This window comes from Acinetobacter sp. CY73, from assembly GCF_059515865.1.
In genome coordinates this window covers 57,672-115,342 of the sequence record NZ_JCAKMZ010000005.1, presented here as the reverse complement: position 1 = coordinate 115,342, position 57,671 = coordinate 57,672, and the positions used below count along the sequence as shown (strand labels likewise).

At 38.6% G+C, this 57,671-nt stretch carries 52 protein-coding genes, 2 tRNA genes, 2 other RNA genes and 1 pseudogene (2 of these 57 cut by a window edge); 34 read left to right on the top strand and 23 right to left on the bottom strand.

Features of this window, described 5'->3' with window-relative positions; translation table 11 throughout:
* Positions 1 to 214 carry the 5' portion of an SsrA-binding protein SmpB gene (gene smpB / locus AC5YD2_RS04490; protein WP_496125169.1) on the bottom strand. Its footprint begins 263 nt before the window's first position, so only the first 214 of its 477 coding nucleotides appear in the window; its start codon is at positions 212 to 214; the stop codon falls past the left edge of the window.
* A gap of 138 nt (positions 215 to 352) precedes the next feature.
* Here smpB and coaD point away from each other — a divergent pair, with 138 nt between their 5' ends.
* From coaD to AC5YD2_RS04470, 4 genes are all read left to right on the top strand, one after another.
* On the top strand, positions 353 to 844 hold the full coding sequence (gene coaD / locus AC5YD2_RS04485; RefSeq protein ID WP_496125168.1) for a pantetheine-phosphate adenylyltransferase: 492 nt from the start codon (positions 353 to 355) through the stop codon (positions 842 to 844).
* Between the two features lies 1 nt (position 845).
* The gene (locus tag AC5YD2_RS04480; protein ID WP_496125167.1) at positions 846 to 1,109 is read left to right on the top strand and encodes a YfhL family 4Fe-4S dicluster ferredoxin; all 264 of its coding nucleotides are present in this window, start codon (positions 846 to 848) and stop codon (positions 1,107 to 1,109) included.
* A gap of 28 nt (positions 1,110 to 1,137) precedes the next feature.
* An RNA gene (gene rnpB, locus AC5YD2_RS04475) (RNase P RNA component class A) lies at positions 1,138 to 1,519 on the top strand.
* A 72-nt stretch (positions 1,520 to 1,591) separates the two neighbouring features.
* Positions 1,592 to 1,668 (top strand) — tRNA-Met (locus AC5YD2_RS04470).
* Positions 1,669 to 1,735: 67 nt separating this feature from the next.
* Here the strand turns inward: AC5YD2_RS04470 and AC5YD2_RS04465 are convergent.
* Positions 1,736 to 2,671 carry an RDD family protein gene (locus AC5YD2_RS04465; RefSeq protein WP_496125166.1) on the bottom strand — a complete coding sequence of 312 codons (936 nt, stop codon included), beginning with the start codon at positions 2,669 to 2,671 and terminating at the stop codon, positions 1,736 to 1,738.
* Positions 2,672 to 3,325: 654 nt separating this feature from the next.
* Here AC5YD2_RS04465 and AC5YD2_RS04460 point away from each other — a divergent pair.
* Positions 3,326 to 3,402, top strand: a tRNA-Met gene (locus AC5YD2_RS04460).
* Positions 3,403 to 3,499: 97 nt separating this feature from the next.
* Here the strand turns inward: AC5YD2_RS04460 and AC5YD2_RS04455 are convergent.
* The 3 genes from AC5YD2_RS04455 to AC5YD2_RS04445 all read right to left on the bottom strand — a co-directional run bounded on the left by AC5YD2_RS04455 (position 3,500) and on the right by AC5YD2_RS04445 (position 7,011).
* Complete coding sequence (locus AC5YD2_RS04455; RefSeq protein WP_496125165.1) at positions 3,500 to 4,540, bottom strand: hypothetical protein; 1,041 nt, start codon at positions 4,538 to 4,540, stop codon at positions 3,500 to 3,502.
* Complete coding sequence (locus AC5YD2_RS04450; RefSeq protein ID WP_496125164.1) at positions 4,533 to 6,158, bottom strand: NAD+ synthase; 1,626 nt, start codon at positions 6,156 to 6,158, stop codon at positions 4,533 to 4,535. The genes AC5YD2_RS04455 and AC5YD2_RS04450 overlap by 8 nt, the downstream gene beginning before the upstream one ends.
* 367 nt (positions 6,159 to 6,525) lie before the next feature.
* Positions 6,526 to 7,011 carry a hypothetical protein gene (locus AC5YD2_RS04445; RefSeq protein WP_496125163.1) on the bottom strand — a complete coding sequence of 162 codons (486 nt, stop codon included), beginning with the start codon at positions 7,009 to 7,011 and terminating at the stop codon, positions 6,526 to 6,528.
* Between the two features lie 401 nt (positions 7,012 to 7,412).
* Here AC5YD2_RS04445 and AC5YD2_RS04440 point away from each other — a divergent pair, with 401 nt between their 5' ends.
* From AC5YD2_RS04440 to AC5YD2_RS04430, 3 genes are read left to right on the top strand one after another with little or no spacing between them, the layout of a single operon-like run.
* The gene (locus AC5YD2_RS04440; RefSeq protein ID WP_496125162.1) at positions 7,413 to 8,366 is read left to right on the top strand and encodes a metal-dependent hydrolase; all 954 of its coding nucleotides are present in this window, start codon (positions 7,413 to 7,415) and stop codon (positions 8,364 to 8,366) included.
* 30 nt (positions 8,367 to 8,396) lie between these two features.
* A complete protein-coding gene (locus AC5YD2_RS04435) occupies positions 8,397 to 9,242 on the top strand; it encodes an SDR family NAD(P)-dependent oxidoreductase (protein ID WP_496125161.1) in 846 nt (281 codons plus the stop codon).
* A 58-nt stretch (positions 9,243 to 9,300) separates the two neighbouring features.
* Positions 9,301 to 11,115: a flavin-containing monooxygenase gene (locus AC5YD2_RS04430; RefSeq protein WP_496125160.1), complete on the top strand. Its 1,815-nt coding sequence runs from the start codon at positions 9,301 to 9,303 to the stop codon at positions 11,113 to 11,115.
* 209 nt (positions 11,116 to 11,324) lie between these two features.
* On the opposite strand, the gene gltA is transcribed toward AC5YD2_RS04430, so the two are convergent.
* Positions 11,325 to 12,599: a citrate synthase gene (gene gltA, locus AC5YD2_RS04425; RefSeq protein WP_496125159.1), complete on the bottom strand. Its 1,275-nt coding sequence runs from the start codon at positions 12,597 to 12,599 to the stop codon at positions 11,325 to 11,327.
* A 1,036-nt stretch (positions 12,600 to 13,635) separates the two neighbouring features.
* On the opposite strand from gltA, the gene sdhC reads away from it, so the two are divergent.
* The 9 genes from sdhC to sucD all read left to right on the top strand — a co-directional run bounded on the left by sdhC (position 13,636) and on the right by sucD (position 25,584).
* Positions 13,636 to 14,034 (top strand): succinate dehydrogenase, cytochrome b556 subunit, encoded by a 399-nt coding sequence (gene sdhC, locus AC5YD2_RS04420; protein ID WP_496125158.1) that lies wholly within the window; start codon positions 13,636 to 13,638, stop codon positions 14,032 to 14,034.
* Positions 14,034 to 14,399: a succinate dehydrogenase, hydrophobic membrane anchor protein gene (sdhD, locus tag AC5YD2_RS04415; protein WP_496125157.1), complete on the top strand. Its 366-nt coding sequence runs from the start codon at positions 14,034 to 14,036 to the stop codon at positions 14,397 to 14,399. Before sdhC ends, sdhD begins: the two co-directional genes overlap by 1 nt.
* A gap of 12 nt (positions 14,400 to 14,411) precedes the next feature.
* On the top strand, positions 14,412 to 16,310 hold the full coding sequence (sdhA, locus tag AC5YD2_RS04410) for a succinate dehydrogenase flavoprotein subunit (protein WP_496125156.1): 1,899 nt from the start codon (positions 14,412 to 14,414) through the stop codon (positions 16,308 to 16,310).
* 14 nt (positions 16,311 to 16,324) lie between these two features.
* On the top strand, positions 16,325 to 17,035 hold the full coding sequence (locus tag AC5YD2_RS04405) for a succinate dehydrogenase iron-sulfur subunit (protein WP_496125155.1): 711 nt from the start codon (positions 16,325 to 16,327) through the stop codon (positions 17,033 to 17,035).
* A 755-nt stretch (positions 17,036 to 17,790) separates the two neighbouring features.
* Positions 17,791 to 20,631: a 2-oxoglutarate dehydrogenase E1 component gene (locus tag AC5YD2_RS04400; protein ID WP_496125154.1), complete on the top strand. Its 2,841-nt coding sequence runs from the start codon at positions 17,791 to 17,793 to the stop codon at positions 20,629 to 20,631.
* Positions 20,631 to 21,845 (top strand): 2-oxoglutarate dehydrogenase complex dihydrolipoyllysine-residue succinyltransferase, encoded by a 1,215-nt coding sequence (odhB, locus tag AC5YD2_RS04395; protein ID WP_496125153.1) that lies wholly within the window; start codon positions 20,631 to 20,633, stop codon positions 21,843 to 21,845. Before AC5YD2_RS04400 ends, odhB begins: the two co-directional genes overlap by 1 nt.
* 67 nt (positions 21,846 to 21,912) lie before the next feature.
* On the top strand, positions 21,913 to 23,346 hold the full coding sequence (gene lpdA / locus AC5YD2_RS04390) for a dihydrolipoyl dehydrogenase (RefSeq protein ID WP_496125152.1): 1,434 nt from the start codon (positions 21,913 to 21,915) through the stop codon (positions 23,344 to 23,346).
* A gap of 168 nt (positions 23,347 to 23,514) precedes the next feature.
* Entirely contained in the window at positions 23,515 to 24,681 is a 1,167-nt protein-coding gene (gene sucC / locus AC5YD2_RS04385) for an ADP-forming succinate--CoA ligase subunit beta (RefSeq protein ID WP_496125151.1), read from the top strand.
* A 12-nt stretch (positions 24,682 to 24,693) separates the two neighbouring features.
* A complete protein-coding gene (gene sucD / locus AC5YD2_RS04380) occupies positions 24,694 to 25,584 on the top strand; it encodes a succinate--CoA ligase subunit alpha (protein WP_496125150.1) in 891 nt (296 codons plus the stop codon).
* A 47-nt stretch (positions 25,585 to 25,631) separates the two neighbouring features.
* Here sucD and AC5YD2_RS04375 read toward each other — a convergent pair whose 3' ends face one another.
* Positions 25,632 to 25,769: a hypothetical protein gene (locus AC5YD2_RS04375; protein WP_496125149.1), complete on the bottom strand. Its 138-nt coding sequence runs from the start codon at positions 25,767 to 25,769 to the stop codon at positions 25,632 to 25,634.
* Positions 25,770 to 25,782: 13 nt separating this feature from the next.
* Positions 25,783 to 26,493 (bottom strand): IS30 family transposase, encoded by a 711-nt coding sequence (locus AC5YD2_RS04370; RefSeq protein WP_496125148.1) that lies wholly within the window; start codon positions 26,491 to 26,493, stop codon positions 25,783 to 25,785.
* Between the two features lie 213 nt (positions 26,494 to 26,706).
* Between AC5YD2_RS04370 and AC5YD2_RS04365 the strand changes: the two genes are divergently transcribed.
* Complete coding sequence (locus AC5YD2_RS04365; protein WP_496125147.1) at positions 26,707 to 26,946, top strand: hypothetical protein; 240 nt, start codon at positions 26,707 to 26,709, stop codon at positions 26,944 to 26,946.
* A gap of 59 nt (positions 26,947 to 27,005) precedes the next feature.
* Here the strand turns inward: AC5YD2_RS04365 and rsmD are convergent, their stop codons facing one another.
* Positions 27,006 to 27,560 (bottom strand): 16S rRNA (guanine(966)-N(2))-methyltransferase RsmD, encoded by a 555-nt coding sequence (gene rsmD / locus AC5YD2_RS04360; protein WP_496125146.1) that lies wholly within the window; start codon positions 27,558 to 27,560, stop codon positions 27,006 to 27,008.
* Position 27,561: 1 nt separating this feature from the next.
* Complete coding sequence (mrdA, locus tag AC5YD2_RS04355) at positions 27,562 to 29,649, bottom strand: penicillin-binding protein 2 (protein ID WP_496125145.1); 2,088 nt, start codon at positions 29,647 to 29,649, stop codon at positions 27,562 to 27,564.
* A gap of 236 nt (positions 29,650 to 29,885) precedes the next feature.
* Between mrdA and AC5YD2_RS04350 the strand changes: the two genes are divergently transcribed.
* The 3 genes from AC5YD2_RS04350 (at position 29,886) to adk (ending at position 32,519) form a co-directional block, all read left to right on the top strand.
* Positions 29,886 to 30,401 carry a hypothetical protein gene (locus AC5YD2_RS04350; protein WP_496125144.1) on the top strand — a complete coding sequence of 172 codons (516 nt, stop codon included), beginning with the start codon at positions 29,886 to 29,888 and terminating at the stop codon, positions 30,399 to 30,401.
* 62 nt (positions 30,402 to 30,463) lie between these two features.
* Positions 30,464 to 31,780, top strand: coding sequence for a hypothetical protein (locus tag AC5YD2_RS04345; RefSeq protein WP_496125143.1), 1,317 nt, complete (start codon positions 30,464 to 30,466; stop codon positions 31,778 to 31,780).
* A 79-nt stretch (positions 31,781 to 31,859) separates the two neighbouring features.
* Complete coding sequence (gene adk, locus AC5YD2_RS04340; protein ID WP_496125142.1) at positions 31,860 to 32,519, top strand: adenylate kinase; 660 nt, start codon at positions 31,860 to 31,862, stop codon at positions 32,517 to 32,519.
* 378 nt (positions 32,520 to 32,897) lie between these two features.
* Here adk and nth read toward each other — a convergent pair whose 3' ends face one another.
* Both nth and AC5YD2_RS04330 read right to left on the bottom strand, forming a co-directional pair.
* Positions 32,898 to 33,587 carry an endonuclease III gene (nth, locus tag AC5YD2_RS04335; RefSeq protein WP_496125141.1) on the bottom strand — a complete coding sequence of 230 codons (690 nt, stop codon included), beginning with the start codon at positions 33,585 to 33,587 and terminating at the stop codon, positions 32,898 to 32,900.
* A 1-nt stretch (position 33,588) separates the two neighbouring features.
* Complete coding sequence (locus tag AC5YD2_RS04330) at positions 33,589 to 34,383, bottom strand: RnfABCDGE type electron transport complex subunit B (protein WP_496125140.1); 795 nt, start codon at positions 34,381 to 34,383, stop codon at positions 33,589 to 33,591.
* Between the two features lie 341 nt (positions 34,384 to 34,724).
* Between AC5YD2_RS04330 and gdhA the strand changes: the two genes are divergently transcribed.
* Positions 34,725 to 36,068 carry an NADP-specific glutamate dehydrogenase gene (gene gdhA, locus AC5YD2_RS04325; protein WP_496125139.1) on the top strand — a complete coding sequence of 448 codons (1,344 nt, stop codon included), beginning with the start codon at positions 34,725 to 34,727 and terminating at the stop codon, positions 36,066 to 36,068.
* 65 nt (positions 36,069 to 36,133) lie between these two features.
* On the opposite strand, the gene AC5YD2_RS04320 is transcribed toward gdhA, so the two are convergent.
* From AC5YD2_RS04320 to rlmH, 3 genes are all read right to left on the bottom strand, one after another.
* Positions 36,134 to 36,910 (bottom strand): DUF4377 domain-containing protein, encoded by a 777-nt coding sequence (locus AC5YD2_RS04320; RefSeq protein WP_496125138.1) that lies wholly within the window; start codon positions 36,908 to 36,910, stop codon positions 36,134 to 36,136.
* A gap of 219 nt (positions 36,911 to 37,129) precedes the next feature.
* Complete coding sequence (locus AC5YD2_RS04315; protein WP_496125137.1) at positions 37,130 to 37,906, bottom strand: dioxygenase family protein; 777 nt, start codon at positions 37,904 to 37,906, stop codon at positions 37,130 to 37,132.
* Positions 37,907 to 38,085: 179 nt separating this feature from the next.
* Complete coding sequence (gene rlmH, locus AC5YD2_RS04310; protein ID WP_496125136.1) at positions 38,086 to 38,568, bottom strand: 23S rRNA (pseudouridine(1915)-N(3))-methyltransferase RlmH; 483 nt, start codon at positions 38,566 to 38,568, stop codon at positions 38,086 to 38,088.
* Between the two features lie 230 nt (positions 38,569 to 38,798).
* On the opposite strand from rlmH, the gene AC5YD2_RS04305 reads away from it, so the two are divergent.
* Complete coding sequence (locus tag AC5YD2_RS04305) at positions 38,799 to 39,743, top strand: M20/M25/M40 family metallo-hydrolase (protein ID WP_496125135.1); 945 nt, start codon at positions 38,799 to 38,801, stop codon at positions 39,741 to 39,743.
* Positions 39,744 to 40,071: 328 nt separating this feature from the next.
* Here AC5YD2_RS04305 and lon read toward each other — a convergent pair whose 3' ends face one another.
* The 3 genes from lon to AC5YD2_RS04290 form a co-directional block, all read right to left on the bottom strand.
* Positions 40,072 to 42,498, bottom strand: coding sequence for an endopeptidase La (gene lon, locus AC5YD2_RS04300; protein WP_496125134.1), 2,427 nt, complete (start codon positions 42,496 to 42,498; stop codon positions 40,072 to 40,074).
* 144 nt (positions 42,499 to 42,642) lie between these two features.
* Positions 42,643 to 43,233 (bottom strand): 5-formyltetrahydrofolate cyclo-ligase, encoded by a 591-nt coding sequence (locus AC5YD2_RS04295; protein WP_496125133.1) that lies wholly within the window; start codon positions 43,231 to 43,233, stop codon positions 42,643 to 42,645.
* A 39-nt stretch (positions 43,234 to 43,272) separates the two neighbouring features.
* Positions 43,273 to 43,656: a MerR family transcriptional regulator gene (locus AC5YD2_RS04290; protein WP_496125132.1), complete on the bottom strand. Its 384-nt coding sequence runs from the start codon at positions 43,654 to 43,656 to the stop codon at positions 43,273 to 43,275.
* A gap of 84 nt (positions 43,657 to 43,740) precedes the next feature.
* Between AC5YD2_RS04290 and AC5YD2_RS04285 the strand changes: the two genes are divergently transcribed.
* From AC5YD2_RS04285 to AC5YD2_RS04275, 3 genes are all read left to right on the top strand, one after another.
* Positions 43,741 to 46,746: a heavy metal translocating P-type ATPase gene (locus AC5YD2_RS04285; protein WP_496125131.1), complete on the top strand. Its 3,006-nt coding sequence runs from the start codon at positions 43,741 to 43,743 to the stop codon at positions 46,744 to 46,746.
* Positions 46,747 to 47,019: 273 nt separating this feature from the next.
* Entirely contained in the window at positions 47,020 to 48,246 is a 1,227-nt protein-coding gene (locus AC5YD2_RS04280; RefSeq protein ID WP_496125130.1) for a putative solute-binding protein, read from the top strand.
* Between the two features lie 158 nt (positions 48,247 to 48,404).
* Positions 48,405 to 48,527, top strand: coding sequence for a hypothetical protein (locus AC5YD2_RS04275; RefSeq protein WP_496125129.1), 123 nt, complete (start codon positions 48,405 to 48,407; stop codon positions 48,525 to 48,527).
* A 232-nt stretch (positions 48,528 to 48,759) separates the two neighbouring features.
* Here AC5YD2_RS04275 and ssrS read toward each other — a convergent pair.
* The 3 genes from ssrS to AC5YD2_RS04260 all read right to left on the bottom strand — a co-directional run bounded on the left by ssrS (position 48,760) and on the right by AC5YD2_RS04260 (position 49,881).
* Positions 48,760 to 48,941, bottom strand: a non-coding RNA gene (gene ssrS, locus AC5YD2_RS04270) — 6S RNA.
* Positions 48,942 to 49,042: 101 nt separating this feature from the next.
* On the bottom strand, positions 49,043 to 49,327 hold the full coding sequence (locus AC5YD2_RS04265; protein ID WP_496125128.1) for a cell division protein ZapA: 285 nt from the start codon (positions 49,325 to 49,327) through the stop codon (positions 49,043 to 49,045).
* A 2-nt stretch (positions 49,328 to 49,329) separates the two neighbouring features.
* Positions 49,330 to 49,881, bottom strand: coding sequence for a hypothetical protein (locus AC5YD2_RS04260; protein WP_496125127.1), 552 nt, complete (start codon positions 49,879 to 49,881; stop codon positions 49,330 to 49,332).
* A 65-nt stretch (positions 49,882 to 49,946) separates the two neighbouring features.
* Here AC5YD2_RS04260 and AC5YD2_RS04255 point away from each other — a divergent pair, with 65 nt between their 5' ends.
* Together AC5YD2_RS04255 and pepP are read left to right on the top strand one after the other, a co-directional pair.
* Positions 49,947 to 50,567, top strand: coding sequence for a UPF0149 family protein (locus tag AC5YD2_RS04255; protein ID WP_496125126.1), 621 nt, complete (start codon positions 49,947 to 49,949; stop codon positions 50,565 to 50,567).
* Positions 50,568 to 50,698: 131 nt separating this feature from the next.
* Positions 50,699 to 52,015, top strand: a complete 1,317-nt coding sequence (gene pepP, locus AC5YD2_RS04250) for a Xaa-Pro aminopeptidase (RefSeq protein WP_496125125.1) — start codon at positions 50,699 to 50,701, stop codon at positions 52,013 to 52,015.
* Here pepP and AC5YD2_RS04245 read toward each other — a convergent pair.
* Complete coding sequence (locus AC5YD2_RS04245; RefSeq protein WP_496125124.1) at positions 52,012 to 52,194, bottom strand: hypothetical protein; 183 nt, start codon at positions 52,192 to 52,194, stop codon at positions 52,012 to 52,014. The two genes, pepP and AC5YD2_RS04245, sit on opposite strands and share 4 nt — an antisense overlap.
* Positions 52,195 to 52,280: 86 nt before the next feature.
* On the opposite strand from AC5YD2_RS04245, the gene AC5YD2_RS04240 reads away from it, so the two are divergent.
* The 6 genes and pseudogenes from AC5YD2_RS04240 to AC5YD2_RS04215 all read left to right on the top strand — a co-directional run bounded on the left by AC5YD2_RS04240 (position 52,281) and on the right by AC5YD2_RS04215 (position 56,981).
* Positions 52,281 to 52,616 carry a helix-turn-helix domain-containing protein gene (locus AC5YD2_RS04240; RefSeq protein WP_496125123.1) on the top strand — a complete coding sequence of 112 codons (336 nt, stop codon included), beginning with the start codon at positions 52,281 to 52,283 and terminating at the stop codon, positions 52,614 to 52,616.
* Positions 52,617 to 52,662: 46 nt separating this feature from the next.
* Positions 52,663 to 53,744 (top strand): IS3 family transposase gene (locus AC5YD2_RS04235; RefSeq protein WP_496125122.1). Its coding sequence is split into 2 segments (ribosomal slippage): positions 52,663 to 52,915 and positions 52,915 to 53,744, totalling 1,083 coding nucleotides; the frame shifts between segments, so codons are not numbered across the junction.
* 405 nt (positions 53,745 to 54,149) lie between these two features.
* Positions 54,150 to 55,046, top strand: a complete 897-nt coding sequence (locus AC5YD2_RS04230) for a hypothetical protein (RefSeq protein ID WP_496125121.1) — start codon at positions 54,150 to 54,152, stop codon at positions 55,044 to 55,046.
* A gap of 397 nt (positions 55,047 to 55,443) precedes the next feature.
* Complete coding sequence (locus AC5YD2_RS04225; RefSeq protein ID WP_496125120.1) at positions 55,444 to 56,124, top strand: hypothetical protein; 681 nt, start codon at positions 55,444 to 55,446, stop codon at positions 56,122 to 56,124.
* Positions 56,125 to 56,180: 56 nt separating this feature from the next.
* A pseudogene (locus tag AC5YD2_RS04220) lies at positions 56,181 to 56,486 on the top strand (M24 family metallopeptidase); the annotation flags it as partial.
* 282 nt (positions 56,487 to 56,768) lie between these two features.
* Positions 56,769 to 56,981 (top strand): hypothetical protein, encoded by a 213-nt coding sequence (locus tag AC5YD2_RS04215; RefSeq protein WP_496125119.1) that lies wholly within the window; start codon positions 56,769 to 56,771, stop codon positions 56,979 to 56,981.
* Between the two features lie 262 nt (positions 56,982 to 57,243).
* Here AC5YD2_RS04215 and AC5YD2_RS04210 read toward each other — a convergent pair whose 3' ends face one another.
* Positions 57,244 to 57,671: the 3' portion of a heavy metal sensor histidine kinase gene (locus tag AC5YD2_RS04210; protein ID WP_496125118.1), read on the bottom strand. It continues 967 nt past the right edge of the window; only the last 428 of its 1,395 coding nucleotides appear in the window; its start codon lies beyond the right edge, outside the window; its stop codon occupies positions 57,244 to 57,246.

Here is a 57,671-nt window from a genome sequence, read left to right as displayed (position 1 = left end):
GAATTTGAGCACCAAAAAGAAAGGCTTCATCACCTTTAAAAATAATATAACTTTCAGTAATCGACATGCGACCAGCACGAAGTGATTTGACTTCCCAACCTTGTAACGATAAACCTGCTTCAAATTTTTCTTCAATAAAATAATCGTGGCGCGCACGTTTGTTCAGCGCAATCGTTCCACCATTATTCTTTTTTACGACAATTGATTTCGACATAATACTAATATTCCGAGATTACATGTATTTTGCCTTAAACTTGGCTTGAGGTGAAGTGATTTCAGGAATAACAGTAGTTCGCTATGAAACAAGTTTTTGTTAAACTATGTTCACATAATAAATCTTGAGTATAAATGGATGTCTAAAACTCGCGTCATCTATCCTGGAACATTTGATCCAATTACAAATGGTCACGTTGATTTAGTGACTCGCGCAGCGAAAATGTTTGATGAAGTCGTTGTAGCTATTGCGATTGGTCATCATAAGAATCCTGTATTTAGCTTGGATGAGCGTGTGGCGCTAGCCAAAGCTTCGCTCAATCATTTGTCGAATGTTGAATTTGTTGGCTTTGATGGTCTATTGGTTAATTTTTTCAATGAGCAAAAGGCAACCGCCGTACTTCGAGGTTTAAGAGCTGTTTCCGATTTTGAGTATGAGTTTCAGCTTGCGAACATGAATCGTCAACTTGATTCAAATTTTGAAGCTGTATTTTTAACGCCTTCAGAACAATATTCATTTATTTCATCCACACTTGTGCGTGAAATTGCCCGTTTAAATGGTGATGTAACCAAGTTTGTGCCTAAAGCTGTGGTTGAAGCATTTGAGCGGAAACATCAACAAGGTTGGTAGCGTGTCTTTATATATAACAGATGAATGCATCAATTGTGACGTATGTGAGCCTGTGTGTCCAAATGAAGCGATTTATATGGGTGAATTGATTTATGAAATTCACCCCGACTTGTGCACTGAATGTGTGGGGCATCATGACCAACCGCAGTGTGCATTGTTTTGTCCTGTAGATTGTATTCCTCTCGATCCGAACCATACAGAATCACAAGATCAATTGATGGAAAAGTATAAAAAGTTAATTGCTCAAAAAAGCGCGAGCAATTAAGTTCAAAGTTTGTTAAGATGCGCGACTTGAAGTGAGCTAGACGATCGCTGCTGCGTAGATCTTCGTGATTGAAACAGGGGAGGAAAGTCCGGGCTTCATAGGGCAAGGTGCCAGGTAACGCCTGGGGGGCGAAAGCCTACGGAAAGTGCAGCAGAGAGTAGACCGCCATTTTGCAACTGATCTTCGGGTCGGCCTAGAGAGTGGTAAGGGTGAAAGGGTGCGGTAAGAGCGCACCGCATGACTGGTAACAGTTCATGGCATGGTAAACCCCACCGGAAGCAAGACCAAATAGGAATCCATTAGGCATGGCCCATGCTGGATTCGGGTAGGTCGCTTGAGCGTATGAGTGATTGTACGCCTAGAGGAATGATCGTTCACGACAGAACCCGGCTTATCGGCTCACTTCATCAAAATTTGATCAAACGGTGCGGATATTACTTGACGAATATTATAATCAAGTAGATAATGCGCCCACAGTTTACGGCTATGTAGCTCAGTTGGTTAGAGCACCGCACTCATAATGCGGGGGTCACAAGTTCAAGTCTCGTCATAGCCACCATTTTTATAGACCACACTCACTAGTGTGGTCTTTTTTTATGCTTAAAATATAGTTCAAGATTTTAATTTCAAAAGCCCAAATTTAACGAATGTCCCTGTCCTGAATGAGTAAGTGTTATCACACCACGATTTTCGACAATATCATATGTGACAGAATTACTTATGCGTATTAAACCAAATTGATAACTGTAGTTCAGTTGTGTTTTATTGACATTGTTTCGAGTTATAAAATCAGAATTTTGATCATTAAATTTTTGTAATAAAGACATGGCTGCCAATAAGTTATCAGTTTTTTCTATAGATTTGAGATCAAAAACTAAAATTTGGTCAATCGATTGCGCATCACCGATATACATTTGATGTGTGTTTAATTCAATGTTTTGAATATCTGCGTCCAATTTAGAGAAATCTTGAGTCTCATGCTGTGTAGTCTGCCATATCGAACTGATCAAAATCATCAAGCTAATGATGGTGATTAGATAGTAATGAATGTTCCAGATCGGCTTGATGTCAACATAAGTCTGGCTGTTTCTTAAGACTTGAGAGCGCGTCAGCAAATCGTGTAGGCTCTGTTGGCTATGGGTATTGAATATCGCTAAATAAAAGCATGCAAATACAATGCTGACCAATAAAGCTTGAGTAACCGACCAGGCTATCGAAAATTGTGCATCAGGTCTTAAATAAGCAATAAAACATAAAGGTAATACGAAAATTGCTGATCTGATGAAGGATTGTGAGATTGCAATCGATTGACTACTGGCATTGGTCACACGAATCCGACACAGCATTTTTCCAATGGTTTTACCAGATCCGATATGGCTGTTAAAGATCGCAAAATAGAAGAGACAGTACAAGCTACCCGCAAGATTTAGTACAAATGGGTAAGCATTCAAATAATTTGCCATAAATTTGGCTAAATACGAGCAACTGATACTTAATATAATGAAATCAATTAGCAGGGCGAAGAAACGTGGCAAAACTGGATGTAATCGATAGTTTTTCATATTGCTATTCTTTAATGGTTTAATGAATTTTCGGATTTATTTTTTAATAAAATAAATGAGGTACTTCGCGAGTAAAATTTAGTTATTCACAGTCAATCAGCCTTAGATCGAATATAATTTTAGCAAACTCTGAATTATATTTCTCTAAAACGCCATTTCGGTCAGTAGGGTGAGTAACAACTTAGCTTTAAAAAGCTTTGATTTGTGATTGCTCCAAATGAAGCTGTGCGCAGTGTATGGCGATTGAATTTTCTGTGGCAATACTGAATTTTAAATCACTATAGATATGATTCACATTGACTGGCTTTAGTTGCGCTTTACTTGGCTGTGCCAAGTTCCGTTTTTGATGCATGCTTAATAGTGTTTGTTGGTTCATCTACTGTGCAGCTACGGTGGATCCTATTATATTTCAGTCAAGATCGGGCTGATCAGTTGGCAGGCCACTCAGCCAAACCAATCGTTATGGTAATGCTAAGGTTTTTTAAGCTGCATGGGGTTTTTCTTTTTTAAATTAATCAGTATTTTGCATAAAAAAACTTAAGGCGATGTATTAAATATAGACAGTCACTACGTATTTGCTCAAAGGGTGATCATAAGTGATTTTGATTGCTTGACGCGACCATAAGAACTTTAGATAATGCGCGCACAGGTTACGGCTATGTAGCTCAGTTGGTTAGAGCACCGCACTCATAATGCGGGGGTCACAAGTTCAAGTCTCGTCATAGCCACCATTTTTATAGACCACACTCACTAGTGTGGTCTCTTTTTTTTGTGCGTAAAAACTGAAATAAATAGAATAGTCGCGTAATCACTCATTCAGCGATATTGTTAGAATTTATTGGATTCACTATGTTGGCTTAAGTATGCTTGAATCTGTTGCTGCGTGTCAGCATGGCTAAAATAAGGTTCGACCAAAGATAAAATAATAGGATCGAGTAAGCTCTTATCATTCAATGCTTTCATGGTAAAAGGAATAAATCGATCAGCCTCCTCGTATAAATCTGATTCATTTATACCGACAGCAAGCAATAATTCTTGAAGGCTATATTCGCCAAAATAATCATAAAATGAAGAGACCACACTCAAAATAATGTTTCGCAATTGCGGTGTTTCGCGCAATTCTTTCCAAGTTTCATAGACTAAAATAAAGAAATCTTCTAAGTCTATAGATTGAATTTGGGAAAAAGCATCTTTAAACGTTCTCGTTTTGACTTCAGACCAAATATCTAAGCAGATTTCAGCGAGTTCTTGACTCGGTAAGGTGATGATATAACTCAGTTGTTTGAGAATCACTTGAGCAAGCTGTTTCTCAAGTTTGAGTTCAACATTGTGTTGTTGTTCTTGCACAAAGCTAAGTAGCTTAGCACTGAGCCCTTGTTGCTTAATATTCAGCTTACGTAATTGATCAAGCCAAGGTGTATTGCTTTCTAAAATTTGATTGGCTAAATGTAGGCTGATGAGCTGTGCTTTGGGGTTTTGACTAATACTTTGCTCAAGATAATTTCGAGCTTGTTCTAATTCTAAGATCTTATAAAGCCATGTTTCAAAAGATTGATCTGAAATGAGGGTATTGATCGTTGAGTGATTAGCGATAATCAACTGATGGATTTTTTGTGCAACAAAGCCAATAAACTCAAGTAATTCAGGACCTAAGTTGAGGTCAAAAGCATATTTTGAAACAACATCATGGAGTTGTTCTAATTGAATCACTTCATTGAGTTGAATTTGATCCGCTTGAATAAAGATCTGATCAATAAATTGCTTGAGATAGGGGCTATTTTTATGTTCTAAAAGTTGTTTTTTAATAAACTGAACCTGCCCAAGCATAAGCGCTTGAGCAAGTTTTGAAGCGAGTGTCTGATTAGACACCTGCTTTCCATCCATTTACGATTGGATAGCGACGTTCACGACTGAATGCACGTGAGCTAATACGCGGTCCAATTGCACCTTGACGACGTTTATACTCATTACGATCAACCAGTTGAATGACTTTAATCACAACCTCTTTATCGAAGCCTTTTTCAATGATGTCATCTTGACTCATATCTTCCTCAAGATAAGCATAAAGAATCGCATCAAGAATGTCATAAGATGGTAATGAGTCTTGATCTTTTTGATCTGGGCGTAATTCAGCTGATGGTGGGCGAGTGATCACACGCTCAGGAATAACAGGCGTTTCCTCTAAGCTATTACGGTATTTTGCAAGCTCAAAAACAATCGTTTTATAGACGTCTTTCAGGACTGCATAACCACCGACCATATCGCCATAAAGAGTACAGTAACCGACAGACAACTCAGATTTATTGCCTGTAGATAAAACAAGATTACCAAATTTGTTCGATAAGCCCATTAACAATGTTCCGCGTGCACGCGCTTGAAGATTTTCTTCAGTCGCATCTGCGGGTGAGTTACCAAAGAATGGAAACAAGGTTTGCATAAAGCTATTTACGATTGGATGAATTTCGGCAATTCCGAACGTCACACCCATGCGTTTTGCTTGTTCAGTTGCATCTTCAACACTGATTTGAGAGGTATAAGTGTAAGGCATCATCACAGCTTGAACTTTATCTGCACCAATCGCATCAACAGCAATGGCAAGGGTTAAAGCAGAATCAATGCCACCAGATAAACCTAAAATCACACCAGGGAAGCCAGAGCGCTGAACGTAATCACGTGTACCAAGTACAAGGGCTTGATAAATTTCAGCCATGGTATCTAAAGCAGGCGCTTTTTCAGTAATTTTATAAGCTTTATTTTCGATTTCATACTCAACAGTATAAAGATCTTCTTTGAAGCTTGGCGCTTCTAAAGCGACTTCACCCGCATTGGTAATGACAAAACTTGTACCATCAAAAATCAAATCATCCTGACCACCCACTTGGTTGGTATAAACGATATTGATATTCAGCTGACGAGCAAGCTCTTTTAAAGTCAAGATACGGTGTTGTGGCTTACCGACTTCATAAGGAGAAGCATTCAGCACCAACACAGTTTCAACATTCAGCTGTGCAATTTGTTGAGCTGTTTCGAGCTTCCAAATGTCTTCACAGATTAATACGCCAAATTTATGACCTAGATATTCAAAGATTAGGTGCTGATGACCCTCGCTAAAGTAGCGTCTTTCATCAAATACGCTGTAATTCGGCAAGTTTTGTTTATTGTAAACACCCAATACTTGTCCATCTTTCATGACAGCAGCAGAATTATAGCGTTCACCATTTTCAGCTTGATTGACAAAGCCAAAAACCAAAACAATGTCTTTGACGTCTGCAAGTTGCTCAAATGCAGATGCTGTACGTTTGGTTAAGCTGGGACGTAACAATAAATCTTCAGCAGGGTAGCCGATTGTTGATAATTCAGGGAAAACAATTAAATCTACATTTTGCTTTTTAGCTTCATTTGCAAGTTCAATCATTTTTTGAACATTAGCTTCTATATTTCCAGTATGTGGAGAGAATTGAGCAAGAGAAACTTTAAAACTTTTCATTTAAACAAGATCCTATTCCTATAGGGTGAAAATATACACAAAATGCTGATTTGTATCGATATAATTGTACAGCTGTGTGTGTTGGATAGTACTACACTGCCAAAGGGCTAAAATTTAAATCATTACGAAGACATAAAAAATTATTTCTTACATGAACAAATCTGACTCTTCTGTATTCTATCTAAAAATAAATCATATACTAGCGTTACATGGTGAATATTCAACATTAACAGTACATTTCATGGATATTTTAATCACGGATGTTTTCTGGATAAATATATAAAAATGCAGTTGAATGTTGAAGTGAATCCTTCATTGAGAAATCATTTCATTACAGGTCTATATTTGGGCATGTGATACTTCAATCTTAAGATAAAATAATATTATCAATTTTCCCTAAAAAAATGTCTTTAGCAATGTCACCTTGTTGTTCGATATTGTATTCAAAGAATTTTTTATTTTTTTCTAATTTGTATTTGTACGGATCATACTTTTTAAAGCTCAGAAAATAAGCCGTCTGAAGAAATGCGCCTTTTAATAATACATTAATATTCTGCTGATATTGGTAGATATGCGCCATCTCGTGGATAAATACAGCTTGGTAGCCTAAACTTTGCTTACTGTAATCACTTAAGTAATTTAAACTTCGTGCATGAATATAACCCGTGGGTGCCATAAAGACATGAATGGATTGCCATGGTAGATAGGGGTGATTCATCACTTTCACTTCATCATAGCGAATAAGATGTCCAAAAACCTGTTGGCAAAGTTTAATTTCGCCCACAGTTAATCCACGACAACGAAATCGTGGCATTTTCAAAATACGAATTAATAAATTCCAGAAAAGTTGCATCAATATCCTTAAAATGATGTTCAATCATTTTTCATTCTTGATTTAAACATTTGCTAATAGAGAGTAGATCTGAAGCGTATTTTTTACTCAAGAAATACTTATCTCATTCTACACTAGGATTTAACAAAGCGACTCTTCAGCGGTTCAAATCTCTCACCTTAGCTCCTATCGATTTTAAGACGCCAAAGTAAAAATGTCCTTTAATGATATAGATATAGATTCTAAAGAAAAATAATCACCAAGATTGTCTGACAAGTTATCGCTTAGGCATAATTTGCACATTAAAAAGGACATTTTTGCACATTGTAATGCTCATATTTGACTTAAATTTTAGTAAAAGGATGATTCAATCACGTTTTTGTGAAGTTGAATTTAATGTTTAATTCAGTAGAGTATTCGACATGTTAATCACTCAGCCTATAAAAAAAATATCTAAAGTTTTTTCTGGCCGAAAATTTGATCCAGCGAAACAGTCTAAAATAATTCCTATTCGCCATATGAAGTTTGATTTTGATCCCAAACTGATTGATCCTAAGTTTTATATGAATGCTGAGCTTGCAAGTGCATATTTTGCGTCGTTATCCATTTTCTTAACATTGGGTGAAGACTTGGTCATTGATACGGCTCGATATCATCGTGATTTTATCAAAGATCCTTTGCTTAAACAGCGTGTAACCTCTCTGATTGGACAGGAAGCAATTCATTCTAAAATGCATGAAGAAATGAATGAAGCTTATAAAGAGATTGATTTACCAGTGCAATTCTTTCGCTTCTTAGCACATTATGTTTTTGAATACGGGTTTAACCGCTTACCTCAACCCATGAAATTGTCTTTAATGGCAGGGATTGAGCATTTTACCGCAGTGCTTGCCGAATATATGATGAATCATGAAGAGATATTCTTTCGATCTCAAGATGAAAAACAACGTGCGATTTGGATGTGGCACATGCTAGAAGAATCTGAGCATAAAGATATTGCGTATGATGTTTTTCAGACACTTTCAGACAACTACTTATTACGCATTGCAGGTTTCTTCCCTGCATTGATCACGATTCTCGTACTTATCTCTGCTGCTTCAACGATTGTGCCGTTCTATCGCAAGCCAAGTAATTTGGTGAGTTTAAGCTATTGGAAGGATATTCCACGTAGTTTTAGTTTAATTTTTGGTTTAAAAGATGGTGTTTATGGTAGTTCAATTAAACATATCTTTGATTATTTACGTCCAGATTTTCATCCGAATGATCATGATACGTCTGAATTCCTTGAATACTACAAAGAGAAATTACTTAATCCAGAAACTGGTTTGTTAACCCCATATCTTGTGAAAGAGTTCACGCCAGCACTACGTAGTTAATCAATAAATATAAAAAATGGATGATTGAAGATGGGATTATTTTCAAAAAAAGTGAAGCCGAGTCAAAATGCTTATGCAGTTGTGACTGGAGCAGGGAGTGGAATCGGACGAAGTTTTGCTATGGAGTTAGCAAAACGAGGTGGACACATTATTTGTGCAGATATTAATTTACCTGCTGCTGAAGAAACTGTGCAATTGATTCAATCTGAAACTGGTCAAAAAGCTTTTGCTATAAGGTGTGATGTTGGAATCAAGGAAGAAGTGCAGTCACTTTCGGAACAGGCTGAAAAATTATTGAATCATCCTGTATCACTCGTCATTAATAACGCGGGTGTTGGGTTAGGTGGTCGTTTTGATGAAGTGTCTTTAGAGGACTGGCAATGGTGTATGCATGTCAACCTGTGGGGAGTAATTCACGGATGTCATTATTTTGTGCCAAAATTTAAGAAACAAGGCTATGGTGCAATTATTAATGTTGCATCTGCGGCGGGCTATACTGCAGCGCCTGAAATGACGGCGTATAACGTGACTAAATCAAGTGTGTTGGCGCTTTCAGAAACATTATCAGCTGAACTTTATCCAGATAATATTCGTGTCAATGTGCTTTGTCCCACGTTAGTACCCACCAATATTATGAAAAATGGTCGCTTACCGTCAAAATATTCAGGCTTAGCGGATAATTTGCTTCAGAATCACGCCTTCGTGACCAGTGATCAGGTGGCACAAAAAACACTGAATAATTTAGACGCTGGAAAGTTGTATACGATTCCACAACCCGATGCAAAACTCTTTTGGCTCATGAAACGTGCTTCACCCGCACTCTATGCAAAGGTACTGGGTATGGGATATCCATTATTTAAAAAATACGTCAAATAAGAAGCTCTCAAGCTATGTTGAATGTGAAGCTCTGCAGTAAATTGATAAGAGAACAAGTATGCCAAATAAAAAAACAGTGAAATCAAAGATCGTCGTCGCTCAAAAACAGCCAGTGGATACAAATGACGCTCAAATTGAATCAAATGGCGTTGTAAAAGCAACAGATGTAAATGTCGTCGATACGGCTAGTGCTAATGTCAGTATTGAGAGCGCTGGAAAGAATCATGTGGTTGAAGATGCAGAGTTGGGCACTTTAAAAAAAGATCAAGACACTCTTGCTGATATAAAAAGTCAGCAAGATTCACAGAAGCAAAAAGACTCAGAGAAGCAAAAAGAATTACGAAAACAAAAAGATTCAGCTCAGGCAAATACTCATAAGCAAAAGAGTGAAGATATTGCCTTATTTGATCAGGATTCAGGTGCACATATTTACGACACCATTGTTGTTGGGGCAGGTATATCAGGTATCGCTGCAGCATATAAAATGAATCAAGTCGGTTATCACGATTACGTGGTACTTGAGAAAGCAGATCGAGTAGGCGGGACATGGCGTGATAACAACTATCCAGGGTGCGGATGTGATGTGCCGTCTGCGCTCTATTCTTTTTCTTTTGCGCCAAGTCATCAGTGGAGTCATTTATTTGCTAAGCAGCCTGAAATTTTAAGTTATTTGGAAGATGTTGCTACAAAATTTGATCTCAATAAAAAAATCAAATTTAATCATGAATTGATTAGTGCAAAATGGGATGATGCCAAAGGCATTTGGAATTTAGAAACATCCAAAGGTCAATATCAAGCAAAAACAGTGATGTTTACTACAGGTCCAATTACTGAGCCTTCAATGCCTAAGTTAAAAGGTATTGAAACTTTTAAAGGGGAAATGTTCCATTCTGCACGTTGGAATCATGACTATGATCTAACTGGTAAACGTGTTGCAGTGATTGGTACAGGTGCTTCAGCGATTCAATTTATACCCCAAGTACAACCACTTGCCAAAGAATTGTACGTGTTTCAAAGAACGGCGCCTTGGGTCTTACCTAAAGCAGATATGGATCTAAACGATACCGCGAAGAATATTATTAAACGCTTCCCCGTGATTCAGCAGGCTTGGCGTAACAGTATTGCTCAAATACTCAACGGTATTAACTTTGGTTTGCGTAATCCTAAGACCTTAAAGCCTGTGAATGTGTTGAGCCGTCAACTTTTGAAATTACAGATTAAAGATGATCAATTGCGTAAAGATGTAACGCCTAATTTTGATATTGGTTGCAAGCGTTTATTGTTTGCAAATAACTATTATCCTGCTTTGCAACAAGAAAATGTCAGTCTTATACCTCATGGGTTAGTTGAAATAGAGGGTAATACTGTTGTTGCTGCAAATGGCGAACGTCACGAAGTTGATGTCATCATTTGGGGAACAGGTTTTGAGGTCTCACATCCTCCGATTGGTAAACGTGTTTATGATGTAGAAGGTAAGTTACTTGCAGATCGATGGAAAGATTCATCTCCCGAAGCTTATCTTGGGACGAGTATAGAAGGTCTACCGAATGCTTTCTTGGTTCTGGGTCCGAACATCTTGGTTTATGATTCTTTTATTGGCATTGCAGAAGCTCAAATTGGTTATATCATTGATGGTTTAATCAAAATGAAGTCACAGAACATTAAAAAAATTGTGATCAAGAAGGATGTTATTGCTAAGCATAACCATCAGGTTCAAAAGCATCTGAAAACGACTGTATTTAACGCAGGCGGTTGTAAGAGTTACTATCTCGATGTGAATGGGCGTAACTTCGCTGCTTGGCCTTGGTCATTGAAAGAGCTTAGACGTCGTTTGAGCAAAATGGACTTAGATCACTATTCACAAGCTTCTTAATTTTTATTAGATTGATGCTGAAACCTCAAGTGAAACCGCACTTGGTTTTTTTACTTCTTACATACGTATGATATTAAAACTAGAATGAATAGGCGGTATTAATTTATCTTATTAAAACCAATCTAATCCTAACCATTCTAGTTCAAAAGTGAATTGAATAAAAAACCACCCAGAAGGGTGGTTTTTTGTGTCGATCAACGCTGTTCGAATTAACGAACGATGTCGCGTTGAACTTCGCCAGTGTAAAGCTGACGAGGACGACCGATCTTGTAAGGACCGCTGTGCATTTCTAACCAGTGGCTGATCCAACCAACTGTACGTGCAAGCGCAAAGATCACAGTAAACATTTCTGTTGGGATACCAATCGCTTTAAGGATGATACCTGAGTAGAAGTCTACGTTAGGGTATAGGTTACGTTTGATGAAGTATTCGTCAGAAAGAGCAATACGTTCAAGTTCCATAGCCAAAGCCAATTGAGGATCATTGATGCCAAGTGCACTTAACACTTCGTCACAAGTCTCTTTCATTACTTTCGCACGTGGATCGAAGTTTTTGTAAACTCGGTGACCGAAGCCCATCAGTTTAACTTCTTTAGTTTTCACTTTTTCCATGAAGCCAGCAACGTTGTCTACAGTGCCAATTTCATCAAGCATCTTAAGAACAGCTTCGTTCGCGCCGCCGTGAGCAGGACCCCAAAGTGCAGAGATACCAGCAGCAATACATGCATACGGGTTAGCACCAGTAGAACCAGCTAAACGTACAGTAGACGTAGAAGCATTTTGTTCGTGGTCAGCATGAAGCGTGAAAATACGGTCCATTGCTTTTGCAAGAATTGGATCAACTTTGTAATCACGATCCGCTGGAGTAGCGAACATCATGTACAAGAAGTTTTCAGCGTAGCTCAAGTCATTACGTGGGTAAACAAATGGTTGACCAACAGTGTACTTGTAGCTCCAAGCAGCTAAAGTAGGAATCTTCGCAATTAAACGGATCGCAGTGATTTCACGGTGATCAACGTTTTCAATGTCTAAGTTGTTGTGATAGAACGCAGATAACGCACCAACAACACCCACCATGATCGCCATAGGGTGAGCATCACGACGGAAGCCATTGTAGAAACGGCTCACTTGGTCATGAACCATAGTGTGGTTGCGAACTTTAGCGTCAAATTCAGCTTTTTGTTCAGTTGTTGGAAGCTCACCATTTAACAATAGGTAGCAAGTTTCTAAGTAGTCAGCTTTAGTCGCTAACTGATCGATAGGGTAGCCACGGTGAAGGAGAACACCTTTACCACCATCAATGAATGTGATTTTAGACTCGCACGCAGCAGTAGCCATAAAACCAGGATCAAAAGTGAAGTGACCTGCGGCCAATACATCTTTAACGTCAATTACATCTGGGCCCAATGTGCCGCTGTAAATTGGTAAGTCAATTTCTTTGCCATCAAGCTGTAAAACGGCTTTTTTGCCAGTTGCTTCAGACATTCAATATATCTCCTGTCCTGGTGAATGTATAATCCGCCCCGAAATAATTCAGTATTTTCCTTGGGTGGACGGTTTCAAATTTGCTTTAAGATTAGTGAGTAGCCAAAAAAAGTCAATTATACTTATGGATAAAAATGACCTTCTGGAGTTGCTGTACTACTTGACAGTTAAACTACAGTTATATGTGCATTCACTAGTGCCGCAGTATAATAAGTCAAATTTCTTAACAGGTGCATAAAAAAAACCGCTTTAACGGGTATATTTTGACGTTTTGAATCATTCTCATGCTGTTTCCTCATTATTCTTATACATATCTTGTCTATATAAAAATAATTTTTATAAGGCTAATTTATTGATTTTAATATTGATCCTTTTAATTTTGAAAAAGATAAAATGATTGAAATATTTTTTTTCACTTTAAATCTTAATTTCTTAGAACGGGTGTTGTCTAAGCAATTAAAGATATCTATAAGCTTTAATAGCAATAGTATTAATAGGCGAGTTTAAAGAAATGAATTCAAATCATATTTAAGCTTGTTTAATTTGGAATCTAATGGTTTAAATCAAGCCATGAAATTAAGAGTAAAAATAAATTAAAAGAACTGTATATTCATTTTTCTAATATAAAGATGATTTAATAATTAAAATTGCTTATTTGCTTATAAGATTTTGATATTTATAAAAATAATAATTATTAGTAGCACCAATATAGTTTGTTATTGTTCTTTAGTCTATACACATGCAGTTCAAAGAGATATCGTTATACCGCACTCTAAATTCCAACTTTATTTTTTAAAAACAGAAGCTTATGTTTTTATTTTGCAATTTATTTTGGTTTTTAATGCAAGTTGTTAATGTAAATGATTCTTATTAATAAATATTTTAACTTAAGTAGGGTAAAGGGTTGTTTGTAATTTAGTGGCTCACGTTTTATAATTCCGTGTCGTATAAATGATTAGGTACTCGCTTACCTAGCTAGGCCAGCTTTCCTTCGAACTAATTCCAACAAACTCCGGATGGAGTTTTTACTTACAGGATGCCCGCTGTGAAAAGCAACAGACCTGTCAATTTGTCCATGGGTCAAGTTTTAGACGTAAACTTAAAATCCCCTGTGGCTATTGCATCAATTCTACACCGTCTTTCTGGTGTCATCGTATTTTTACTCGTACCGGTACTTTTATGGATTTTAGACAAGTCGTTGTCTTCTCCTGAAGGTTTTGCGCAAGTTCAAGAAGTCATGAGTGGTTTCATTGTGCGCTTTATCGTATGGGTATTTGTAGCCGGCCTTATTTTCCACTTCGTTGCAGGTGTTAAGCATTTACTTGCTGACGTCGGCGTAGCTGAAGAGCTAGAGAGTGGTCGTCTTGCATCTACTATCGCATTAATCTTGTCTGCAATCGGTATCGTTGCAGCATTTGTATGGATCGTACTCTAATGAAAAGTGCTACAGGCTTTACAGGTTCAGGTTCACGCGATTGGTTTATTCAACGTGTAAGTGCTGTTGTTTTGGCTGTTTATACTGTTGTTATTTTGGGTTGGATTCTATGTAACAGTGGATTTAGCTACGAACAATGGTATGGCTTCATGATGACAACTCCAATGAAGATTATGTCTTTATTGTCAGTCTTATCTCTTGTTGCGCATGCATGGATCGGTATGTGGCAAGTTTTCACGGATTACGTGACGACTCGTCAAATGGGTCCTTCTGCAAATGGTTTGCGTATCGTACTAACTTCAGCAGTGATTATTGCTGTATTGGCGTATGCAATCTGGGCAATCCAGATTTTTTGGGCGAATTGATAGGAAACAATCATGGGCGCTATAAACCCTAAAGAAGATTACACAAATATTCCACACGAAACTTTCGATGCTGTCATCGTTGGTGGTGGTGGTTCAGGTATGCGTGCTTCTTACCAACTTGCTCAAGCTGGTTTGAAAGTTGCGGTATTGACTAAAGTATTCCCAACACGTTCACACACTGTAGCGGCGCAAGGTGGTATTGGTGCATCTCTTGGTAATATGCAAGAAGATAACTGGCACTACCACTTCTATGACACAGTAAAAGGTTCGGACTGGTTAGGTGACCAAGACGCGATTGAGTTTATGACGCGTGAAGCGCCGCAAGTTGTATATGAACTTGAACACTTGGGTATGCCATTTGACCGTAATGCTGATGGTACTATTTACCAACGTCCATTCGGTGGTCACTCAGCGAACTACGGTGAAAAAGCTGTGCCACGTGCATGTGCTGCTGCCGATCGTACTGGTCACGCACTTCTTCATACGCTTTATCAAAGCAACGTGAAGATGGGTACTCAATTCTTTGTAGAATGGATCGCTCTTGATCTTATTCGTAACGAAGCTGGTGATGTACTGGGTGTAACTGCAATTGACCAAGAAACAGGTAAAATTGCGGTATTCCAAGCAAAAGCGACATTATTCGCTACTGGCGGTGCTGGTCGCGTTTACCGTGCATCAACAAATGCTTATATCAACACGGGTGATGGTCTTGGTATGGCTGCTCGTGCAGGTATTCCATTGCAAGATATGGAATTCTGGCAGTTCCACCCAACGGGTGTTGCTGGCGCAGGCGTATTGTTGACTGAGGGCTGTCGTGGTGAAGGTGCAATCCTTCGTAACGATTCAGGCGAGCCATTTATGGAACGCTATGCTCCGACACTTAAAGACTTGGCTCCACGTGACTTCGTATCACGTTCTATGGACCAAGAAATTAAAGAAGGTCGTGGTTGTGGTCCGAAGAAAGATTACATCTTGCTTGATATGACGCACTTAGGTGCTGAAACGATCATGAAGCGTCTTCCATCTGTATTTGAGATTGGTAAGAAATTCGCGAACGTTGATATCACCAAAGAACCAATTCCAGTTGTTCCAACGATTCACTACCAAATGGGTGGTATTCCAACGAACATTCATGGTCAGGTTGTTGTTCCTGAGTCTCGTGAAACAACTCCTTTTGAAGCTCATTACGATAAAGATGCTGATGTGTACTCACATAATGCAGGTGATCGTAACTTCACTAAACCAGTGAAAGGCTTCTATGCAATTGGTGAGTGTTCTTGTGTGTCTGTACATGGTGCAAACCGTTTAGGTACAAACTCATTGCTTGACCTTGTTGTATTTGGTAAGGCTGCTGGTCAACACATCATTGAATATGTGACTAAACATCACGGTGATGAATATGAGCCTCTTCCTACAACTGTGCTAGAGAAAACTGTTGCACGTATCCGTAAATTGGATGAGTCAACTGAAGGTGAAAATGCTCAAGATGTTGCTGATGCGATTCGTGACATCGTTCAAGACCATGCAGGTGTATTCCGTACCACTGAATTGCTTGAAAAGGGTGTGAAGGAAATCCTTGCGATCGAGCCACGTGTCCGTAACATTCTTTTGAAAGACAAATCTAAAGTATTTAACACTGCGCGTGTAGAAGCTTTAGAAGTTGAAAACCTGTATGAAGTTGCTAAAGCGACCTTGATTTCAGCTGCAGCGCGTAAAGAATGTCGTGGTGCGCATACTGTGGTAGATTTTGAATTACCACCAGATCACCCAACTTATTCTTACGGTCGCCGTGATGATGAGTGGATGAAGCATACATTATGGTTCTCTTCAGACAACCGTCTAGAGTATAAGCCTGTACGCTATAAGCCTTTATCGGTTCAAGCTATTCCACCTAAACCACGTACGTTCTAATTGGGAGAAGTAAGATGAGTAGAGGTACTCGTACATTTAATATCTACCGCTACGATCCTGATAAGGATAAAGCACCGTACATGCAAACTTTTAAGCTTGAGTTGACTGATAAGCACCGTATGTTGCTTGATGCGCTTCTTGCACTAAAAGTACAAGACGAATCTTTAACGTTCCGTCGTTCATGTCGCGAAGGTATTTGTGGTTCTGATGGTGTAAACATCAATGGTAAAAATGGTTTAGCGTGTCTTTGGAACCTAAACGATTTACCTGAAGTGATTACTGTTCGTCCATTACCAGGTTTGCCAGTGGTCAAAGATTTAGTTGTGGATATGAATCAGTTTTACGATCAGTATGACAAGATTCAACCCTTTCTAATCAACAATCAGCCTGCGCCACCGAAAGAACGTTTACAGTCTCCTGAAGAGCGTGAACACTTAGATGGTCTGTATGAATGTATTCTTTGCGCATGTTGTTCAACTTCATGCCCATCATTCTGGTGGAACCCTGATAAATTCTTGGGCCCTTCAGCTTTGTTGAATGCATATCGTTTCATTATCGATTCGCGTGATACGGGCACTCAAGATCGTTTATCGCGTTTAGATGATCCGTTCTCATTGTTCCGTTGTAAGGGAATCATGAACTGTGTATCAGTTTGTCCTAAAGGTTTAAACCCAACTAAAGCAATCGGTCACATCCGTAATATGCTTTTAGATCAAGCCGGTTAATCTTTAGTTCGATAAAAAGCACACTTCGGTGTGCTTTTTTTTGTTCATCTTTTAGATCGAGTTAAATTTGAGGGTGGTATTTGATTTGAAAATTTGATTGATCGAAATAGCTTCAATAATGACTAAAATAGAAGCTTAAGTGTTTTAAGTTCAGTGTTTAGAGTCTGTATTTATATTGAGGAAATGTTAATATATTTCTAGTTGAAACTCAGTGATGTTGAATTAGTATAATACGTGTTAGTCTTTAGTCTAATTCGATGGTGAAAATTGAATAATTTGCGATAATGCTCTGTAGATTAACGCATATTTTTTTTAATGTATTTCGCTAATTTATGAATAGTATGTGTCAATTAAATCAATAGTAATCTTACGCTGTGATAGAATTGAACAGTTTATAATTGCTAAAAAACCAGTCAATTATGTACATTTATTCAACATTTTGAGGTTTTTTCAACGTAAAAAACTACGAATTATGAGTTAAATTAGAGTTGTCTTAGTAAACACAAGACTTAGACTTGTTTTTTCTAAGCCAATTTGCAAAAAAAATTGCTCGATTTAGGTCGAGTATATAGAGGCATAATGCGATTGAGTGTGTTATGGCTCGCTGTTTGTATCGGATGATTTCTGATACTACTCACGCCCCATGGTCATGTGTGCCAGATGGGTGAATGTCAATTTACCGATTTGGCATTATCAATCATGGGAGAGCTTAAAAAGCTCCCTGTAATGTTTTGCAATAGGAAATGGGTCCACAAATGCAAGAAGTTGCTGACGCTCTGCGTCTTGACACTGAACTTTCCGCTGACAGTGCAGCGTATATTGAAGAACTTTATGAACAGTATTTAACAGCACCAGATTCAGTGGGTGCTGATTGGCAAGAATACTTCGGTAAATTCCCAAAGGGTGATCAGCCTCACAGCAACGTACGCGAGCAATTCCTATTACTCGGTCGTAATTCAAATCGTGTTCAACCTGTTGTTCAAAGTGCTGTTAGCTCTGAACATGAGCGTCGTCAGATTGGTGTATTGCAACTCATTGCAGCATACCGTAACCGTGGTCATCAAAAAGCAAAATTAGATCCACTGGGTTTGGCGAAGCGTGAGCATGTCTATGATTTAGAATTAGATGCGCATGGTTTAACGCAATCTGATCTAGATACAGTTTTCAATACTGGTAATCTTGCAATCGGTAAAGAAGAAGCAACTTTAGGTGAAATGATTCAAGCAATGGAAGCAACATACTGTGCTTCAATTGGTGTTGAATACATGCACATTGTTGATACCAAAGAAAAACGTTGGATTCAGCAACGTCTTGAAGGCGCTAAAGGTCAATTTGGTTTCACTGCTGAGCAGAAAAAACACGTCTTAGAACGTTTAACAGCAGCTGAAGGCCTTGAAAAATTCTTAGGTAATAAATACGTTGGTGCTAAACGCTTTGGTGTGGAAGGTGGTGAATCTTTCATTCCTATGGTTGATGCTGTGATTCAACGTGCAGGTTCAGTAGGTTGTAAAGAAGTTGTGATCGGTATGCCACACCGTGGACGTCTGAACCTTCTTGTGAACATCATGGGTAAAAACCCAGCAGATCTTTTTGGTGAGTTCGAAGGTAAGAGCTTGCATAAAAAAGGTTCTGGTGATGTTAAATATCACCAAGGTTTCTCTTCAAATGTCATGACATCAGGTGGCGAAGTTCACTTGGCATTGGCATTTAACCCATCACACTTAGAAATCGTAGGGCCTGTAGTTGAAGGTTCTGTACGTGCGCGTCAAGTTCGTCGTAAAGATATTGGTGGTGATGATGTATTACCATTAATCGTCCATGGTGATGCAGCATTTGCAGGTCAAGGTGTAAACCAAGAAACCTTCCAAATGTCACAAACGCGTGGTTATACGGTAGGTGGTACGGTTCATATTGTGGTGAATAACCAAGTTGGTTTCACAACGTCTGACCCACGTGATGCGCGTTCTACAGAATACTGTACTGACATTGCAAAAATGATTCAGGCACCAATTTTCCATGTAAATGGTGATGATCCTGAGTCTGTATTGTTTGTTGCTCAATTGGCACATGATTTCCGTCATACATTCCGTAAAGATGTCGTGATTGACATGTTCTGCTACCGTCGTCGTGGTCATAACGAAGCGGATGAACCAGCAGCAACACAGCCAATGATGTATCAAGTCATTAACAAGAAAACGACCACTCGTACACTTTATGCGGACCAATTGGTTCAACAAGGTATTCTTGATCGTGCTGCTGCTGATGCAATGGTTGAACAATATCGTTCTGATTTGGAAGCAGGTAAGCATGTTGCAAATGCACTTGTACTTGAGCCAAATAAGAAGATGTTCGTTGATTGGACACCTTATTTAGGTCACGACTATACAGATGAATGGGATACATCTTTCCCAATCGAACGCTTAAAAGAGCTTGGTACGAAAATGCGTCAATTGCCTGAAGGCTTTGTGATGCAGCGTCAAGTATCTAAAGTGATTGATGACCGTCTGAAAATGCAAACAGGTGAAATGCCACTGAACTGGGGTGCTGCAGAAACTTTAGCTTATGCAACCATTCTAGATGATGGTTTCCTTGTTCGTTTGACGGGTGAAGACGTGGGTCGTGGTACATTCTCACATCGTCATGCAAAATTGCATAACCAAGTAGACGGTTCGACTTATATTCCACTGTGCCATATTAAAGAAAACCAACCACGTACTGCGATTTATGATTCTTTATTGTCTGAAATGGCAGTATTGGCATTTGAATACGGTTATGCGACGACTCTTCCTAAGAGTTTGATTATTTGGGAAGCGCAATTCGGTGACTTCGCAAACTGTGCACAGGTTGTGATTGATCAATTCATCGCTTCAGGTGAAACCAAATGGGAGCGTGTGTGTGGTTTAACAATGCTTCTTCCACATGGTTACGAAGGTCAAGGTCCTGAGCATTCTTCAGCACGTTTAGAGCGTTTCTTACAGCTTTGCGCAGAAGACAACATGCAAGTGATCACACCGACTACCCCTGCACAGATATTCCATGCAATGCGTCGTCAAGCGCTGCGTCCTATTCGTAAGCCAATGATCGTTACTTCACCGAAGTCATTACTTCGTCACAAACTTGCTACTTCAACTTTAGAAGAATTAGCAAATGGTTCATTCCAAACTGTGATTGATGAAGTAGATAACATCAACAAGTCTGATGTAACACGTTTAGTGCTTTGTGGTGGTAAGGTTTATTACGATTTACTTGAAAAACGTCGTGAAAACGAATTGAACAACATTGCCATCGTTCGTGTTGAACAATTATATCCGTACCCTGAAGCTCGTCTGGCTGAGGTTCTTGCTCAATATCCAAATGTGAAAGAATTGGTATGGGCTCAAGAAGAACCGAAGAACCAAGGCGCGTGGTTATTTATTGCTCCTCGTTTATACGAAGGCGTAATGAAGTCTGGTCAACATATTCAAATTAGTTACGCAGGTCGTGAAGCTTCTGCTGCACCAGCTTGTGGTTCACCTTATTTGCACGCAAAACAACAAGCTCAGCTCGTAAATGACGCATTGGCGATCGTAGCTGAACAATCAGGAGATTCTAAATAATGGCAACCGAAATTAAAGCACCGGTATTTCCAGAGTCAGTTGCAGATGGAACAATTGCAACTTGGCACAAACAACCAGGTGAAGCTGTATCACGTGACGAAGTGATCTGTGATATCGAAACTGACAAAGTTGTTTTAGAAGTTGTTGCGCCTGCAGACGGTACAATTGCATCTATCGTTAAAAACGAAGGTGATACTGTTCTTTCTAATGAAGTAATTGCTCAGTTTGAAGAGGGTGCTGTATCTGGCGCTGCTCAAACTCAAGCAGTTCAATCAGAAGCGAAAGTTGAACAAGCTGCTGCGGTCACTGAAGCAGGTGCTGCACCTGTAGTTGAGCGTGCTCAAGTTGCTGATCAAGCGCCAGCTGTGCGTAAAGCATTGACTGAGTCTGGCGTTGCTGCAAGCGATGTTGCTGGTACTGGTCGTGGTGGTCGTATCACTAAAGAAGATGTTGCGAATCATCAAGCTAAACCAGCTGCTGCTCCAGCTGCGCCTTTGAGTGTTGCTGTGGGTGAACGTGTTGAAAAACGTGTTCCGATGACTCGTCTTCGTAAACGTGTTGCTGAACGTCTTCTTGCTGCAACGCAAGAAACTGCAATGTTAACGACGTTTAACGAAGTGAACATGAAACCAATCATGGATATGCGTAACCAATACAAAGATGCTTTTGAAAAGCGTCATGGTGCACGTCTTGGCTTCATGTCATTCTTTGTTAAAGCTGCGACTGAAGCGCTTAAACGCTACCCAGCGGTTAATGCATCAATTGATGGTGAAGATATCGTTTATCACGGTTTCTACGACATCGGTGTTGCAGTATCAAGCGAACGTGGTTTAGTGGTTCCTGTTCTTCGTGACACAGACCGTATGAACTATGCTGAAGTTGAAAACGGTATTCGTGCATATGCGGGTAAAGCGCGTGACGGTAAATTGGGTATCGAAGATATGACTGGCGGTACGTTCACGATTACCAATGGTGGTACGTTCGGTTCTTTACTCTCTACGCCGATTCTAAACACGCCACAAACTGCGATTTTGGGTATGCATAAAATCCAAGAACGTCCAATGGCTGTAAATGGTCAAGTAGAAATTCTTCCAATGATGTACTTGGCTCTTTCTTATGACCATCGTTTAATCGATGGTAAAGAAGCAGTCGGTTTCCTTGTAACAATCAAAGAATTGCTAGAAGAGCCAGCTCGTTTGATCCTTGATCTTTAATTCATAGTTCATAAAATTACAAAAGTAGATTTAGGGCGATCCTCTAAATCTACACTTGGAGATTAATATGTCTCAACAGTTTGATCTTGTTGTGATTGGTGGTGGACCAGGTGGATACGAAGCTGCGATTCGTGCTGCGCAACTTGGTTTTAAAGTTGCTTGTATCGAAAAACGTATTCATAAAGGCAAGCCATCTTTAGGTGGTACATGCTTAAACGTGGGTTGTATCCCATCTAAAGCATTGCTTGATTCTTCTCATCGTTACGAAGATACAGTTCATCATTTAGATGATCATGGTATTACCACCGGTGACGTGAAGTTTGATCTTGCAAAGCTTCTTGCGCGTAAAGACAAAATCGTTGACCAATTGACTATGGGTATCGATGGCCTGCTTAAAGGTAACGGTATTGAGTGGTTAAAAGGGACTGGTAAATTACTTGCGGGTAAAAAAGTTGAGTTTGTATCTCACGAAGGTGAAACTCAAATTTTAGAACCTAAATACGTGATTCTTGCGACCGGTTCTGTACCTGTAAATATTCCTGTTGCTCCTGTAGATCAAGACATCATTGTTGACTCAACTGGCGCATTAGAATTCCAAGAAGTTCCTAAGCGTTTAGGCGTAATCGGTGCGGGTGTAATTGGTCTTGAACTTGGTTCAGTATGGCGTCGTTTGGGTGCAGAAGTTGTTGTATTTGAAGCAATGGATGCATTCTTACCCATGGCTGATAAAGCTTTGGCTAAAGACTACCAAAAACTTTTAACGAAGCAAGGTCTTGATATCCGTGTTGGCGCGAAAGTTGCTGGTACTGAAGTCAATGGTCGTGAAGTTACTGTTAAGTACACACAAGGCGGCGAAGACAAAGAGCAAACTTTCGATAAATTGATCGTTTGTGTAGGTCGTCGTGCATATGCTGAAGGTTTATTGGCAGACGATTGTGGTATCAAACTCACTGAACGCGGTTTGGTTGAAGTAAACGATTGGTGTGCAACTTCTGTTGAAGGTGTATATGCAATTGGTGACTTAGTACGTGGTCCAATGCTTGCACATAAAGCAATGGAAGAAGGCGTAATGGCAGTTGAGCGTATTCACGGTCATGCTGCACAAGTGAACTATGACACCATCATTTCTGTCATCTACACACACCCAGAAGCGGCGTGGGTAGGTTTAACAGAACAGCAAGCAATTGAAAAAGGCCATGAAGTGAAAACTGGTCAATTTGGTTTTGCTGCAAATGGTCGTGCAATGGCTGCGGGTGAAAATGCTGGTTTCGTGAAGTTTGTTGCTGATGCAAAAACTGATCGTTTATTGGGTATGCACGTGATTGGACCTGCTGCGTCTGACATCGTTCACCAAGGTATGATCGCACTCGAGTTCGTATCTTCTGTTGAAGATTTACAGTTAATGACTTTTGGTCACCCAACATTCTCTGAAGTGGTTCATGAGGCTGCGCTAGCAGTCGATGGACGTGCGATTCACGCAATTCAGCGTAAACGTAAATAATCTAAAAAGAGCGGCTTAGGCCGCTCTTTTTGCATTTGGTGGTTGTTTTTGTATGAATAATCATCTAAAACTAATAATAGAAAATTAAATAATTGCTAATACTTATCGTGATGGATGTTTAGGTATTAGTAAACCATAAAAACGTGAAAAGTAGTCAAAGGTAAAATAATGAATCTACATGAATATCAAGCGAAATCGCTGTTAAAAAAATATGGAATGCCAGTTCAAGAAGGGATTCTTGCAACCAATGCGGATGAAGCTGTTGCAGCTTTTGAGCAGCTCGGCGGTAAGTTTGCTGTCATGAAGGCACAAGTTCACGCAGGTGGCCGTGGTAAAGCAGGCGGTGTAAAAGTTGCCAAATCTAAACAAGAAGTTGCTGATTATGCAAATTCAATAATTGGTACAAACTTAGTTACCTATCAAACCGATGCCAATGGTCAGCCAGTAAACAGCCTTTTGATTTGTGAAGATGTTTATCCTGTGGAAAGAGAATTGTACTTAGGTGCGGTTGTTGATCGTTCAAGTCGTCGTGTGACTTTTATGGCATCCACAGAAGGTGGTGTTGAGATTGAAAAAGTCGCAGAAGAAACTCCTGAGAAAATTATCAAAGTTGAAGTCGATCCGTTGGTTGGACTTCTACCTTTCCAAGCACGTGAAGTTGCATTTCAATTAAATTTGAAAGATGGGCAAATTAACCAATTTGTAAAAATAATGACTGCGGCTTATCAAGCATTTATTGAAAATGATTTCGCATTATTTGAAATTAACCCACTTTCAGTCCGTGAGAATGGCGATATTCTTTGTGTAGATGCAAAAGTAGGGATTGATTCAAATGCCCTCTATCGTTTACCTGAAATTAACGCGATGCGTGATAAGTCTCAAGAGAATGAGCGCGAGCTTAAAGCCTCTGAGTTTGATCTGAACTATGTTGCCTTAGAAGGTAATATTGGTTGTATGGTCAATGGCGCAGGTCTTGCTATGGCAACCATGGATATTATTAAATTGTATGGTGGTCAGCCTGCAAACTTCCTTGATGTTGGTGGTGGTGCAACGAAGGATCGCGTGATTGAAGCATTTAAAATTATTTTGTCAGATACCACAGTAGAAGCAATTCTGATCAATATTTTTGGTGGGATTGTACGTTGTGACATGATTGCTGAAGCCATCATTGCAGCGGTTCAAGAAGTCAATGTAACGGTACCTGTCGTTGTTCGCTTAGAAGGGAACAATGCGGAACTCGGTGCAAAATTACTCGATGAATCAGGTCTTAAATTAATTTCTGCTGCTGGCTTGGCTGATGCTGCAGAAAAAGTTGTTGCTGCAGTGAAAGCGTAAGGAGTATCAATCATGAGCGTATTAATTAATAAAGACACCAAAGTATTGGTACAAGGCTTTACAGGTAAAAATGGTACTTTCCATTCTGAGCAAGCTTTAGCTTACGGCACAAAAGTCGTTGGTGGTGTGACCCCTGGTAAAGGTGGGCAACAACATCTTAATCTCCCTGTTTTCAACACAATGAATGAAGCAGTTAAAGAAACTGGTGCTGATGCATCTGTGATCTATGTACCTGCTCCATTTGTTTTAGATTCAATTGTAGAGGCAGTTGATTCCGGTATTGAGTTGATTGTTGTGATCACTGAAGGCGTGCCAACCTTAGACATGCTCAAAGCAAAACGTTACCTCGAAACCTATGGTAATGGTACGCGCTTAATCGGACCAAACTGCCCAGGTATTATTACACCAGGTGAATGTAAGATCGGGATCATGCCAGGTCATATTCATCAGCCAGGTAAAATCGGAATTATTTCTCGTTCTGGGACTTTGACGTACGAAGCTGTAGCGCAGACAACCAAACTTGGTTTAGGTCAGTCGACTTGTATTGGTATTGGTGGTGATCCAATCCCAGGCATGAATCAAATTGATTGCTTAAAATTATTCCAAGACGATCCACAAACTGAAGCAATCATCATGATTGGTGAAATTGGTGGTACTGCTGAAGAAGAAGCTGCTGAATACATTAAGTCTCACGTAACGAAGCCTGTTGTGGGTTATATTGCGGGTGTAACTGCGCCTAAAGGTAAACGTATGGGGCATGCGGGTGCGATTATTTCTGGTGGTCAAGGAACGGCTGAAGAGAAGTTTGCAGCTTTTGAGCGTGCAGGAATGGCATATACACGTAGTCCAGCAGAGTTAGGTTCAACCATGCTACAAGTTTTAAAAGACAAAGGCATTGCTTAAAATAATTTAAATAAAAAAACCTCCTTTGGGAGGTTTTTTTATAGGTCTTAGATTAGCATTTGAAGTGCAACGCCATGTTGTTGGGATAATACCTGACTTGGACTTTTAAAGCCGAGTCTTTTTCTTGGACGTTGATTTATACGGTCAGTGATTTTTGAAATGTATTCATCCGTATACTGATCCAAGTCACTTCCTTTTCTAATGTATTGTCTGAATAAGCCGTTTATATTTTGATTGGTACCTCGGTTGCCAAGCGCTATAAGGATCAGCCAAGTACCAATCTATTTCTGATTCTTGAGCAGCATACTCATGCAGGCTGAACTCCTTACCATGATCTGCGGTAATCGTCTTGAGCTGATCTTTAAGCGGCTTAAGTAGACGAATAGTTGTTTGGCAAACTTTATCTGCCTTACGTGAGCTACACTTCTTCAAACACAAATAGGTTGTCTTTCGATCTACAATCGAGACCAATGATTGCTCATGATTCTTACCAATAATCGTATCTATCTCTAGATCACCAAAACAATTACGCTGCTCAATCTCAACAGGTCTATCATGAATGCTTTTACGATTAGCCAGCTGACCACGGGTTTCGCAAGAGCCATATTTCCTCTTTCTTTGATTTCTGAAACGTAGGTGATGAAAGAGTGTGCCGCCCTTATTTTTATCCTGCCGTATCAAACGATAAATTGAATGCAGACTGACTGAAACACGAGAAGCGATCTCTTCAGGATTCCATTGAAGTTCAAGATAAGAGATGACATGTATCCATATGTCATCAGGAATTCTTTTAGGATTGTTGGAAGGTGAACGATTCAGTCTCCAAGCAATATAACGCTTAGAAAACCTTTCATCTAACAATGTATAAATCGGATATCTTTCTTCTTGGGTAAGATGAGTATAGTTCATGATGCAACTTTGACTTTGGTCGGTCTGGAAGCAAAATACTAGCTCATCTTGCCTCCTTTCAATAATTTAATCTCTGTTGCACTTCATTTGAGAATCTAAGTATCAAATATGAATTGAACATGAACAGTTATAAACATGATTCAACATTTTCTACAGCTTCACTCCATTTTTAGTCACTACATTGAGCTTAGAAAAGAGTTGCGGAGCTGAACCATGAAAAAGACAATAGCACTGACTGTACTGATAACTTCATTGACCGGGTGTGTTGTAGCCCCTTTTGATGATCATCCAAATCGTAATAACGAACGATATGATCAAGATAAACGCTATGATCGTGATCATAAACGTCAAGATTGGCAGAATCAAAAACGTGGTGATTGGAATAAACAGCGAGATCAACGAGCTGACTGGGATCGTGAACGTCCACGATCAGATCACCCTCGACCACGCTAATATTTTAACCGAAACAAAAATGGGATAACGTTATCCCATTTTTTAACTGTAATTTGAGTTTAATAAGTAGACTTTTTATATAATCCTGCACGAACAACACCCGCTTTCGTTTCTTTGATCAAAGACCAACTATTTGGTAATTCCAATTGATTCAGTGGGCAATCCGCTTCAACATAGATAAATCCATTATTTTTAATTAAAGGATCAGTATTGGCTGCAAGTTCTTGCCAAAGATTTAAGCGATAGGGTGGATCTAGAAATACCAACTCAAAATGGTCAGCTGGCAAACTTCTGATCGCTTGTTGTGCTGTTGTGACATGCAATTTACAGTTTTCAATTTTCAAAAGTTTCAGATTATCTTTTAAAAATTTAGCTTGTATAGCGTTAGGTTCAATCATGGTGACATTTGCAGCACCACGTGATAATGCTTCGAAACTAAGCGCACCTGAACCCGTACATAAATCTAAAACTTCAGCATTTTGAACGTCCCACATCAGCCAATTGAACAACGTTTCACGAACACGATCAGGCGTTGGTCTTAAATTTTCAATATCTGCAAAAGGTAAGACGCGACGTTTTAATTCACCACCAATAATACGTAATTGATTTTTCATCTTAATTTCCTGTAGCTGATGGTGGAGTGATCATTTGAGTTGGAGCAGAAGGCTGTCTAGCAGCGGTGTTTTGACCTAAAGCTGGTTGTGATGTTGCCGTTGCAGTTGCCAATGCAGTTGTAGTTTGAGTAGATTGTGGGGTTGAAGAAGGATTAACGTTCGCAGACATCGTGTTATCGCCACTTGGTAAATCGCCTGGTTTAATTCCAGCGGTCATCAAGCCACCACTGATTTGATGTTGTGGTGGTTGAATCGGATTACGCTTACGCGTGAGTAACCAGTAGTCCATAATCGGACGTGCAATTGGCGTAGCACTACCACCACGACCGTTTTCAACGATGATGGCAACAGCAATTTCAGGCTTTTCAGCAGGGGCAAAACCGACAAACAAACCATGATCGAGCTGGCGATCCGTTAAAATTGCTTCGTTATAGCGTTTCCCTTGAGCAATACTTTTCACCTGAGCCGTTCCTGTTTTCCCTGCGATTTGATACTGCAAGCCTCCACGAATGGCTTTTCCTGTTCCAGATTGGATGACATCGACCATCGCTTCACGCATTTTGATCCAGTCTTCAGGTTGACCATTGAACTGAATTTTGCCGTTGGGTGCATTATGGACTTTATGTGCTTTAGCGCCTTTAGATTCACGCAGAACATGCGGGGTAACATGAGCCCCTTGATTGGACGTAATTGCAGTCGCCATAGCAAGTTGAAGTGGCGTGGAGGTAAAAGCCCCTTGTCCGATACTCACCGAAATAGTTTCACCGCGTAACCATTTGGTTTTTCGTGTACGCATTTTCCATTCAGGACTAGGGTAAAGTCCTGTACTTTCACTGGGTAAATCCACCCCGGTTTTCTCACCAAAGCCAAACTGACGCATCCAACTATTCATCTTCTCAATCCCCATTTGGAAAGAGAGAATGTAAAAATAAGTATCGCAAGACACCACTTGAGCTTTATGCATATTGACTGAGCCATGACCTGATTTTTTATGGTCACGGAAACGGTGACTATCACCGGGTAAAGTGAAGTATCCAGGGTCAGAAATGGTGGTATGCCAATCCACCACACCATAATGGATTCCCCCTAAACCAAACATCGGTTTAATGGTTGAACCTGGTGGGTAGGAACCTTGAACAGCACGATTATATAATGGCTGATCAATATTATCGCGTAACGCACTATAATCAGCTGTACTGATGCCTGTGACAAACAGGTTTGGGTTAAAACTTGGACTCGACACAAGAGCTAAGATTTCACCCGTATTCGGGTCCATCGCTACAATGGCGCCACGCTTACCGATGAGTTGTTCTGATGCAACTTGTTGTAGACCATAATCAAGCGACAGATATAGATCGTTACCGCGAATGGATTCTTTTTTACCTAATTTACGCAGCACATTACCAAAAGCATCTGTTTCAATTGACTCAAAACCCGGCGCACCATGCAGTAAATCTTCATAAAATTTTTCAACACCAATTTTTCCAATCAGATTGGTGCCTGCATAAGCATCTTTATCAATTTCCTTGAGTTCTTTATCGTTAATACGACCCACATACCCAATCACATGCGCAAATAATTCACCATGTGGGTAATAACGGGTCATTTGCGTTTCAATGGCTACGCCCGGAAACTGGAATTTAATCTCACTAAAACGTGCAATATCAGTCTCAGTCAAATTTAATTTAATGGTAACGCGTTCTGTCTTTTTAGCCGTTTTTACACGGTTGTTAAAACGCTCAATATCTTCATCGGTCAGACTAATAATAGGCTTCAAGCGTGCAATGGTAGCATCAATATCTTGAACATCGGCTTTACTTAAGGTCGCTGTAAAAACAGGATAGTTATCTGCGAGTAAAACGCCATTACGATCATAAATATAACCACGGGCAGGACTAATCGGTTGTAAACGAATGCGGTTATTATCAGATGCCAGTTTGAATTCTTCATGATGTATAATTTGCAAATAGGCATAACGAACTAATAGAAGCATTAAAAAAAAGATGACAACACCCATCGCGAAAAATATTCGACTACGAAATATACGTTTTTCTTGTTGAACATTTTTTAAAGGAAACTGATGTTTCATATGACGTCGACTTAATCACGGTTTAGGGTTTTGTTGGTGCACGTATGTTACCTTAGAATACGATCGATTTTAAAAAAAATAATGCATTCTGAGAGGGATGAATTATGCGAAATCTTGACCATAGCGACATTAAATTTCATTTGATTTGTATATAAGATCGAAAATTAATCTGTTAAAGTCAAAAAATTAAGGATAAATAAAAAAATTGATCTCTAGATGAGACAATGGAGAAAATAATGAGAAATATCTTTCCTTTAGTTTTTCTCGGTACAATTTGGAATGTTGCTCATGCAGATATTTCTGAATATTTACCTCCAGCAAAGATAAAGTCGGAACAAATCTCTACACTCAATGTGGGCGCTGGAATCACTCAAAAACTCGCACATGTAAATGGTGAATGGGCGAATCCTTATGGTATCGCTTATGCAAAAGTAGGCGCATTTACCAATGATGATCATGAAATTGGTGGACAGATTGGATTTAGATATCCGGTTGTTTTAAATGGTAAAGATGCAAATGGTTTTTACTTGGGTGCATTTGCAGGTCATTTAAGAAGTGTACCAATCAATGGATCTGATGAGTTGCAGTTAGGCGGTGGCGTAGATTTATCCTATGTACTCTTAAATAAAGAGCGGATTAGTACGATTAGTGTGGGTGTTACAGCTGGAGAAGAGTTAAAGGATGGTAATCGTGTTGTACGTGAAACCAAGCCTGAAATACAATTTGCCTACACCTTAAGTATGGGATTTTAGAAGATATTATGCTTCTATACAGTTTATTTGACCGCACATAGAATTCAATATGAGAGTCATGAATGTTTGAATATGTAAGTGATTTGTGGCAAGCCTTCTTAAATCGACCAGATTTTTATGCTGTGCTCAGTATTATTCCAGTAACAGCACTTGTTACTTGGGCACACGTGTGGATGGCACTCAAAATGGTGTTCTATCCAATCAAATTTTGGGGCTTCCACATTGGTCCACTTCCAGTGGGTTGGCAAGGGATTGTACCGCGTAAAGCTGGACGTATTTCAGGCATTATTACCGATAATACTTTATCTAAACTGGGTTCATTGCAAGAATTTTTACAAGCCATGGATCCAGAAGATATGGCACGCATTATCGGAGAGCAAGTCGGCTTTGAACTTGAACATCTGATCGATGAAGTGATGATGGATCGCAATGCTGTGCTCTGGGAAAACTTACCTTATTCGATTAAGCGCCGTATTTATGCACAAGCACACAAACAGCTACCCGCAGTCTTAAGACAGTTAGTGACTGAATTGACCATGAATGTTGAATCATTAGTCAATATGCGTGAGATGGTGGTGAGCCAAATGGAAGGTGATCGCCAACTGATGGTGAACATGTTCCTGAAAGTCGGTCAAAAAGAAATTAATTTTATTTGGCATATCAGTGCGTTAATTGGTATGTTCTTCGGTGTTTTCCAAATGATCGTATGGTTTGTGGTGCCTTGGCACTGGACTGTTCCGATTTGGGCTGCAATTTGGGGTTTCTTAACCAACTGGATCGCCATTTGGATGGTATTCAATCCGGTTGAGCCGCATTTTATTCGTTATCCTCAATTTTTTGAGTTGACGAAAGATCGAAAATTTCCTTGGATTAAGCCTGTCATTCCGCGAATTGGGACTTATAATATTCAAGGTGCATTTATGAAACGTCAAGAAGAAGTTTCAGATGTATTTGCAAAAGTAGTGACTGAAGATTTAATCACTTTAAAATCGATTATGACCGAAATGATGTATGGCAGTAAAAAGGAAAAAACTCGTCGTATTGTAAAACGTCATATTAATGAAATTATGGAAACACCATTGGTTCGGACTTCATTACAGCTATCTTTAGGTCCAAAAGAGTATGCAAAACTCAAGACAGACTTGATCGATCGTTCAATTGAAATTACGATGGTGCCTGTATGCGACCCTGCGTTCAATGCGAGCCGTGCACAGAAAATCTATCAAATGTTTAGAGATCGTATTCGCGAGTTAACACCGAAAGAGTTTCAAAATCTATTACGTCCTGCATTTCAGGAAGACGAATGGATATTGATTGTACTTGGTGGGGTAACCGGATTTTTCGCTGGCTTAATACATTTGTTTGTGGCTTTCTTATAATTAGATGCTAGATTTTTACAGATTTTGGGTTCTGTAAAAGCAAGTGTCATACATATTGTTAAAATGAGGATGTTTATTTATGCGCATTATATTACTCGGACCTCCTGGAGCAGGTAAAGGCACGCAAGCTCAGTTGATCTGTAAGCGCTACAATGTCCCACAAATTTCAACCGGTGATATGCTCCGTGCTGCGATTCGTGAAGGAACTGAACTCGGTCTTCAAGCTAAAAGCGTGATGGACAATGGTGGTCTAGTATCAGATGAACTGATCATTGGTCTTGTAAAAGAACGCATTGCACAGCCTGATTGTGTGAATGGTTGTATTTTTGATGGTTTCCCGCGTACGATTCCTCAAGCTGAAGCTTTGGAAAACGAAGGTATTACGATTGATCATGTGATCGAAATTGATGTGCCTGATGAAGAAATCGTTCAACGTTTATCTGGTCGTCGTCAACATCCAGCGTCTGGTCGTGTCTATCATATCGTTTACAATCCACCCAAAGTGGAAGGTAAAGATGATGAAACGGGTGAAGACCTAGTTCAACGTCCAGATGACTTAGAAGCAACGATTCGTAAACGTTTAGGTTCATATCACACAGAAACTGAGCAACTGGTTGGTTTCTACCAAGGTCGTGCAGCCTCTGGTGAAAATGCACCGACGTATGACAAATTGAATGGTCTACGTCCAATTGATGAAGTTCAAACAGATTTGTTTGCGATTCTAGATCAGTCAAAATAATTCAAAATTAGAATTTTGACATTAAAAGAGTCCTAAGTCATATTAGGGCTCTTTTTTATGGTTTGGAGTAAGGGCTTTGCTCAAAGTTGGTGTGGTACTACTTCTTATTTGTACTCTTGCGGTGATGTGTTATTTGGTTTTCATTAGCCTTAGACTCTTGCGTAAAGCAGAAGCAGAACGAAAAGCAGAGATGAAACATAATAAACCCGAAGTCCAACTACATCCAAAACTGAAAGATAAAAACAAGCCGTAGGTCGTTTAGCTTTACATCAACACAGGTAGCATTTTCAAAAAGATCGCTTTTGTTTATGTATAGGCTTTTTTATATATCGGCATGAAGAAAGATACCTATATAGGTATCTTTCTTCATCTTTCATTTTAGCTTTGAATAGTTTTGATTTTAATGGGTCTAGCCGCACCGAAATCGAAACGGTCTGGCCAGTTGCAGACATCTGACACAATACACTCATCGCATTTAGGTTTACGAGCAATACAACAATATCGACCATGCAGAATAAGCCAATGATGAGAATCAACGATAAATTCTTTGGGGATCACTTTAACCAAACGTTGTTCAACTTCGAGTACATTTTTACCCACGGCAAGACCTGTACGATTACCCAAACGGAAGATATGGGTATCAACCGCCATAGTCGGTTGTCCAAATGCTGTATTGAGTACCACATTTGCCGTTTTACGACCGACACCAGGCAAAGCCTCTAGATCAGCTCTATTGTTTGGAACAACGCTGTTGTGCTTTTCTATGAGCATCTGGCAAGCTTTAATGACGTTCTCAGCTTTAGAGTTATAAAGCCCGATGGTCTTGATGTATGACTTTAAGCCATCAACACCGAGGGCATATATCGCTTCTGGCGTATTGGCGACTGGAAAAAGTTTATCGGTGGCTTTATTGACGCTGACATCTGTCGCTTGAGCTGAAAGCGTTACAGCAACCAGTAACTCAAAAGGGCTTGAATAGTTTAACTCGGTTTTAGGTTCTGGACGTTGTTCACGCAATCGTTCAAAAAAAGTTTGAATTTGTTTTTTGGTCATATTCTTTACAGTCATCTTAAGCATCCTGCAAAGCTTCAAGTTGTTGAGTTAATTGTGCTAAAAGCTCTCTTTTCTTTAAATCATCACGAACACTGAGTTGTTTTTCTAGTTTTTTAATTTGTGTACGTAATTTTGCAAGTGCTAATGTATTCTTCACATCAAGTGGTGCTGAAACCTGTGACGCTTTCTCCACAATTTCTATAGAGGGAACATGGATAGATTGTGCTGAAAATTGAGCAAAAAGTTCAGTATCAATGTCGGCCCGAACCACAGGACCTTTACGGTTGATCCGTCTTTTTTCTTCACGTTGAATATGTGAGTAATAGCGTCGTCTCAGATCAGTTTGTTCTTCCATGCGCTTAGTGTCATTTGGTAATTCACTTTGATCTTCAACCAGATCAATACAATCAACAGGACAAGGCGGAATACACAGCTCACAGCCCGTACACAGGTCAGTCAAAATGGTGTGCATAAGTTTACCTGAACCAATAATGGCATCCACAGGGCAGGCACTAATACATTTGGTACAGCCGATACATTCATCTTCTCTAATGATGGCCTTCATACGCTGAGGACGTAAATCCGCTTGAATCGGCCAAACACTTTCTTCTGCTTTAAGTGTCGGACGATCGAGCAAAGCTGCGATTTGATCAGCGACAGGTTGACCACCAGGGACACATTTGTTGGCTTCCTCACCCTCAGCAATTGCTTTGGCATAAGGAAGGCAACCATCACGATGCCCGCACAATCCACATTGAGTTTGCGGAAGAAAAGCATCAATTTGTTGTATCAGAGAGATTTTTACGTTCATGTAAGGCTTAATTTGGAAGATTAAAGAGCGATGCCGATATATAGCTGAGCAAGTTAAAATTTTACCATGAAAAGAGGTGGAAAAGGATGCGCTGATATAGGGCTCAAAAAGCGCACTTTTAGCACAATAAATACATTTTTCTTATAAGAAAATATTGGGTGATTCATAATAAAAAATTATCTTTACTATATTTAAATCATTGATTAAATAATTAATTTAAAATATTAATGAAAAAGTGTTGTAGATTGACTTCAAAAGATATTTAATACTTTGCGCCAAAACTTATCAATATTTTGAAATTTTGACCAATTTTGATCCACCTTTCTGCTGAGGATTAAGCGTTGAAATATAACAGCCTTAACGACTTCCTAAACTACGTTAAAACACGTGATGCGAATCAACCTGAATTTCTACAAGCTGTAGAAGAAGTGATGATGAGCTTATGGCCTTTTATCGAAAAGAATCCAAGATATGCTGAGCACGGATTACTTGAACGTTTAGTGGAGCCAGAACGAGCGATCCAATTTCGTGTTTCTTGGGTTGATGACCAAGGACAAACACACGTAAACCGCGCATTCCGAGTTCAATATAACTCTGCAATCGGTCCATTCAAAGGTGGTATGCGTTTCCACCCATCAGTGAACCTTTCAATTTTAAAATTCTTAGGTTTTGAACAAACCTTTAAGAATGCATTAACGACATTGCCTATGGGTGGTGGTAAAGGCGGTTCAGATTTTGACCCTAAGGGTAAATCTGAAGGCGAAATTATGCGTTTCTGCCAAGCGTTAATGATCGAGTTATATCGTCATTTAGGTTCAAACACAGATATTCCTGCGGGTGATATTGGTGTGGGTGGTCGTGAAGTAGGCTACATGGCGGGTATGATGAAGAAGTTAAGCAATGACACATCGTGTGTATTCACGGGTAAAGGCTTAACTTTTGGTGGCTCATTGGCTCGTCCTGAAGCAACGGGTTTCGGTACGGTGTATTTCGCTGAGGAAATGCTCAAGACTCGTGGCGATAGCTTCAAAGATAAAGTCGTAACGATTTCAGGTTCTGGTAACGTAGCACAGTATGCTGCTGAAAAAGCGATATATTTAGGTGCAAAAGTGGTTTCACTTTCTGACTCTGCAGGTACTGTTTACATCAAAGACGGTTTAACTGAAGAGCTTCTACGTGAAGTGATGGAACTTAAAAACGTTAAACGTGGTCGTATCTCAGAGTTTGCGTCTAAGCACGGTTTTGAATACTTGGAAGGACAACGTCCTTGGGGTATCAAATGCGATATCGCATTACCATGCGCAACTCAAAACGAGTTAGATGCAGATGACGCTGACAAGCTTCTTGCAAATGGTGCAATCTGTGTTGCTGAAGGTGCAAACATGCCTTCGACTTTGGCTGCTGTTGAGAAATTCGTAGAAGCGAAAATTCTTTATGCACCAGGTAAAGCTTCAAACGCAGGTGGTGTTGCAACTTCGGGTCTTGAAATGTCTCAAAATGCAATCCGTTTGGGTTGGACGTTCGAAGAAGTAGATGAGCGTTTACATGCAATCATGAAAGAAATTCACCGTAACTGTGTTAAATACGGTACTCAAGAAGATGGTACTGTGAACTACGTTGATGGTGCGAATATTGCAGGCTTCGTAAAAGTGGCTGAAGCCATGCTTGCTCAAGGCGTTTACTAATTTGTAAATCGACTTGAAATAAAAAACCGAGACATTGTCTCGGTTTTTTAATGAGAAATTTTAACTTAAAGTGAACCTTTCACTGCTTCACGCTCAACGGACATGTCATAAATATAAGCATACTTAGATTGATCTGCAGCTGGATGTTTAATCTCAAAACGTTTTACACGAATGACTTGACGCTCATTTGGTGTATGTGTAAATCCTTCGATTTTGTCATAGAAAAGATTCCAGTCTTTGTCCACCTGAGTTTTTACACCTTGTTCGCTATATTTGATCTCACGTACTTGTAAGCAAGTTTGTGGAGCAACGCCAGTGCACTGTTTAGTTTCAGGAGAAACTTCAAGGAAAATCGTTTCAGCAGCAGAGCTATATTTGACTTCAGGTGTCATTTGACCCGTAAGGACAACTGTTTGACCATTTTTATCTGTCAGAGTTAAAGTCGGTTTGTTTGGATCGTTCATGTTTAATACAAATGGTACTTTTCGATCTTCAAACCAACTCGATGCAATCTCTTCTTGTTTCATGTAATGATCAGGACATGCCATCATCGTTGACATAAAATTGCCTGTGACAATCTGGTTATTTTCAACTGTCCATGAAGACCCCATCGTATTACAGCTGGTCGAAATACTTAAACGACCTTCATTTGAAAAATTCAATACAATCGGTTTTGGTGTATCAGCTGTTGTGGTGCTCCATACATAGGATGCCAATGTTTTATCTGCATTTTGTTGTTGTAAAACAGACACTGTTACATCTCCAGCTTTCTTAATATCAGCAGACTCGCAAGCTGCGAACATTAAAGGAATCAGTACGATAGCTAAGTATTTGAATTTCATTATGATAAGTATCAATAAATATAAATGAGTGCATCATAACGGATACTATTGAAAATAAAATGAAAAGACTGAATAGTTTCCGTATCAATATGTATCAAGTAACAAACATTTGTAAATACATAAATTTTGATTGTTTTTTTAAGACGATTTATTCTTTTGTTATGAAAAAAAAGCTAAATGGAAATGGTTAACCATTTAGCTTTAATTTTCGGAAGTTATTTAATCAAAGCGATAAACATCCATACCTAACGCGCCCATGGTAAAGCTACTATGTACAATGCTAAATCGATGACCTGTGCCCATTGCAAAAAATAAGGGGGCAAAGTGCTCAATGGTTGGATGGTTGCGTTCCATATATGGAATATTTTCCCAGTCAAGCACTGCATCAAAATCATTATGGCTCAGTTTATTGACGACATAATTACGAAAAGTGAATGCCCATTCAGGAACATTTGAATCTTCGCCGTGCCATGATAGTTCACGTAAATTATGCGTAATACTTCCTGAGCCAATAAGTAAAATTTGACGTTCACGCAGGAGTGCTAATATTTTACCAATCTTGTAAATATCATCAGAACTCATATTCATCGGAAGGGATATTTCAATCACTGGAATATCAGCTTCAGGGTACATGTGTAACAATGGCATCCATACGCCATGATCGCGTGGACGCGTATTATTTGCATGTGCAGCAATCTGGGCATCTGCCAATAACTTGAGGATCTCTTCTGCTAATTCTGGTTGACCAGGTGCCGGATAACGAATGTCATAAAGCTCTTCAGGAAAGCCACGAAAGTCATGCCAAGTCATTGGGCGTGATGCTGTACTTACTTCTAGTGCGTTGCTTTCCCAATGTGCTGACATCACCATAATCGCTTCAGGCTTGGGTAAGTTTAAACCTAAGCGATTTAAAGCTGGGCCAACCTGTTCAGGATTAATCGCTAACATCGGTGAGCCATGCGAAATAAATAATCCAGGAAGCGTTTGTAAATTCATGATGATTTGCCTAATCATTGGGAGATTTTGATCATCGCTAAAATTAGAGATGAGATAAAGACAGTTATGGTCAACGTGGCGTTGCAATAATAGAATGATTAAATAGCCTAAGCTGATTCTAATGCTCAGCTTGTTTCAAATATCTAGTTCACTCAAGTATTCATTAAACAGTTAGAATATTAACCCGCACGATGATAGGGGTGATTATGATTGATCGTCATTGCACGATACAGTTGTTCAATGAGCATCACACGCACCATTGGGTGAGGTAGTGTCAGTTTCGATAAAGACCAATGCCATGCTGCTGCTTTACGTACTGCTTCAGAATGACCATCTGGCCCACCAATCGCCAAGACAACATCGTTGCCTTCAAGCATCCATGATTTCATGGTTTCAGCAAGTTTTTCAGTACTAAATTCTTTACCGCCGACTTCAAGTGCAATCAGCACTTCATTTTGTTTCATTGCCCCTAAAATACTGTCACCTTCAATCTGACGGTATTTTAAAATATCAGCCTCAGAATCATTCTTACCACGCTTTGCCATAGGCAGTTCAATGATTTGAGTTTGAACAAAAGGCTGAATACGTTTGAAATAATCTTCAAAACCTGTGAGTACCCAAGCAGGCATTTTTTGTCCAATGGTCAAAATTCGAATTTTCATAAGCGTAGAATCTGGTGACTTCAGACTATTATAGCGTTGATTTAAGGTCAGGGCAGATGGATTCTTTTGAAGATGCTTTTAAGAAGATAAAAGTGAATTAAAATTACACTATTTGGTGAAATTAAGTGCTAAATTGTACTCAGATTATTTTAAATATATTCAAAATATAATCAAAAAAATCAACTTCATTATTCCCTACGTCACAATAAAATAATATGGTTTAGTTCAACATGTTTAAAACGATTTTCCAAACAATACTTTTCAGCGCAATATGTTGCGTGAGTAGTTTTTCTTTAGCAAATTTATCTTCAATTAGACAGCAAGCTGAAACTGAAAATTTATCGGTTTATCTCAATCAAATCATTAGCCCAACAAAATATAGAAATCATACTGAAATTGAAGAACTGAACCGTGTATCGGCATGGATTCAGGGTCAAATGCAGAAATTTGGTATTCCATGCGATTTCCAAAATTATAAGGTGGAATCCAATCGATACCGAAATGTGGTATGTGAACTTAATGTTGGTGCTGCCAAGAATCTTATCGTCGGTGCACATTATGATGTTCATGGTGAAACTGATGGTGCGGATGACAATGCCTCAGGTGTGGCAGGTGTGTTGGAAACAGCTCGAATTTTGGCAAAAGAGAAAAAACATTTAAAACATAATGTTGAATTTGTATTTTATACCTTAGAAGAGCCGCCATACTTTAGAACTGAACAGATGGGCAGCGCAGTTCATGCGAAGGCGATAGAAAAATATAAAGACCGCATTGCTGGAGTTTTTATATTGGAAATGATTGGATACTTTGATCAGCGTAATATTCAAGAATATCCTGTGGGATTAAAACTCTTTTATCCTGCACATGGTAATTTTATTGGTGCTGTGAGTAATTTTGATTCGAATCGCTTGGGAAGTGCGTATTGCGCTGCAATGAAGCAAATGAAACGTTTGGATTGTCAAAGACTGGTTGCCCCATCATTCGTGACTGGTGTTGATTTTTCAGATCATTTGAATTATTGGAATGCGGGAATTCCTGCGATTATGATCACCGATACGGCATTTTTTCGAAATAAAAACTATCACACTAAAAATGACACAGTCGAAACTTTAAACTTACAAAAAATGAAATATGTGATTGATGGTGTTGTGTTCACGATTTTGAACATTCAATAGCGTCGCCTACTCTAAAACTAATTGTCATTAACGACACGTCATGTAATACATTCAAATGGTTAGAACTTTGACATATTTTAAGTTCTTTCGGATAAAAAAACGCAGTCACAAAGGGTAGTATGACTGCGTCTAAACACAAATCCGTCTGGAGACACAGATTTGTGTTTGAAAACCTATTCAAGCAAGCGAATGTCTCACATATTTCATATATGAGGTTATTTGGCATAATTTCAATACTGATTATGATGTAGTAACTCTATCAATTTTTAGACAAAAAAATGAGAGCCGTAGCTCTCATTTTTTTATCAGAATTTTCAAGCTGAGTGACTTAATGACGTGCAGCTTTAGCTTCATCTACCGCTTTAACAATCGGCGTTTTAACCAATGGTTTTGGCATTGAAACTAAGCTTAAAGGTAAAATCTCATCAATTGATTTTACGGCTTTGATTTCTAAACCTTCCTTAACGTTTTCTGGAATTTCAGCCAAATCACGGACATTGTCTTGTGGAATGAACACAAGTTTCACGCCACCGCGATGTGCAGCAAGCAGTTTTTCTTTTAAACCACCAATACGCATTGCACGGCCACCTAGACTGGTTTCACCTGTCATCGCGATGTCAGGACGAATTGCAATACCTGTAAACGCAGAAACAAGCGCTAATGTCAGAGCTAAACCTGCAGATGGGCCATCTTTTGGTGTTGCACCTTCAGGTAAATGCACATGAACATCCGTTTCTTCAAAACGAGAAGCTTCGATCCCCAGTTCATCTGCACGCGTACGTACAACAGTCATTGCGGTGGTAATCGATTCTTTCATCACATCGCCGAGAGAACCCGTCGTAATGAATTTACCTTTACCTTTCACTGCAGCAACTTCAATCGTCAGTAATTCACCGCCCACAGATGTCCAAGCCAGACCATTCACACGACCAACTTGAGCCTCTTCTTCAGCCATACCGAAGTCAAACTTGTGTGGGCCTAAGTAATCAGGCAGATTGCTTGAATCAACTGTGACTTGAAGATTCTTGGCTTTCTTGCTGACTGCTTCTTTCACGACTTTACGTGCAATTTTAGAGACTTCACGTTCAAGACTACGAACACCTGCTTCACGTGTATAACGCTGTACAATGTCACGAATCGCTTCTTCATGAACAGTCAATTCATTGGCACGTAGACCATTATTCTTAATGGCTTTAGGCACAAGGTAACGATCAGCAATATTCACTTTTTCATCTTCGGTATAACCCGGCAGACGAATCACTTCCATACGATCGAGCAGTGCTTCTGGAATATTCATGCTGTTTGCAGTACAGATGAACATGACTTCCGAAAGGTCAAGATCAAGGTCTAAATAGTGGTCGTTAAACTTACTATTTTGCGATGGATCTAAAACTTCCAAGAGTGCAGAAGCTGGGTCGCCACGGTAGTCCTGTGCCATCTTGTCAATTTCGTCGAGTAAGAACAACGGGTTCTTTACGCCAACTTTTGTTAAAGATTGCACGATTTTACCTGGCATCGCACCAATATAAGTACGACGGTGACCACGAATCTCAGCTTCATCACGTACACCACCCAGTGCCATACGAACAAATTCACGACCTGTTGCTTTCGCTACAGATTCACCCAGAGAGGTTTTACCTACACCAGGAGGACCCACTAAACACAAGATTGGACCGCGTAATTTCTTCACACGTGATTGAACTGCTAGATATTCAATGATGCGGTCTTTGACATCATCTAAACCGTAGTGGTCAGTATCGAGAATATCTTGAGCTTTGTTGAGGTTAATACTTACTTTGCTCGCTTTATTCCACGGTGTGTCTAAAATCGCTTCGATGTAGTTACGCACCACAGCCGCTTCACTAGAAGCAGGTTGCATGGCTTTGAGTTTACGGAATTCAGCTTCAGCTTTTTTACGCACATGTTCAGGTAAATCAGCTTCAGCTAAACGACGCTCAATCTCTGCAACATCATCTTCAGCACCGCCATTCATGTCAGAAAGTTCGCGCTGAATCACCTTCATTTTTTCATTTAGGAAGTATTCGCGTTGATTCTTTTCCATTTGGCGTTTTACATTGTCATGCAAACCTTGCTCAATCTGTTGTTCTTCAGACTGTTGAAGTAGGTAGGTCATGAGCTCTTGTAAATGTGCTTCGAATTGATCGTGTTCTAAGAACTTTTGCTTAATATCAATGTTCAATGGAACACGTGTAGCAACGAAGAACATCAATTGTAATAAGTCATCAATTTTCGCAGCTGCCGCAATCAATTCACGAGCATTACGTAATTTTGCTTCTGCATATTGTGAGAACAGAACACGCAACTCTTCAAGACGGGTAGATTGAGTTGATTCATCAATCGTGATCGTCATTGGGCTAAGCGCATGTTCAGCTGATAAATATCCTTCATTTTCGATGATATTGACCAATTTTGAACGATAAATACCTTCGATTAAAACTTTAATGCAGTTTTCATCATTTTCATGATTTACAACTTGAACAATCTTCGCAACTGTTCCGTATTGGTACAGGTTATCGTGATCGATTTCTTCTGATAGAGAATCTTGTTGTGCCACCACAAATACTAAATTGTCACCGTTACGAGCTACATCAACTGCTTTAATCGATTTTTCACGGCCGACAAATAGCGCAATTTGCATGTGTGGATAAACAACAACATCACGCAATGCTAATAGAGGTAATACGCTTGGGGTCTGAAGTTCTAAGTTTTCTTCATTCATAATAATATCAGTCATGAGCACTCCTAATGAGTGACAACGGTGTTGCCATACTTTTTTATAGTGATGGGTATTTTTTAAATTACAAGGGCTATATGTGATATTTATGCTGAATTTATGAGAAATGAAGTATAAATACTAAGCAAAATTCATGATTTAACTCTAAATTCGTCTAAAACGGTAAGTTTTTGATGGCGTGATTAAAATATCCAGAGGTTGATCCCAGTGACGACGGATTAGCGGTTCTGGTAAATATTGAAAATTATGCGCTAGCCCTAAGCGAATCGGCTTGCATTTGGCTTGTGTTAAAGTGCGATCATAATAACCGCCACCCATGCCCATACGTGTACCATTTGCATCACATGCTAATAATGGCATGATGAGCAAATCAAGCTTTTTGACATTGTTACCACGCGCTTTTATCGGTTCTTTCATGCCGAGCCGATGATGACTAAATCGCCTATTTAAATACTGTTTGGGTGATACTCGAATCCAAACAAGTTTCTGATTCATGTTGCAAATCATCGGTAGGTAGACGTTTTTCCCAAGTGAAAAACATTTTTTGATGATCAAATCCGTTTGAATTTCGCCAAATGCATGAAGATAAAGACCGACGTTTTGAGAATGCTTAAACGCTACAGATTTTATGATCAGTTTTAAAATATTCTGTTCAGATTGTCTTTGTTCAAAAATAGACACGCGTCGACGCTGTTGTCTTAATGTTTTACGCAATATATTTAGGTTCGCGGACATGTGTTTCTCTATGATTTTGACTGAGTCGACGTTGTAGATTTATTCAGAATTTTTTAAAGCTTTCAGAATTGGACAACAATCTTCGCTGCTACTTTTGCATTCATCCAGCCAAGTGGCTAAACGTAATTTTAAAGATTGTAATTCTTGAATACGCTGATCAATTTTTGCTAGACGTTGTTCAATGACCTGTCTGACTTGAACGCGGTCATCAAGTTCTAAAGTGAGTAATTCTTGGATTTCACGCAGTTGTAGTCCAGCATCTTTGGCTTTTTGAATAAAGTTTAAAGTTTCAATGTCTTGCTCATTGTAATAACGATATGCCGTCGTTGATTTTGGAACACGTAATAATCCAATTCGCTGATAGTAGCGAATCGTTTCTATATTCATATCACAATGTTTTGCAAGCTTTCCAATGGTGAGCATTATTGATTTCCTAAAAGGCTTGACTCTGTACTTAGGTACAGACTTTATGCTAGCACAAATGATAAATGAATAAAGGTGATCGTTATGACTGAGCAACAAAAACCTTCATGCTGTTCGAAAAAGTCTGATCAAGAAACGACGCAATCTGAACAGATTGTGGAAGTGATTGATATTGATCCCGTATGTGGGATGAAAGTCGATGAGAATTCACCACATTTTATTCATTGGAGTCAAAGGAAATATTTATTCTGTGGTCTTGTTTGCAAAGAAAAGTTTGAATTACAGCCCAATAGCTATATTAATGAAATAGACTATAAAAAAGTAAGTAGCAATCCTTTTGAGCACAATATGCCTTTTGAGCATGTCAACCATTCGGATCAATCTGAAACAACTCAGAATATTCAATCATGTTGTTCATCATCTAAAAAGTATGAACAAGCTTCTAAAATTAAAAGTCTTATACGTTTAGATCCATCATGCTCATTTAAAGCGATTGATCCTGTCTGTGGTATGACGGTGACCAATCCTGAAAAGCCACAGGTTGAATATCAAGGGACGACTTATTATTTTTGCAATCCAAAATGTTTAGAAAAGTTTGTAGCCAATCCAGAGCAGTATTTAACAAAGTCTCAAAGTTCTTCCTGTTGTGGTAGTAAGAGTAATCAGAATCAGATCATTCAGCCGATAGCTGAAAAGTCTGAAAAGTCTGAAAAGTCTGAAAAGACAGCGCAGACTCAAAGTTCGTGCTGTGGCACTGAACCTTCAAAACCAACTTCAGCTCTGTCAAATGGTTGCTATGGGGGCGTGCATGTAGTTACTGATGGAGAGTCAGCAATTGATCCTGTTTGTGGTATGTCGGTTTCAACATCAACAGAGTTAAAGACAGATTATCAAAATCAGACCTATTATTTCTGTCACCCATCTTGTTTATCCAAGTTTAGAAATGATCCTGAACCGTATTTGATTCCGATGGATCAACGAGCACAGCCCGAAGGAATGGATGATGTGATGTTCACTTGTCCAATGGATCCTGAAATTGTACAAAAAGGGCCGGGTACATGTCCGATTTGTGGCATGGCACTTGAACCCATGCAACCGAGTTTAGATGATGGACCAAACCCTGAGTTGGTTGATTTTAGCCATCGGTTTTGGATGACCTTGCCACTTACTTTACTGGTTTTTGTTTTGGCAATGGGTTCACATATTCATGCCTTTATCTCACCGCATATTCAACCGTGGATTGAATTGGTGTTGAGTATTCCAGTGGTGCTATGGGCAGGTAAGCCATTTATTGAGCGTTGTTTTACTTCATATAAAACCCGCAATTTAAATATGTGGAGTTTGATCGGTGTCGGCATATTAGCTGCATTTATTTACAGTGTAGTGGCGACCATTTTCCCATCTCTGATTCCGATGGAAGCAAAAACAGGACATGGTGTCGCAGTCTATTTTGAAGCTGCATGTATGATTGTGTCATTAAGTTTGCTTGGACAAATCATGGAGCTGAAAGCGCGTGCCAAAACAGCAGACTCTTTAAAAGCCTTGCTTAAACTTCAACCGAGTACAGCCAAACGAATTGAAAATGGTCGAACCATTCAAGTCAATATTGATCAGATTCATCAAGGTGATATTTTACTGATTGCGTCAGGTGAACAGATTCCATTGGATGGAATCGTGGTTGAGGGACAAACCCACATTGACGAATCAATGATGACAGGTGAGCCACTTCCTGTTAAGAAAATGCTTAACGATCCAGTGATTGGTGGAACGGTGAACCAACAGGGCAGTATTCAAATACGAACCACGGCTATTGGTCCAAACACTACACTAGCCAAAATGATTCAGACCGTCGCAGATGCACAACGTTCAAAAGCACCTTTGCAGCGAATGGCGGATGTGGTTGCTAAATACTTCGTCATCACTGTGCTTATTATTAGTGTTTTAACCTTTGTTGCTTGGATGGTCTTTGGGCAGGCTCAGTTTGATTTGGCATTGATGTGTGCTGTAGCTGTATTGATCATTGCCTGTCCTTGTGCCTTAGGTTTAGCTACACCAATGTCTGTCATGGCGACCACAGGACGAGCAGCGCAAAAAGGGGTTTTATTTAAAGATGCTGAAGCGATTGAAGTTTTGAGTAAAGTAAATACCTTGATCATTGATAAAACGGGGACATTGACCGAGGGTAAACCGAGTCTAAAAGAGATCAAGTTGCTCACAGATCAAGTTCAACAGAATCAAGTTGAAACTTGGATTGCTTCCATTGAGCAACATTCGAGTCATCCGATTGCCAAGACACTATCAAGACTTGTACCTGAGGATCAGTTACTAACTACTCAAGACTTTGAAGATGTTTCTGGTTTTGGTGTGAAGGCTAAAGTTGATGGTCAATGGTTATATGTGGGAAGTCAGAAACTCATTGAAAATATGGGGTTATCCCTAAATAAATCACTCATACAGCAACTTGACCAACAACGCCGTCAAGGCAATGTGATGAGTTTTATTGCAAATGATCAGCAAGTTTTAGCCTATATCTCAATCCATGACGCGATCAAACAAAATGCAAAAGCAGTGATTCGCCAATTGTTAGATGATGGTGTGGAAGTGGTCATGGCAACAGGTGATCATGAGCAAAATGCGACCGTCGTTTCTGAAACCTTGGGGATTCAACAGGTCTTTGCCAATTGCACACCACAAGATAAATTAGAGCTTGTAAAAAAATTCCAAGCCGAAGCTAAAGTGGTTGCTATGGCAGGAGATGGAATTAATGATGCGCCTGCATTAGCCCAAGCCAATATCGGGATTGCTATGGGTAATGGCACTGACATTGCCAAACAGACTGCACAAATCACGTTGGTAAAAGGTGATGTGCGTGGTGTGGCAGATGCGATTCACATGGCAAAACTTGGTGTTAAAAATATGAAGCAAAACCTTGCATTCTCATTTCTCTATAATGGTTTAGGCGTGCCAGTCGCAGCGGGAATTTTTTACCCCCTTATAGGTTTATTGCTTACGCCCATGATTGCTGCCATTGCGATGTCCTTAAGTTCTTTATCTGTCGTGATCAATGCATTGCGATTAAATAAATCTTAAATAAATAGATAACGTTTAAGCAGCTTCGGCTGCTTTTTTTTAATAAAAAAATAATGCCATTGATCATTTAAAATGATTAACCGACTAAAGGAAAGCGAACTTAAGAGGCTTATTTATAAATATAAATTACATGGAGCATTAGATTTTCGACTCCTATGGTTTAATCGCCTGATTCTGTAAGCTACTCAGTCATTGGTTTAAAGTTTTAATTAATTTAACTTAATAAACATAACATGTTTGAATAATAAAAATGCTTTAGGAAAAGGATTCCTTATGAAGAATAACATCGAAGTATTACGTCACTTGGCAGTGCTCACAACAATCGCATCAACAACGTTTATTACTCAACTCATTTATGCTGCGCCTAAATTAGATTTGTCACTTTCTGCTCATTCAACCGCTAAAGTTAAAACGCTATTGAATAATCCACAGACGTGGAAACAAATACCAAAAGAAGTGACCCTTTGCATTTATTCACCGAATGGTGCAAATGGAGAGGCTTTTGATCAAGCGACCAGTTATATCAGTGAACTCCCAAGAATATCTCAAGTTGCTAAAGACTTTGGGATAAATATGAATATTACACGCCCTTCAAAATTACAAATGAAGATTGATCTCGATTATCCAAAGTTGAAACAAAAAGCATCAACTGAGGTCAACCTTAAAGTTTATACCGATGAACGTGTGCTTACAGAAGACTTCAGAAGTGAACGCTGTGATGGTGCAGGAATCAGTAATATTCGTGCGCGCCAATTTAATAAATTTGTGGGGAGTATTGATGCGATCGGTGCAGTGCAAAACTACAAACAATTGACGCAAGTGATTCAGCTTTTAGCTCGCCCAGAATTTGATAATAAGATGGTGAATCGTGACTATGAAGTGGTGGGTATTGTACCTTTAGGTGCGGCGTATATCATGGTGAATGATCGCCGTATTGATACTTTACCGAAAGCTGCGGGTAAAAAAGTTGCAGTAATGGGCTTTGATGCGACACAAAAAAAACTGGTTCAAAATGTCGGTGCGCAACCTGTAATCGTTGATTTAACATCGGTTGGTGGGAAATTTAATAATCGTGAAGTGGATATTATGGCGGCACCTGCGATTTTATTTGATCCCTTAGAACTGCATAAAGGCATGCAAGACAAATCAGGAAAAGTCATGGGTGCCATTATTCGCTTTCCACTGATTCAAGTGACAGGAACGCTGATCATGCATCGCAATAAATTTCCAGCAGGGATGGGACCGATTGCTCGTGAGCTGATCTCTAAGCAACTGACACCTACTTTTCAATTTGTCGATAAAATGGAAAAAGACATTTCTGAAAAATATTGGATGGATATTCGTGAAGCAGAAAAGCCAGGGTATTTAAAAATTATGCGAGAAGCGCGAATTCAAATGACCAAAGAGGGCTATTATGACCCTGCGATGATGAGTATTTTGAAAAAGGCGCGTTGTGCTCAGTTCCCAGCGAATTTCAAATGTGTTTTAAAAGATGAATAATCGAAAATGAGATTGATATAAATTTTAATCTAAAATACAAATCGTAATTATAAAATTAATCTGTTTTAACAATTAATTGTATTCACGTATATTTATTGCACAGGAAAGTTGGAATGAAACTTGGACTTTCTAAACAATTTTTATGAGGATACAGGCAGATGAGTAAATTAGTTGTGGCAGTAGCATTGGTTGTAACTTTAACAGGCTGTGCACATAACCCGAGTTTCCATGAAGAAACACGTAAGATGGATAACAGCTTGCATAACCAATCAATGGGTTGACGAATTGTGAATGTAATCAAGGAAGGTAAACTGAGAGCATCTATTTTTATAGGTGCTTTTTTTATGCTCAATTGAATCGGATTCTTAAGAGTAGGAATATAAAAATCGTTAATAGATGACGATGAACTAAATTTAGAATAATGCGAAATATTTAAGTTGAATAAAACTAAATTTTTTAATAGATTTTTTATATTTTAAATTATTTTTTGATTAAACAGTTTAATAAGAAAATAAACACTCCGAAGATGCCGCTGCATGTCGTTACCCTGAACCCGATGAGTTCAAGGTGGACGCGACGTATACTTGCTGGGTTTCCTGCACGAAGGCAGGCATACACTCTAAATACACAGAACGCATCCGGGGATATAAGTATCGGCAGGGATATAGACTCACTGGCGAGCACCTCAGAGATAAACCAAGTATATATCATCAAGGATGATTGGCAAATCTTAACTTGGACTTAGGCTGTCAAATGCAACTGAATTTGATCTATTTGCATAAAGAAAAAGCAGTTTTTATACTGCCTTTTCAACATCTTCCAGAATCACACTTAAAAGTCGTTCACAGTGCGCGTATTCTTGTAAGGATTTGTTCATGCTAAGCACTTCTTGCATCAGCTCAAGTGCAACCATGATCACCAATTTGTTGTGTTCAACATTTGGCGCTTTACGACGAAATTCTTGAAACTTTTCATTGAGTAGATCACCTGCACGTTCTAAATCTGCTTTTTTATCAGCAGTGGTCGATAAACGAAAAGATTGTTCGATTAAACGTAACTCGACTGTGACTAATTCAGACATGCTTAAGCTTCCTCATTGGGTTCAGTAGGATGAGCAAGTTGTTGAATCTCTTGCGCATGATGATCTTGCTCAGTACCTAGAATCGCAAGACGCTGAATAATGGCTTCAACTTTTGCTTTGGCATGTTCATTTTTTTGGACTAGACGTGTACGTTCAGCCTGTAATGCTTGAATTTCCTGCTGAGCTTGGCGTTGCTCACCCAAAATCTTTTCTTTCACCACACGCAGTTCGTTTCGCTCAGCTAAAATTTCTTGGAAACGATTTTTAAGATCAGTACAACTTTTCTCTAAACGTCCATAACGTTCAGCCAAAGCGGTTGAATCGGTATTGAGCTGATTAAAAGAAGTCTGTAATTGGCTTAATTTTTCCGTGAGATTATCTGCTTCATCTTGTTTTTGTGTGATGATGCTGTTTTTTTGCACGATTTGCGAGAAATGTTGTTCCTCACTACGCTGTTTTTCTTGTAGTAAGGTTGCATTTTGACTCTCAACGTCATGCAGACGCGTTTTGAGCGTATTGATGTGCGCCTGTAGACGCTGTAATTGTTCTAACATAACGAGGTCGCGTAGATTCGTAATCAAAGGTAATATATACAGAAGTATAGAGAATGGAAAAGCGAATGCAAGACGATATTTCAGGTTGGTTAGATTGGAATCAAAATTTTAGTTCAATTGAAGAGATTTCAAGTCCAAGTGAGTTACATGGGCTTTTAACTGGTATTGTTTGTGTAACGCAATCGCCTTCACGAGAAGAATGGCAACAAATCTTAACGACGCTTGCTGTGCCAGAATTGACAGATGAAGCATTGGACTTGTTGGTGCAAGAAGCTGAAGATGTTTCACATGCTTTATCGGATGATGAATTAGACTATTTACCGATCCTACCAGATGACACGCATGCACTGGATGAACGCGTTCAAGCGCTTGCTGATTGGTGCGCGGGTGTCGTTCTCGGCTTTGGTTTGGCTTCAGGTCAAATCCGTGCAGATGAAATTGAATTAATTGAACATCTGCAAAATGTTGCTGCGGTTGAGTTCGAAGAATCGGATAACGATGAAGAAGGCGAACAGAGCTATGAAGAACTCTATGAATTTGTTCGTCTGATTCCTGTAAGCCTTGCACTTGGACGCTCTAAGATTGACGTTTCAGAAAGTACTTTGTTGAAAAAAGTGAAAAGCAACTCAGCTAAAAAAACGGATATTAATGTCGTTGAGATGTTTACCCCGAGTCGTTTGAGCTAAATTGCATTGTAAATAATGAATAGATAGATTCATTTCTAAAATGATGAAATAAGTTCAAATTGCTGTCTGTTGATGTTTGCATGTAAGGTGTAAACATCAACCTCATATTCATCTAGAAAAGCCATATAACAATGAAATTAACTCAAGTAGATTTTCAAGACCGTCGTGATCGTTTAGCTGAAGCGATGGGACCGAACAGTATTGCAATCATTGAAACTAGCCAAGAGGCAATGCGTAATCGTGATGCAGACTATAAATATCGTACCGATAGCAGTTTCTTTTATTTAACGGGATTTGCTGAGCCTGAAGCTGTTGCGGTGATTGAAACTTCAGAAAATGGTGAAGAATATACCTATAGTCTATTTTGCCGTGAACGTAACCGTGAAATGGAAATCTGGAATGGTTATCGAGCTGGTGTAGATGGTGCGGTAGATGATTATGATGCAGATGAAGCTTATGCGATTGATCTGCTGGATGAAGAAATCATTCAAAAACTACTGAATAAAGAAAAATTATTCTATCGCATCGGACATCGTGCAAAGTTTGATGCACGCGTAGCGAAGTGGGTCGTTGAAGCCAATGGTGAGTCTCGTAAGGGCACAACAGCGCCTACACAAATAATTCAATTAGATCGCATCGTTGACGAAATGCGTTTGCATAAAGACGCTGAAGAAATACAATTGATGCAAATCGCGTCAGATATTAGTGCTGAAGCGCATACCCAAGCGATGAAAGCAGTACGTCCGGGTATGATGGAATATGCACTAGAAGCTGAACTGAATTATATCTTCGGTAAAAATGGTTGTGTACCGTCATATAACAGTATTGTTGGTGGTGGTGCAAATGGCTGTATTTTACATTATGTTGAAAATAACAAACCATTGAAAGATGGGGATTTGGTCTTGATTGATGCTGCATGTGAATATGAGTTCTATGCATCAGATATTACCCGTACTTTCCCTGTGAATGGCAAATTTAGTCCTGAACAAAAAGCGCTTTACCAAATCGTTTTAGAAGCGCAAATCGCAGCGATTGATGCTGTGCGTATTGGGAACTCTTATAAAGAACCACACAACGTTGCGGTGCGTATTTTGGTTCAAGGCTTGCTTGATCTCGGCATTATGCAAGGTGATATTGAGGAAATTATTGAAAAAGAAACTTTCCGTCAGTTCTATATGCATGGCACAGGTCACTGGTTGGGTATGGATGTGCACGATGTGGGTTCATATAAGCAAAACGGTGAATGGCGTACCTATGAAGAGGGTATGGTCGTGACTGTAGAGCCAGGTCTTTATATTGCACCTGATGATGAAACTGTGGATGCCAAATGGCGTGGCATAGGGATCCGTATTGAGGATGACATTGTTGCCACAAAAAATGGACCGTTAAATCTAACCTCTAAAGTTGTAAAAACTGTTGAAGAAATTGAAGCATTGGTGGCTTCTTAAGCATTAAAGATCAAAAAATCACTTAGAATATCGCTTGGTTGAATCATAACAGCGGTAATTTCAGTTGAATAAAAAAGCCCAACATCCTGTTGGGCTTTTTTACCTATTTGATGCGTGGGTATAACTCCTGTCATACCTGCATGTCCATTGCTGTTATTCGTTTTTTTTATCTGGAGCATCCTGCTTTCTATGTCCCCATGATAGGCAATTATAGCTGAAATCTTATTTTAGGATACAATGGTGAAAAATTCATTTGAGCAAGATTATGCCTAAAATATATTCAGTGGATTTACGTGAAAAAGTCATGCAGTTTTATGAAGAAAACAATCACAAATCATATACATGTAAAACTCTTAAAATATCTAGGACTACTTTGGATGATTGGATTCTTCTTCAAAACACCACTGGAGAATTGAAACAGCCTAAAATCAATGCAGGCCGACCCACTAAAATCAAGGATATGGATGCTTTCAAACACTTTGTTGAAATGACTGAATTTTCTCAAGTGAAAGATCTTATTCCTTTGTTTGAACAAAAATTTGGTTATCCAATCCTTTACTCAACCCTATTAAAAGCCGGTAATACCCCTAAAAAAAATTGAACTTAAAATTAGAAAATCGAATAACTTTGATACAAGGAGATTTACTATGAAAACATCTAAGTATTCAGACAGCTTAATCATGAGTATTTTGAAACGAGCTGACTCAGGAATACCTGTTCCAAACCTTTGTCGTGAGCACGGCATGAGTACCGCAACTTTCTATAAATGGAAGTCTAAATATGGCGGGATGGATCTTTCAATGATCACGAGGCTTAAAGAATTAGAGGCTGAAAATGCACGGCTGAAAAGAATTTACGCTGACGAACGCCTAAAATCTGATGTTCTTCAAGATGCGCTATCAAAAAAGTTATAAGGCCAGCTCAGCGTAAGTCTCTTGCTCGACATGCGGTTGAGCAATTTAAGCTTTCTGTGAGTCAGGCCTGTCTCATATTTAAAGTCAGCCAAACCTGTTATCGCTACACTGCCCAGCTCAAAGAGCAGGATGCCATCATTTCCGAATGGTTGCTTAAACTCACCAATGAGCATATTACTTGGGGATTTAAACTTTGCTTTCAGTATTTGCGCAATGTCAAAGGCTATCAATGGAATCACAAACGGGTTTATCGAATTTACAAAGAATTAGAACTTAACCTAAGAATTAAACCGAATAAACGACTTAAGCGTGCCCAACCTGAGCCTTTATCTGTTCCTATGGCAGTGAATGAGACATGGTCTATGGATTTCATGCACGATCAACTCAGCGATGGGCGCAGTTACCGTATACGTAACATTATTGATGATTTTAATCGTGAATCCATTGAGCTGTTAATTGACTTTTCACTACCAACAGAAAGAGTTCTGCGAGGCTTGGATCAACTTATTGCATGGCGAGGAAAACCTAAGCGTATTCGATCTGACAATGGACCAGAATATATAAGTGACCTCATGAAAGATTGGTGTGATCAGCATGGAATTGAGCATGTATTTACTCAACCTGGTAACCCTCAGCAAAATGCCTATGTTGAACGTTTTAATCGCACGGTACGTTATGAATGCTTAAATCAATATTTATTTCGAGAGCTGCATGAAGTTCAGGACTATACAACTGCATGGCAGCACTTCTATAATCATGAACGACCTCATATGTCAGTTGATGGTCGACCACCTAAATTTAAACAAAATAATTAACCCGAATCCTGCTTAAAGAAATGAGATTATTAATCTTGAGACTTATCCATCATTTTGAGCATAAAAAAGTCTATTCTTTGGTCTGATAACACTAAAAACTAATCATAAAATTACATTGAGCTTATGATTTTAAAGAAAAATCCTTATCCGCGATTCGGGTTAATTAAGGTTTGAAAGTTTCTACTGATTAATTCAATTAAAAATGGGGGTATTACCGGTGCATAAGATGTATATAGATCCTCAAACAATAATGGTTGATTTAGCAATTCCAGAAAAAAACTCAAGATTGGAAGCGCTATTCGCTAGATAACTTAATGGGAGCAAGTTCATCTGGAAAAATCCCAAGATCCCAATAGATTATTTTAATTTCATTAAGGATTAGTTTGAAAAGGAAACGATGACTAAATGAAATATCGTACTATGAAAAAAGCTTTAATAATGTGCTTAGCCTTCACATTAATAGGTTGTAGTTCAATGAATATGAAAAATGAAACAGACCAAACTGATATAGAGGTATATTCAAGTTCAGATTTGACTTATAAGGGAGTTAATGAATACTTCGGTTATAAAGATCAAAATAATTATTATATAAATTTGAATTCCAAAGATCCGTATGAAAATAAAAATGATAAATTTATAAAAATAGGGAAATTTATATCAAGCGATCCGACAGATAAAATTAAAATTAAATTAGTGGAGCGTGAGATCAAAATGAACCATAAAGAAAAGTATCCACCCAATATAGGAACTGAATTATATTTAAATAAATCAAATAAGAAGTATGGATTTCCTTTCACGACTGAATCAGATGATGCCATCAATGTACAAATGAAACTAATGGTCAATATTCATGACTTCAAGTCTAATATTTATAAATCTCATACAAGTTGTGAGAGTTGTTTTGAACCATCTGTAATACTTTCAAAAGATGGAGAAGATTATATTCTTAATCTAACCCTCAAAAATATAGGTACGAATGATTTTGATCTTGAAGGCTTTTCAACCTTATTAGATAAAGGTGATTTTGTTCAAACAGATTCTTCATTATTTTTAATTTTTGATAATAATAGAATCATACAATTAGATAAAAAAAACCTATTGGATAGTAAATACTTGAATAAAATAAAGTTATTAAGAAATCAGACAGTGATGATACCATTTATAATTCACTCTAATGACATACCAGCACATCTTAAGAATAATGATTTAAGTAAAGAAAAATTTGTAATTTCTATGCTATCTAAATATAAAAGTGGTGAATTAGATAATAAATATTTTAAATTTTCTGTAGGTAACAAATGATTTTAAATTCATATAAATAATTGAACTGAAGTCAATAAAGATAGAGATAATCCATAGATGCCCACGGCTTTGTTGCATAAATATTTTATAAGTTTATGATTTTAAAAGATTTAATTAATTTTAGACTAAATTTATTAAAATCAAATACTTATATGTTTATGCAACAAAGCCCATTGCTTATAAAAGATGATTTTGAATCTATTTCTAATAATTATAGAACAATACGGAATTCTGCCTAAACAGCCGAATTAGCCAAGGTGAACGGATGGAAAAAAGTTACAACCGATTCAATTCTTTACACTACACTTTGATGGTTTATAATTTATTGATAAATATAATAATATTTATTTTTAAATGTAGTGTAAAACTCACATCTTGCTATAGGATCTCGCTACCGATGAATAGATTTAAGTATTTATCAATTATAATAATTTTAGTTTTTATAATAGGATGTAGTCCAATCAATGGACCAAATAACGTCACTTATGAGTTTAATATTGATCCTGCTGTAGATTTAAGTGGTTTAAGAGTAAATTTATATATTTATGGTAAAAGTACAGGATCACCTTGGTATAGCTATGACAAAATTATAACAGTAATTGATAAAGGTAAAGTTTTAGATAAAAATTTCAAAGATAGTACTGATATTTCTTACATAATCGAGGCTATTGATACTAAACGTGGACATTATTTTTACTATGATGATCCCTATGAACATGATGGTTTACGTACAGATTATATTCGAACATTTATTTTTTCTGATGATATGGTGAAACAAATCACTCATATTATTAGAAATCAGTATGAAAGTGATGCAGTCTATGAAAAGAATCTTCACTATGTTGAAAATAAAGATAATAAAAAATTAGAATTTTTTCATCCTAAGATAAGCAAATATCAGATGTCTCAACCATCACAGGAATGGCTAGATAAAGAAGTAGAAATAATGGGATTTGAAGGTTTAAAAACTGAACCTAAAATTAAAGAGAAAGATATTCTTCGGTTAAAAAATATTACAGAAGAGCAAAAAAAGGAATTAATTAAAATTCATAGTCAGTATGATTTTAACGAGCCATAAAATCGAACAAATTTTTACCTATTACTCATCCATGTTAACTATGTTTTAATGTCTAGATTATTGAAACTGAATCATTCCGTCAGTTTTATATGCATGGCACAGGGCATTGGCTGGGTATGGATGTGCATGATGTTGGTTTATAAAAGCAAAACGGTGAATGGCGAACTTACGAAGAAGGCATGGTCGTCACAGTAGAGCCAGGTTTATACATTGCACCTGATGATGAGACTGTGGATGCCAAATGGCGTGGTATTGGTATTCGTATTGAGGATGACATTGTTGCGACTAAACAAGGGCCATTGGTTCTGACCAAAAATGTGGTTAAAAGCATTGAAGAGATTGAAGCATTGATGGCTTCTTAGGCATTAAAGATCAAAAATCACTCAGAAGATTGCTTGGTTGAATCATAACAGCGGTAATTTCAGTTGAATAAAAAAGCCCAACATCCTGTTGGGCTTTTTTACGTATTTGATGCGTCGGTATAACTCCTGTCGTACCTGCATTCTCCGTTGCTGTCTTTTATTATTTTTATCGGGAGCATCCTGCTCTCTATATCCCTATCATAGGAAATGGCTGCATGATGGGACAGTCGCAAAAGGCTTGAATGCATGTACGCTAGGACGTACAAAATACAGCATGGGATTATGCTTAAACGTGTTTACAGACATGGTAGAGGATGGGATTTTAAAAAGTTTAAAAACTTTAACATTCAATTGATTGGATTTAGCTTGATCAAAAAAATTAAAAATTTCTTTAAAAACATCATCTATATTGCTTTTCATTGGTTAAAAGGGGGAGGCAAAGCTTATGAAAAATGTGAAGCTTTGATTTTAAAAATTCGTCTTGGCAGTATGTAAGTGATCTTGATTTTAAACGATTTAAAACATTAGCCCTATTTAATAGAGTTATTTCAAAAATCAAAAAATGATGATTAATCGGTACTTAAATTATTAATGAAAGTCCCTTCTCCCCCTAGGATGAGGAATGCATTCCGCAAGAGGATGAGAGGCTTTAAGCATAAAACAACCTCTCCCTAACCCTCTCCTGCAAGGAGAGGGAACTTACATCATGAATTTTAAAAGTTCAAAAAATGATTTATGAAAGAGGTTTAATATTATTTTATACGTTGTCAAAATTTTCTAGACGATTCATTTTTAATTTAAATACAATGCCTTGAGGGCTGTTATAAGCACTAGCCTCTGCCTGATGTAACATCATGATAGATTTCACAATGGAAAGCCCCAATCCGCCTGTTTTTGCTTTGTGATGGCGACTGGGATCAATTTGATAAAAACGGTCAAAGACATGATTCAAATGTGAGTCATCAATAAAGATATTTTTGGTTAATACTTCAATCTCGACGTAATGCTGTGTAGATTGGGTTGAAATCACAATCTCCTGATCTTGCATTCCATAATCAATCGCATTGATCATCAGGTTGGACAACGCTCGTTTGAATAGATCGGTATTGGCATAGAGGTGAATACCTGTTTCTAAGGTTAAAACGAAGGTCATGTTTTTGTCTTCAGCCAAGAATTCAAAATAGT

What these genes read in the sequence shown, in the direction of transcription:
- coaD (WP_496125168.1), top strand. Translation starts at nt 353, where the DNA reads ATGTCTAAAACTCGCGTCATCTATCCTGGAACATTTGATCCAATTACA.
- AC5YD2_RS04465 (WP_496125166.1), bottom strand. Translation starts at nt 2,671, where the DNA reads ATGAAAAACTATCGATTACATCCAGTTTTGCCACGTTTCTTCGCCCTG.
- AC5YD2_RS04450 (WP_496125164.1), bottom strand. Translation starts at nt 6,158, where the DNA reads ATGAAAAGTTTTAAAGTTTCTCTTGCTCAATTCTCTCCACATACTGGA.
- AC5YD2_RS04445 (WP_496125163.1), bottom strand. Translation starts at nt 7,011, where the DNA reads ATGCAACTTTTCTGGAATTTATTAATTCGTATTTTGAAAATGCCACGA.
- AC5YD2_RS04440 (WP_496125162.1), top strand. Translation starts at nt 7,413, where the DNA reads ATGTTAATCACTCAGCCTATAAAAAAAATATCTAAAGTTTTTTCTGGC.
- AC5YD2_RS04435 (WP_496125161.1), top strand. Translation starts at nt 8,397, where the DNA reads ATGGGATTATTTTCAAAAAAAGTGAAGCCGAGTCAAAATGCTTATGCA.
- AC5YD2_RS04430 (WP_496125160.1), top strand. Translation starts at nt 9,301, where the DNA reads ATGCCAAATAAAAAAACAGTGAAATCAAAGATCGTCGTCGCTCAAAAA.
- gltA (WP_496125159.1), bottom strand. Translation starts at nt 12,599, where the DNA reads ATGTCTGAAGCAACTGGCAAAAAAGCCGTTTTACAGCTTGATGGCAAA.
- sdhC (WP_496125158.1), top strand. Translation starts at nt 13,636, where the DNA reads ATGCCCGCTGTGAAAAGCAACAGACCTGTCAATTTGTCCATGGGTCAA.
- sdhD (WP_496125157.1), top strand. Translation starts at nt 14,034, where the DNA reads ATGAAAAGTGCTACAGGCTTTACAGGTTCAGGTTCACGCGATTGGTTT.
- sdhA (WP_496125156.1), top strand. Translation starts at nt 14,412, where the DNA reads ATGGGCGCTATAAACCCTAAAGAAGATTACACAAATATTCCACACGAA.
- AC5YD2_RS04405 (WP_496125155.1), top strand. Translation starts at nt 16,325, where the DNA reads ATGAGTAGAGGTACTCGTACATTTAATATCTACCGCTACGATCCTGAT.
- AC5YD2_RS04400 (WP_496125154.1), top strand. Translation starts at nt 17,791, where the DNA reads ATGCAAGAAGTTGCTGACGCTCTGCGTCTTGACACTGAACTTTCCGCT.
- odhB (WP_496125153.1), top strand. Translation starts at nt 20,631, where the DNA reads ATGGCAACCGAAATTAAAGCACCGGTATTTCCAGAGTCAGTTGCAGAT.
- lpdA (WP_496125152.1), top strand. Translation starts at nt 21,913, where the DNA reads ATGTCTCAACAGTTTGATCTTGTTGTGATTGGTGGTGGACCAGGTGGA.
- sucC (WP_496125151.1), top strand. Translation starts at nt 23,515, where the DNA reads ATGAATCTACATGAATATCAAGCGAAATCGCTGTTAAAAAAATATGGA.
- sucD (WP_496125150.1), top strand. Translation starts at nt 24,694, where the DNA reads ATGAGCGTATTAATTAATAAAGACACCAAAGTATTGGTACAAGGCTTT.
- AC5YD2_RS04370 (WP_496125148.1), bottom strand. Translation starts at nt 26,493, where the DNA reads ATGAACTATACTCATCTTACCCAAGAAGAAAGATATCCGATTTATACA.
- AC5YD2_RS04365 (WP_496125147.1), top strand. Translation starts at nt 26,707, where the DNA reads ATGAAAAAGACAATAGCACTGACTGTACTGATAACTTCATTGACCGGG.
- rsmD (WP_496125146.1), bottom strand. Translation starts at nt 27,560, where the DNA reads ATGAAAAATCAATTACGTATTATTGGTGGTGAATTAAAACGTCGCGTC.
- mrdA (WP_496125145.1), bottom strand. Translation starts at nt 29,649, where the DNA reads ATGAAACATCAGTTTCCTTTAAAAAATGTTCAACAAGAAAAACGTATA.
- AC5YD2_RS04350 (WP_496125144.1), top strand. Translation starts at nt 29,886, where the DNA reads ATGAGAAATATCTTTCCTTTAGTTTTTCTCGGTACAATTTGGAATGTT.
- AC5YD2_RS04345 (WP_496125143.1), top strand. Translation starts at nt 30,464, where the DNA reads ATGTTTGAATATGTAAGTGATTTGTGGCAAGCCTTCTTAAATCGACCA.
- adk (WP_496125142.1), top strand. Translation starts at nt 31,860, where the DNA reads ATGCGCATTATATTACTCGGACCTCCTGGAGCAGGTAAAGGCACGCAA.
- nth (WP_496125141.1), bottom strand. Translation starts at nt 33,587, where the DNA reads ATGACTGTAAAGAATATGACCAAAAAACAAATTCAAACTTTTTTTGAA.
- AC5YD2_RS04330 (WP_496125140.1), bottom strand. Translation starts at nt 34,383, where the DNA reads ATGAACGTAAAAATCTCTCTGATACAACAAATTGATGCTTTTCTTCCG.
- AC5YD2_RS04320 (WP_496125138.1), bottom strand. Translation starts at nt 36,910, where the DNA reads ATGAAATTCAAATACTTAGCTATCGTACTGATTCCTTTAATGTTCGCA.
- AC5YD2_RS04315 (WP_496125137.1), bottom strand. Translation starts at nt 37,906, where the DNA reads ATGAATTTACAAACGCTTCCTGGATTATTTATTTCGCATGGCTCACCG.
- rlmH (WP_496125136.1), bottom strand. Translation starts at nt 38,568, where the DNA reads ATGAAAATTCGAATTTTGACCATTGGACAAAAAATGCCTGCTTGGGTA.
- AC5YD2_RS04305 (WP_496125135.1), top strand. Translation starts at nt 38,799, where the DNA reads ATGTTTAAAACGATTTTCCAAACAATACTTTTCAGCGCAATATGTTGC.
- lon (WP_496125134.1), bottom strand. Translation starts at nt 42,498, where the DNA reads ATGACTGATATTATTATGAATGAAGAAAACTTAGAACTTCAGACCCCA.
- AC5YD2_RS04295 (WP_496125133.1), bottom strand. Translation starts at nt 43,233, where the DNA reads ATGTCCGCGAACCTAAATATATTGCGTAAAACATTAAGACAACAGCGT.
- AC5YD2_RS04290 (WP_496125132.1), bottom strand. Translation starts at nt 43,656, where the DNA reads ATGCTCACCATTGGAAAGCTTGCAAAACATTGTGATATGAATATAGAA.
- AC5YD2_RS04285 (WP_496125131.1), top strand. Translation starts at nt 43,741, where the DNA reads ATGACTGAGCAACAAAAACCTTCATGCTGTTCGAAAAAGTCTGATCAA.
- AC5YD2_RS04280 (WP_496125130.1), top strand. Translation starts at nt 47,020, where the DNA reads ATGAAGAATAACATCGAAGTATTACGTCACTTGGCAGTGCTCACAACA.
- AC5YD2_RS04275 (WP_496125129.1), top strand. Translation starts at nt 48,405, where the DNA reads ATGAGTAAATTAGTTGTGGCAGTAGCATTGGTTGTAACTTTAACAGGC.
- AC5YD2_RS04265 (WP_496125128.1), bottom strand. Translation starts at nt 49,327, where the DNA reads ATGTCTGAATTAGTCACAGTCGAGTTACGTTTAATCGAACAATCTTTT.
- AC5YD2_RS04260 (WP_496125127.1), bottom strand. Translation starts at nt 49,881, where the DNA reads ATGTTAGAACAATTACAGCGTCTACAGGCGCACATCAATACGCTCAAA.
- AC5YD2_RS04255 (WP_496125126.1), top strand. Translation starts at nt 49,947, where the DNA reads ATGCAAGACGATATTTCAGGTTGGTTAGATTGGAATCAAAATTTTAGT.
- pepP (WP_496125125.1), top strand. Translation starts at nt 50,699, where the DNA reads ATGAAATTAACTCAAGTAGATTTTCAAGACCGTCGTGATCGTTTAGCT.
- AC5YD2_RS04245 (WP_496125124.1), bottom strand. Translation starts at nt 52,194, where the DNA reads ATGCTCCAGATAAAAAAAACGAATAACAGCAATGGACATGCAGGTATG.
- AC5YD2_RS04240 (WP_496125123.1), top strand. Translation starts at nt 52,281, where the DNA reads ATGCCTAAAATATATTCAGTGGATTTACGTGAAAAAGTCATGCAGTTT.
- AC5YD2_RS04230 (WP_496125121.1), top strand. Translation starts at nt 54,150, where the DNA reads ATGAAATATCGTACTATGAAAAAAGCTTTAATAATGTGCTTAGCCTTC.
- AC5YD2_RS04225 (WP_496125120.1), top strand. Translation starts at nt 55,444, where the DNA reads ATGAATAGATTTAAGTATTTATCAATTATAATAATTTTAGTTTTTATA.
- AC5YD2_RS04215 (WP_496125119.1), top strand. Translation starts at nt 56,769, where the DNA reads ATGCTTAAACGTGTTTACAGACATGGTAGAGGATGGGATTTTAAAAAG.